Origin of the sequence: Alicyclobacillus fodiniaquatilis (assembly GCF_042678105.1) — a bacterium.
Taxonomy (GTDB): Bacteria; Bacillota; Bacilli; order Alicyclobacillales; family Alicyclobacillaceae; genus Alicyclobacillus; species Alicyclobacillus fodiniaquatilis.
In genome coordinates this window covers 1-57,671 of record NZ_JBHUCX010000024.1, presented here as the reverse complement: position 1 = coordinate 57,671, position 57,671 = coordinate 1, and the positions used below count along the sequence as shown (strand labels likewise).

Here is a 57,671-nt window from a genome sequence, read left to right as displayed (position 1 = left end):
GCGTGATTTGAGACAACTCAATACCAGAATAGGAACGATATTGAGTCCATACTTCATCAATGACTTGCTTAATCTGTGGAGACTCTACCAAAAGGAACGAATCGCCCTTGCTGTCTTTCGAATACGCAGTTATCGGATCTGCTCCAAATTGCTTGAATTCGTGATAAATACTCGGCAACACAGGCCCATATTTCCACGCTTCAAAGCGTTCGTTGAATAGACGTTTATCGGTTTTCTTGTAAAATTCCCGATAAATAAAATAGAGTAATTTTTGCAACTTCATTTGAGTTACAGGCTTCTTTTGCTCAAACGAACGACTAAGAATGTTGTTTGCCACAATACTTGGAGTCACAACATTGCCCATTCGCTCATCACCCACTTCTGCGTTCGGCTAAGAAAGAACTTGCTAATAGTGAATTTATCATTCTTATGCTACCGAAATCTTGCCGGAGCGTCAACGGAATACCGTCCAAAACGCCCTCCAGTTCGTGTTTATGTCATACATGCGCCGGGTTGGTGAGGGAGGAATGACAAATGAACAAAGCGGAATTGATCAAGTCCGTCGCCACTGGTGCAAACGTGTCACAGGCAGTCGCAGGTAAGATGCTGACGACCCTGCAAGAAGCCATTGAGAACGCACTGATACACGGTGACAAGGTGAGTGTAAGAGGTTTTGGCACGTTCGCAATTAGCGACCATGCTGCCCGATACTACCATCATCCGCAGACAGGTGAGACAAAGATGGCTCGTTCATATCGAACAGTTCGGTTCGTGCCGAGCGGCGAGATTAAAAGTCGTCTGAACTGAATCACAACAAAGGCCGTCAGAGCGCATCTGGCGGTCTATTTCATTGTTTGGGAGGGACACTTTGTCATGGACACCAACCTGCAAAAACAACTCGACTTGTTTGCAAATGGAGCAGTACAACTTGTCCTCGTCCGCCGACACGAACTGCCCACAGCCGCCGCGTATCTTGCCATCGCAGGTGTTGACCACTACCACGTAGAGGCAGTGGCACTCGACGACGAAGAATGGTTTCAACTTTCCCCTGCTTGTGAACCTCTGTGGCGCACCGCGCCGCCGATGCTGCACACTGCGTACAACTAAGACACAAACCCCGCCCACGGCCCGTTCGTGACCGTGTGCGGGGTTTGTTTTGCAAAGTAACTTACAGAGCAGTGGCAACTACCTCTATCGACTGCTTGTCAGCCTTGCCCAGTGCATAACCAATTTCAAACGCTTTTCGCACTACAGAGTTTTCTAGCACCACATAAGCATCATTGTGTTTAGCCCATTTTAACTCGTCTTCGCCAAGCAGTTCCATGATTTCCTTTTCGAGATAACCACTAGCGTTTTGATATTCTTTGGACTCGTACACTTCATCAATGATCGCTTCGCAAACTTCGTCCGTCAATACCATTCGTCCCGTCTCCCCATTCGTCCCAGTCTTGTAACACCGCTCGGCGGGGCGTTTAAGCTATGTCACTATACTATCGCTTACGCTCGTATAAATCAACTATAAATTTCTATCCAAGGAATATATTAGGTCATTTTGACTCTATGGTTTAATGAGCAACCTATGCAATCCTGATGCAGCCTCGTCAACTCGACCGCCTTTATGACACCCTTGTGACCAGAGCGGACGCAATCTTGGTCACACGCCAAAAACGCTAACCCTTGATTCTCTAGGACTAATGCGTTTGGGATTACTTACCATCATGTTGTTTCGGGTCACAAAAGCATAGTTTGGTGTCACACGGATTTGGAAACTCTGAAAGTCCAAATCCTAGTGGCAGTAGAGAGAATGCAGGAAGATATTTACTAATAATGGGAAAAAATCGCGTTTTGTGACACCTAAAAAAATTTGTGTGCATATGTATGGGGAGATCAACAACTATATAAAAGGACGCGAAAGAGCAAAAATAAAAAAACTCCGCGCGTGATCATACACACTATCGCAAAGAGGTGGTCACATTATATATAATATTTAAGATATTTTCCATAAATATTATATATATATCCTACTGCAACAAGGATTTTAGCAATTTCCATTTCCAAATCTGCGTGACACCCTCACCCGCTTTTGTGACCAGAAACACCCCGTTTTGTGACCAAGAATAGCCTCTTTGTGACCAAAACAGGGTCAAAAACGGGGGGCTTGTGACCAAGAATGGATGTCACGAAGGGTCGAAAGTAGCGAACTGGAAATTCTGAGTGCGAATTGCACAATGAGAATGAAACTCACATCGTAGGTGCAACCATCATCCTTTATCGCGATGCAATAGTGCTGTTCTGTCTTAGAAGTCAAAATGGCTTCTAGTATGTAACCGCTTTCTTTTGCATCAAAAACCACCTACGGCCTATTTATCCTATCTCGTTTGCAAAACGATTCTGAGGCCATTTTGAGGCCGAATGCGGCGGTGTTACGAGGTTCGATAGATGTATATTCCAGACCGTCCATTATGTGGGGTCAAAATGACCCTATACTGACGAAGAAGAATGCCGACCCCGCCAGTGTGCGAGATCGGCTTTTAAAGTTGTCGTGAACTACTTTTTCAAACTGCCAACAACTCCTGCAACGCATATCCCTCGTTCGTGCTGGTCAACCGTGCTATTGGCTCCATCGTCTCCGTGTCCGCCAATAGCACTGGCGATGAACGTAACTCCAGCCGCACCCCCAATTCGCCCGAAAGGGTGTTCAACGCTTTGACAAACCCCTGCAAATCCCTTGTAGCAGGCTTTTCATGACGTTGCTTGCGTTTATACGATGCTACTCGGTGCGACGTATATAGCCCGCAAACGTATTGCAAAGACCTCCCAAGTTCTCTGCCGCTTTTACAGTCGGTCAAGCGCATTCCATCCCAAACCTCAACCAACGCCACGCCGTATCGCCTCGACAAGTCGCCCAAAGCCGCGATCCACTTGTCAACTTTAGTCATCCGCCGTTTACCCACTGCCACTCACTCCCCTTACATCTACCCGGCTCCCGCATGACACTCACGGACGCGGCGGACGCGGACTCCGTTCGTTGGCCCGTACAACTCTTCGCCGCCCCTGTTGCTGTTGTCTTGGCCGCTGCGCCCGCTGTTCACGCTGCCTGCCTTCCACTTGCTCCCGATGTTCTCGCTCTGTCTCGATCCGCGTCACATTCGGTGGCAGTGGGCGAGGTTGAACGGATGTTGATGGATGCTGTGAAACGGGTGCCACGGCCCCGGAAATTGATTCTGGCACAGGTTCTGGCGTTGGTTGACCAACTGTGCCGTTTTGGGTGATCGAAGGCTCTACGGGCCTTGTAGATGCCCTAGAATTGCCGTTCTCGTCCTTGTCCGACGCAGGTTTCTCAGCAGACAACTGGCCCTGGTCGGACGGTGAATCGGGTTGCTGCGGCTCTGCCGTGAAAGTTGTTGCGAGAGTAGGCTGTCCCGTTCCTTCGTCACTTTGCACTCGTTCCGACGGTGTAGGGCTGTCATTCGATTGCACTGATGAACTTGCAGCGGCTGTGTCCTGTGGCACGTTGAAACCATCTGCCATTCGTGGCTGGTTGATTTCATCGGCCACCTGATCCCGTTGCGGCCTTACAATCACGGGCGGCTCGATGGCGATTTCCTTGCTGCGCTTGTCCACGATAACGCCCTGCGACATCTGACCATCCGCACTCACCATCATCTTCCGCTGTTTGTCGTAGTCGTTTGCCGCGTCCGCTGGCGGTGCGGCTGGTGCTGGCGGGTTGTCGTCGGGTGGGTTGATAGCTGTGTCCGCCAGCTTTGGTCGCGACATTAGCGCACTCACACTGCGGTGTAACGCTTTGACGCTGTGACGATGCACCTTGCCCTCCAAACCTCTTGCACGCAGTTCTCGGCGACGAATACGTTCTTCGTGAGTCAAAGGCGGCTCAGGGTTGCTCAGACTGTCCAAATGCCGTTCAACCGCATTCCCTAGTGCCTGCCGGAAGTCCTTGGCGTTTCGTGCAAACTTCTGTCGCCTCTCATTGCTGGCACGCTCCTTGAAACTGTCTGCAAGATGTCCACTTACCGGCTTTTGCTCATGCCCCACTCCGTGTGAGGGTTCATCGGGTCGCACATGCACTGCATCGCCCGTATGGCGACTAGATGGCAACGCGGTGTGATGATGTTCTTCGTGCTCTATGGCGTGATCAAAATGCTCGGCCAACTTACCGGGAGCGTGAATGGTTGCACCGCGCAAGGTTCGTCCCTTGCCGCCATGTTCTTCAGCCTCTCGTTGCTGTTGCAAGTATTCATCGACGGTCAAAGGGCGGTTATGGGTGTCAACGCCGCGCACGGCATCACTCATGGGGTGAACAGCAAGTGAGAAAACCTTCTGCCTGTAGATCATTGCAGCGGCAAACAGAATCGAATCAACCAAAAAGCCTAGCATCATGCTGGCTTCCGAGCTTCCTATACTCACCGTGATGATCCCTGCGACGCTAAACAATAACGCCGCATAAATCGCGTTTCCTAACCTTTCCACCTGATGTCCCACCGCTTCCCGTGCCCAATTTGCGGTGATTCGCCACCCAATTTCGGGGACGAAGGCCATCGGCACTGTGACAATGCCCATTAGGATTGTGACGATGAACAGCAATTCGCGGACAAAAAGCTGGAAGCCCACATAGCACAAGAAAATCACAGGTGTAATGAGCAAAATCAACTCGATCACCAAGAAAGGAATCATGGAGAACGGGTTCGCGGCTAACACGGCATTATCACTCATCTGTAGGTTTGCGAAAGGTTGTTTCGCGGTCGTTAGAATGTTTTCCAAGTCTGACCGCCCTTGCGAGTTAGTCGTATCAAGGTAAAGCCGAACCCAGTTGGCCGGATAATTTACCCCATTTATCGTCTCTGTGGTTGGTAACGGTTCCTCGCCGGGATTGGGGTCTTGCACCGTTGGATCTGGCTGGTATTCGTATTGACTGTTGTTCAACAAGGTCGGATTTACATTGAAACTATTGATGTTGTCTGAGATTTGCCCAAACTGCCCAAATTCCCAGACGTATAAAACGTAGTTGTCCCACAGCACATCGTACTCCGAACCCACGCTAGTTCCCGCTGTGCTTGCAACTGCTGCGCTGGCTGTATCCGTGATGAGGTTGCCTGCTCCGTTGACCCACCCGAAAACCGTGCCAAAGTCAAAGAAAAACAGCGTCACAAGACCTGTCGCAAGAAGCGTGCTGACTATCCCTGTAAGCATTTTTGCATGGTGTCCAACTACATACTTCCACGCGAGATAGCCCACGACGAACATCATCAAGACAGGTAAAAATCGCAAAAACACATCGTTGTAACCGCTCTTGAATACTCCTGATATGCGAGAAACCACAGGTTCGGTAATCCAGCTTGGGTCTGAAAACTTGGAACTGATTAGGATTGCGATGTGGAGAATCCACGCAATCAGTTCCAACAACGTATTAGCCACGAAACTAAACACACCTTGGCTTATGTTCGCCGCAAAGTTGTACCAATGCGAATTCTGCGGAAGAGTCCACTGGTACGCCGAAGGGTCTGGCAGGTTCCAGTTCGGAAAAGCTGTATCTTTGGCACTAAAAAGCCCCGTCCCGCTTGGCGTTGAAGCGATGTTCGTTGCGACAGTTGAGCCTGTTGCACTGCCTCCACCTGCTGCAATCTTCATAAGTTTTCGCACCTCCTGTCAGATTGATAAATCCCCGGTTATGGGGTTCCGATGTTCAACCACTTGCCGTTTAGCCATGCGTCCACGGAGTAGCTGGTGCCATACATGCCGTCTCGCATTGTTTGACTTCCGACTGCTCTCGCCGGAATGTTGTCCGCCCGGAGAAGCGCAACTGCCAAGGCTGTCCGGGAGGCTTGGCCGCCACTTCTGGTTGCGAGCGTTTGGTCGGCCCGTGCTGTATGGGTTTGATTTGCAGTGTGGATGTGCTGCTTGACCCACTGCATCGTCACGGATGCGACAGCCAGATTTCGCTTCGTACCTTTCGTGGTTACGCTGGATGCGATGGCATGGGCTTGTTGGGCTACAGTCGGGATGTTGGAGTCCATGAGATACGATGGCAGTAGGTCTAATTGCTGCTCTGATAGGGCTGCCCCCTTAACTGTTGCATCGACGTTTTCAAGCATTTTGGGGCCGTTTGTGACTTCGATACTCGTTTTTCCGCTCCACGGAACGGTGATTGTTCCGTCGATTTGACCGCGTTGGATCGGCAATGCGTACTGATAGTAGTTGCCCACGGAACTTAATAATGTGACCTGTGCAACGCCACCGTTTTGCGTCCCGGTCTTTGTTTCGATGCTGATTGTGTCACTGGTGGTGCCAATGTTTCTTACGGTTGAAGTGTGATGTGTGGCGGATGCTTGTCCACATCCAGTCAGTCCAACAAGCGCACCGAGCGCGATTATAGCCGAAATGATAAGTCGCTTTTTCATCATCAAAAACCTCCCTTTGTCCTATCCGTGTTTGCATGACAAAACGCCGCGCCAGACGCAAAAACAGCGTCCGGGCAGTGTGTCGCCGGACGCTGTGGGAATGGTGTTACTGGTTGGAGTAGGTGTGGCCTGCTACGGTCGTAGACTTGAGTTGGTTGAAGAACCACGCTGGAAAACTGTAGAGCGTGATCATGTTGTCCTCAGTCTGAGTGATGTTCCCGGCGTTTTGCGTTCCAAAGCTGATTGTCGCTGAAATCTTTGCACCCTCGTTGTACGCTGTAGCGGTGTTACTGCTCAGGCTCCACGCGGCCATCTCAGGCTGACCGCCTGACGTGGTATGCTTCGGAATCTGCGTCCACGCCGACACGTACTCACTTGCGGACGGTGGTGGCTGGTTAAGTCCCTGCATCTGCGTTCCTTGTGTGTAGAGCGTATCAGTGTTGACAACCAGTTTCTCGCTCCACGTGCGAGTGGTGCCGTCCGGGTTCCGAAGAACATAGGTGACCGTCCCATTAGTAGGAAGTGAATGCGGTGAACCTGTCCACAACATGCGGAAACCAAACCCGGCTCCCGGCCTCGACCATGCCCAAGGGTCAGAACCTTCACCGGGGCCGTAAGTGTGATAACCGCCTACCCCGTTAATGGTGTAAGTGCCAGAAATCTGTGAGGCTGTAGGGCTAGAATTTTCGAAGCCATCCCAACCATGACTCGATAGCAGAGGCTGCCAGAATGATTTGCCATCGGCTTGAACCGCCCATTGCTCGGCGTTTGATGAAGGCAAATACATAAGGCTCGGTGTACCGGGGTCATAACTTAACCCGCTGATCTGGCCCTGATTCAAAGTCGGCTCGTATGTGTGACTCATTGGCGTTGTAACATCCTTGCAACCGATGAATACCAGCCCGCGCTTAGTGTTACGGTACTGTGGTGTCGGGACGTTATAGACCCACGACAGCGTTTCCGCGCCATTTCCATCGCTACTCCAAGCCTCCGATGAATCATAAGGAGCGGGACAGAGTCCGCCATTCCCCGGAGGAGGCGGAGGGGGCGGTGTTGGGTTTCCCCCGCCCACAGGTGTTCCGCTGACGGAGAAGGTTGCAGAATCCTGTGCCACACGGCCATACCAGTCAGCAACATAAAGGGTCATAGTGTACTTACCAGACGCATCGGACGGAACCTTGACTTGGTTAGGTCTGACACTCGCCCAAGGGTTATCAGTGAATTGCGGACTGATCTTGGAACTACCGATGTTGGTAGCATCTGCCCATGTTTCCCATGTCGGTGACTGCGTAGGGTTAGTTGTTCCACCACCCATGATCGTCGTCATTTGCGGGCCGTCACTATACGGAGCCTGTTGATGCGTCGTGGAGTAACCGGGGTTTCCGACAAGGTTCTCAGTTCCGCCAACCGTACCGCCGCCATTGAATCCTTGCTCCCATTGGTTTGTCACATCTTGGCCTTGTGCGTTTTTGATCTGCACGTACTCAAGATGGTATCCGCTCTCATGGTAGGATTGCAACGCTGCCTCGTCGTACCACTTCAGCGTCCCGCCCGGTGCTACGGTTGTCGTTGGAATCACTAGATGTGCCTGCGGCGGCTGCGTGGCTTGAATGTAATGGTAGTCGTAATCCTGCCCGTACTTGATATAGTTTCCATCTTCAAATGCCGCGCCGGATTCTTGCACGAGGTCGGAGAGATCGACTAAATGATCCCAATCACTATTTCCACGGACAGAATAGACAGCTTGCTCAAGTTGGCCCGAAGAGTACAACTGTTGCAGGTACGGGACGTTTGCGTTCAGCGCATTACCCCATGCGCTAATTTCATCTTGAGAACCCGCCGAACTGGATTGAGCGGTGTACAAATAGCCGTTATTTGAACTGATTTTCGTACCGCCGTTCTGAATCTCGTCAAAATGTAAAAGGTGGGTGTCCGTCAGATCGCCGTTGTTATTGATAACAACATAATCCTGTGCAAAATCGAAAAATGCTCCCTGCTCACCTTGCAGGTAGTTGCTTGGCTGCGATTGTTGTAACTCCAATGTAGACCCACCCAGAATTTCGCCTGCTGAATTGTATGTTCCGGCAGTTCCTGCGTAAGTGCCAGTTCCCGCGCTAGAAGTTGCATAGGCTCTGTGATGTGTCACATAGAAAATGCCGCCAGCTAACACAATTACCGCGAACGAGTACAAAACCTTTTTAGAGCGGAGAATGGCAATTTTTTTCGCCTTTGAATGTTTACCTCGCACGTTTTTCACCCCTTCACGACATCCGTTTATGTATGACAAAAACGCCCGTTCAGACGGGATTTCCCGCATGAATGGGCGTTTTTCATCTGTCCCTTAAAGAGGTTACTTGTACTGAACTACGATTGTACCGTCAGTACCTTTGGATGCTGTCTCCATGGCAAGCGTGTACCAAGAACCGTCGTAAAGTACCCCATATTCCAACGCACTGCCGCTAGAACTGCGAAGTAACACAGTCGAAGGTGGTGTACTGGTTCCACCGTTTTGCACATCCAAGGACGAGTAGCCATAGGCATCAGACGCAGCATGCCACGTTTTACCTCCGTCAAGGCTATAGTCATTGAGTACGCCGCCTCCGTTGACCACAAAATAGTTCCCATTCGTGGTGTCATAACCAGCATCACTGAGGCCCGGAATCGACGTGTAAACCGATGACCCGAATGTGACCGTAGTTTCGTCCACTTCCTTGATAACCTGTGCAACATCGTTTTGATAGGTTGATACGGGAATCTTCGAGCCAGAATCAACAAGCGTCGGCGACGGCTGATAAAGCAACTGAATTTTTCCGTTTCCGAGGTCTGAATACCCCCTGTTCAATGCCGACAGGTTAGTCACCATCCGTTGCAGGTCTGCTGACGACAAATCTCCAGAACTCGGCAAACCATCATTCAGACCAACGGAATTGGCAAGTCCTTCAGCAGAACCATTGGGCAAAAACTGTGTTTGATTCGGTTTAATGCCCCGCGAAATCATGTAAGCATAATCGATCTGGGTGGTTGTGAGCGGGTCGTTTGAACCAAATTTCGAACTGCTATCTGGTGCAAAGATTGCAGACCCGGTGTCTTCGGTCATTCCGTAACCTAAGTCGAACTTGTAGTCTTCTGTCAAAGCGTGAATAACGGGCCACTGCGCCGAACTCACGTCTGAATACGGATTCTGTCCGCTTGGATCACCTTTAATCCCTAACGCCTGCGCGAACGCCAAAGCCGCTTGTAGTTTGGTCGCTGCGCCCGTTCCCGTGGATGTTTGGGACTGGGAAACCATCGTCCAGTCAGTTCCATTCCAATTCGCCTGAATCCCGGCGTATCCGAGAGCCTTCTGCAAGTAGTAAACAGGGATGAAGGACGTTTCAATCGTTGTTCCGGCGTCGAAATAGGCGATGCGCGGTGCGAATGTTACGGCCCGCCCGTTGATCTGGATTGCCATTGTCCCCGATGTGATTTCAACAGGAGTCACGTTGGCGGGGTAATTTACCTTAGTACCCGCCGGGACTTGCAGATTCAAGATTCCATGTGTCCCATCCCAAGTCGTTTTGATGCCCATGTCTCCAAGTGCCTGATCCACGTAATAAAAAGGCAGAAAGCTCGTCGTGGCGGCGTTTGGGCCGCCGAATGGGTCTTTTGTTGCAATGTGCTTAGGCTGTGAGATTTGCTGCCCGTTGGCGTAAATCACTGTGTTGTAGTAGATGTAACTGCTACCTGTTGCAGCGTTCGCCACGACTGGCAGACTCGCCAACACACTTGCAACCATCAAACCCGCTGAAAGCCCCTTGAGAAGCTGTTTACGTGCCATGTTATCCACTCTCCTTGTCCTTGCAAATTAGTTGTATTTAACTACGAGTTTGCCGCCTTGAACTGACGCACTGACGCTGATCTCAGACGTTTCGTGACCGTTGTTTTCAAAGCCGATTACAAAACTGAGTCCTTTCGTTGCGCTACCTTGAACAATGACATCGTTTTTCAGTGCTTGACCGACCGTGCTGTAGCCGGATACAGTCATCTGGTGCCATGCTCTTCCTGTGCTGTAATCGCCTCCAGAAGCCCACGTTTGAAGTGTTGGAGTGCCTTGGAGTCCAGCAAAATTTGGCAGAACTGCGACAAGGTTGCGTCCTGTTTCAACAAGTTGCACGCGGTTGATGTAGCCAATCGCCTCGGCGATGTTGGCTTGTTGGGTGGTCAATGGAATACCAACAGTTCCCGCGAAATCCCCCGCTGTGGGGCGATACGACAACTCGTAGACACCTTTTTCCTTCGTCGTTTTGTACCCTGTCAAGGCCCGCTTTAGATTTGCCATCAGTTTTTCGAAATCCCCTGTGGTAAGGTTGTTCGGCGTTGTGACTCCATCATTCAATCCTGCCGAATCTGCCACCCCAACTGGGTTTCCGGCTGGCATGAAGCGGTATGAATCTTCGGGGATGCCGAATGCAGAGGCGAACGCTGCGTCCACTTGTTGCAATGTAACTCCATCACCACTGCCAAACTTTCCCCTTGCATCAGGAGAGAACATAGGCGAAACTGCCTGTCCATCGAGCTTACTTCGAGCCGTCACTGTTGCAATCATACCCGCGTCTTTGGTTGGTACATCGACAAAATGTGACGTGCCGACAGCCTTCATGTTGAACAACGAAGCCATCGTCATAGCCGCGTCGAGCTTTGTTTCCTGCCCAGATGTCGCAGGGGAGGGCGTTTCAGACGTTTGACCTGTGGTCAGAGCGAGTGTTTTTCCGTCCCATGAAACATGGATGCCAATGCGGTTGAGAACCCCTGCGAGAGCCGATTCCGGGACAAAGATGTTAGGGAGTCCGTTTGACATCTTGCCGTTGATGCAAGGTGTCGCGATCACTGGGTAGTCCCCGGTCGCTGTTCGCAACTGCAACAAGACCTGTCCTTGCGTTGGCTCCCAGTTGATGTTTGGCAAGCCGCTTAGGTCAGGCTGGATGGAACTTGGCAGCGTGATGGTCGTTATCCGGTCTGTTGCATCCCAAGTCACATCAACTCCGACTGATGCCGGGATAGAGTAGATCACTCCGGGAATCGACAACCAGTTTCCACCGTCCGTCAATTGGATTCCGTCAGATTCAGAATGACCGTTAAAAGTCACTGTGGGCTGTGTGAGTTGCCCTGTGATAGCGGCGTTCGCTTGGGTTATTGCAATGCTACTGAGTACAGCGAGTGCGCCCAACGTGCTCGAAATTGCGGCTGGTATGATTTTTCGTGGCATTTTTGACCGACCTCCTTACTATTTCAGAATCGGTATGACAAAATCGGTAAAATCCCGGTAAACTAACAGTCAAGATTCATCATCTTCGCGGTAAAGCCAAAGTATGGGTTCCTTTCTAACCGTTGAGCCGCTTATCGTTCCTTCGGAACTTGGTTCTCTCAGGGAGAGTCCAATCTACCGCCTCCGGCGGTTTACTCTCCGTCTCGCTTGGTTCTTAGATGCGACTTGGTTCTGGTAGTCATTGTATCGTCGTCACACCGTTTGCTGATCCTCGATCCCTGCAAGATAGTGCGTCTCTTCCCCTACAACGAAGAACTGCATATCAATGGCACTTTCATTCATTTCTCTCCACCTTTGTTGCAGCCACCGGGTACGTTCTATCGTTGGAGCAATCCACACGACCTTATTTACCCGTGGGTCTTTAGCCTCAAACAGGTTGGTGATATACAAAGAGAACTTCTTGCGAATTTGCCTCGAACTTTCCGTGGCGTTGTCGTATTCGATCCAAAACATGCCTTTCCCCGGAACCCATATTGCCGCGTCAGGACGGATGTATGTGCGCCGAATATCTGCGTCGTTGTTACCTTGTTTCTTCCGCAAGTTGTATAGCTCGTCCGAACTTTCCCTCGTACTAAACCACCTGACGCCTTCTCGACCGCGTGCTCGGATGTATCGCAATAAAATATCGTTGACTCCCAACTGATGCGAAATTTGGGCCTCCATCGTTACGATTTTGGCCTCAATATGCGATAACTGGTGCGCAAACCTAACGCCACTTTCAGCAAGCATGTAGACAGTCTCAGAATGGCGATCACGACTTGTAATGAGCATTTCGCGTTGTCGCAGTTTTAGAAGATGAGCATCCGTTTTGCTGCGTTTCCACAGCAGAAGCTCCATCAAATCTGAGCGGCGGATGCAGCCTGCGTCGAAGATTACCCCGACGATTTTCTCCATGTCCGTGTACTCACCGTTCGTCCAGTTCAAGATCATGTCTTTTCGCCTCCTTTATCTCGGTTCACTGAACGTCTCCGCGTTTTTGGTGCTAGTTTCGTGCCGCCATCATCATTGCGCTGCTCCTCGGCTTTTGCGGGCGTGAGAGAAGCGGAAGACGTTTGTGGTGCGAATTCAGCACTATTTATTGTTTTAGGTGACACATTCGCACCATCAACAGTGGAACCATTGAGTAAACCTTCCTCCGCCAACACCTTCATAACTGCGTACACAGCGTCCTTTGGAACAGGAGGAAGATGTAAATCTTTCTTGTCACCAAAAACGTACCCTTCTAAAACTGTTGCAACCAATTCTGAGATCGTCATTCCTCGCGCGTCAGCATCGCCTTTTAATAGCTCCGCAATCTCTTCGCTCACGTAGGTACTTATCTTCGTTTTCCGCAGTCCTGTTGGGTCTTTCGGCGGCCTTCCTCGGCCTCTTTTCTCCGTCACGCAATGTCACCTCATTTGTCGTTTGCCGCCACCGAAAACGGCCCCTGTAGACGTTCTGCGAATGGTGGAATCCAGATGTCCTCGGCATTGACCCGTACATACCTTTCGCTCTGTGGTCTAGGATGCGCCCGTCGGAGTCGATAACTCGCACATGTTGACGCGCGGTCACTGTCCACATCAAGCAAGTCCAAGTGGCACCAGCTATCGAAAAAGGCTCCTGAAGGGTTGCCCGACTGACGGTGGAACGCGCAGTTTGAACATGACTTGTTAAGCACGGCAGCCGATGGTCTGCTCCCTCGTAAAATCCTACTATCCGCACGCTCCCAGAGTTTGAGGTCGCCGTTCTCGACCAATGATGCAAGAAGCGTCCGCTCGTTTGTGGCGTCATAAATCAAAGGTGCCTCGGCCTTACCACCGTGGTTGTCCAGATAAACGTGGTCAGAAACCACAATGCTGACGTTCTCGCCCCTCATTGTGTGCGGTTCAGCGGCGTGAACTGCGCAGGCAAAGCGTTTTTCAAGCCGAGTGTGCGAGTCCAGTTGTGCGTAAGGTGAAAGCGTCAGAAACGCGAGTACAGCGTCCTCACCCCTACACTGCACTAGGATGTCGCCGGGGATTTGCGCTGCAATCGGGAAAACCAGCTTTTCACCTGCAACTGGCCTGTAGTAGCATCGCTCCACCGTTGAGTCAAACTTGCCTCCGATGCGAACAATCGCACGATCAAGATCAATGATTGCCATGTCCGTTCACATCCTCTAATTACAAGGAAATATATTTCTTATAATTACATATTACCGCCCAAAAGTTGCCTCGTCAAGGCATTTTGAAAGAATTTCTGTTCCTCAAAAATGTCCCTTTGCATACTCGATGACCCACTGACGAGTCCTTGCCGTTCGCGGGTTTGCTGGCCGCCCTAAAACAACGCACATAGTGATTTGCGCCCTTCCACGCGATGATTCTGGGGTGTGCATGGTCACGGGGTCGCAAGGGGCGGGAAACAGTCCTTGGCGGACGCGGGGTTGCGGGTGGTGGTGTTTTAGGGCGCGAGGCTGTTTCTACCGTTCCGTGGGGGGGGCTTGGGGGTTTCAAGAGTGGATTGCAGTGTACGGCGGTTCTGGCGGGATGACGTGGCATGGGGGGCGTGTCAGGGTTGCAGGGCGATGAAGGGATAGGGGTGAGGGGTATTGTAGTTGCGCCGGATAAAACTGGCTAAATGGAAGGCGGAACTGGCTAAATACACCCCAGAAGTGGCTAAATCAGAACCCGAACTGGCTAAATGAATCAAAGAGATATATTGCAGTTATCTTTATATATCAAGGATTTGCGAGATATTTAGTATCTCCATTTAGCCATTTAGCCACTTTTCTTCGGATACACATATATAACGAGGAGCGTTTTTTTTATGTTCGAGGTTTTCGTCAAAACGAATTATTTTCCCCATATACATACACACACCCCCCTAAAAGAACTGGCTAAATGGCTAAATGGACTCTTGGGAGTTATTCCAATTCTACTCCCTCAACTTTCCCCCGAAGAATGAAGTCACTATGACTCATTGTCGTTTAGCCACTTCCAGCACGATTTTTAGCCAGTTGTGTAATGGCATGAAGAAAAGCCAGCCCTTAGATGGACTGGCCTAATCAAAATCATAAGTCGTCTGTCTCTTGCGCTTTCCGTGCTACCCCAAAGTCCAACTGGTAGCGTTCATACGCACCGGGTGGCACTGTGATCGCCAATTTATCCAAACGAAAACAATAGAGGCGTCCACCGTACTCGACCCCACTCGGTTTACGCATCGTGACCTGACATTGGAGGCGACTCTTTTCTGTCGTGATGATTTTTTGTTTTGCCCACTCGCGTAGTATCTGACGAGGGGGCTTTTGGTGCGCCTTGAAGAAACTCGAAATTACATCGGCCTGGATAGCGAGGTGCCACACGCCATCTTTTTCGGTGATAGTACCGATGTACTCCCCATCAAATGGTTCCTTCGGTTTCCCTGTATCAACATCGATCTCCTCTAAATAACGTATTCGATTTGACTGCTTAATCAGAGCGTCCGTAAAAAGCGGGAGATAGCGTTCTGTCTCGACGGCATCTATGTCTGACATTTGGCTTTTTATAAACTCCTCAAATGCCTCATCAATGCCCCGGAAAAGAATGCCCGTGATTCCTTCCGGCAGAGAGTATCCGTACTCGATGAGATACTTCAATCCAACACGAACCAAAGCGACAATCTTCGCACGGCGGTTGAACAATGAATGGTTTTCAATGTCAGCCGGAATCAACTTTGAGGATGCTTCATACTGAACGCGATAGTCGGCTTCCACCTTTTCGCATAGCTTTGTCCACGATCCATCAGTGATCTCGATCAACTTTTGAACCATTGCACGGCCTCCGTTGCCGTGATTGTTGGATAACTCCTGCATCATCTTCTCTTGGTCTTTCTTTACCCGTTGGATGTCATCCTTGGTACGGGTTTCGTCATGCGGATTTGGAAACGGCGGGTCAAACGTGAACACACGTTGCAATTCACCCTGCTTCGCTGTACTCGGATTGACGAAGTTTTCGTTATTGGCAAGTAACATCGTACCGAAAATCTGCGGATTGTGGCGCAATCCACCACCCTTTGTCCCCATCAACTTACCGCCACCATCACCGAGGACGTGAAGCAACATACCGGGGTCTGCATTGTTCCCGCCTTTTCCTGCCTGATTCCCTGCTTGTGCTTCCTGCCATACGTTCGGGAGGTCAGATCGCACAATCATGCTCTGAGTCGCTGCGAACTGCGTCATTTGGAAGTTACGCACGCTGTACGGTGCTCCGTAAATGCTGATAGCAGCACCGACAGTCGTACTCTTACCTGTACCAGTTTGAGCCGAGACGTATTCTGAGCAGAATCCGAAAAGATCAACGATACCTGACATTTTGGCGGGGCGCATCAGGATAGACGCTGCCGCTGTGCCAACTGCGAAAGCCAGTTTCTTGTATCTGAACATGGTTTCCACAAGTGCTTCGCGTTCCTTAACAATATCGCCCTTAACGGAGAGTTCCGACATCAACTGTTGCTTGTTTGTATGCAATTCAATCGGCATCGAACCAAAACTTTGTTCTGGAAACACGAAGAAAATTTGATCGTTGACGTTGTGCCATCCCAAACGGCTTGTCCCAAGTTCGGGTTCCAGACCAAACCGTGTACGAATGAGATCGTAGCCTTCATTCAGGTACTTACCAAACACCTGTTCTTCTTTGAATGAGCACCCAATGTCTTTAATTTCACCGATCTTGCGCTTGTCGGAGAACGCAGAAGGTGCGCACGTAATCTCTTTCCATCCCTCGTCCCGCGTCCGAGTGTAGATCACAGCCTGAATTTCGCTCGTGGTGATGTCTTTGCGCCACCCTGCGATGTAAGTAGGCTGCGAACTGACTTCCTCAAAACCCATGTTACCTTGTGATGTGGAAACGAACTTTTCAACGCCATCTTCCGAATACTTGTAGCCCGTTGGAAGCGGAAGTTCGTGGTGTTCTTCCGGTGCATCAGGCCACACTTCACCAACCGTGCTTGTTTTGGTCAACAATTCGGCAGCTTCGCGTTCAGCAACGGCCTTGACCGCATCATCTAGTTTTTTGCTTGTGTACTTCGCCCGTTGACCTTTCTTCCGGGCATCGCCCTCGGCTGAAATCAAACGATCTTTCTCAACGTCATAGCGAATCGAGTCCAGCTTCTTAATCGCCGCCAGAACCCGTGCTACTTCCTGCATCAAGTCATGCGGGTCTTCACCGTTGCGAAGGCGTGTTTCCAGAGCCTTAGATTGTTCGATCAAAGGTGTGATGTTGTCTGCGGCAATACGGAAATTTGGCTGTTGGTACGCTGTTGTTTGTTCTTCCGCATCGTAACTTGTGGTGCTGCCTTCTTCATCATCCTCGGTAACGTCGATGACAGGGGCCACAGCGGTTGCACCATCGGTTTCGACTGTATAGGTATGAAGTTGTTCCTGCTCATCGTGCTCTGTTTCAGATGACAAGGAATCCATGTACGCCCCACGCTCCTGTTTCCGACGTTCCTCTGCGATCTTACGACGTTCTTCCAGTTCTTCCGGGGTCGGCGGCGGTGCTCCCCACGGGCCTCGACCGCCCTGTTCTTGGTTGTATGCCATGCGAACGTGATAAGACGGGTTCTTGTCCAATTCGAAAAGTGGACAATTCTTGCACTGTTCCAATGGGTGATCCGCTTGTGCTCTATGACAGCTACGCGGAGCCATATCCGCCGTGTCCTTCCATTTACGGCCCGTATCACGCTTGCTGTAACGGTCTTTATCGACCGAACTCCATTCATGGAAGATGGTTTCATCATCTGTCATTGCATGGCCCCAAGAGGCCATCGTAATCCAGTCCTCATAGCTGACATCGTTTGCACCTGCTTCGGACGCGAAGTAATCGATCCGTGCGCATAATGCAGGGGCTTTTTCGCGTATGATTTCATTGGGTACAGGTTCCCAAGGTCTTGTATCTCTTGGCTTATCAGAATAAGCGCGAGAGCCACCAGCGTTCTTGATGACTTCGATCAAAGTCTGGGGTGCCTGCGCCAGAGATACATCGTCAGGAGACAAACCTTCTACCCAGTCATAACGATTCCCGGATTTGTGTTTACCGGGCGGAACAACAACGTACCCACGATAACCACGAACATCAAGGCCCGGATAATCGCCTTTCAGATTGACTGCATTTGTTATGATGGTGCCATCAGTCGGCCAAGCGAAATAGATATGTAAGCCACCGCCGCCTGTTTTTACGCGAACTGTTGCAGGGAGTTCGCCGATTTCGGATTCGAGTTTCGCCAAAGACTCGTATCCGCCGTTTTTTTCATCAACGTCCAATACCCAAACGCCTGACTCTTGGCCGCACGCTAATGCCCAGTTAGTGTCCGGCCACTGTTTTTGCCATTTCGCCAGTTGAATAAGGTCTGTCGTGGCATTTTCCGGCCAAGATGTGATGCGCGGGTGTTTCCCCTTGTTCGGACACTCGGGGCGACCGCATGTGCATTCTCCGTCAGCTTTCGTGCTGTTCACGGGGAAAATGCGCCATCCAAGTCTCGAAAACATTTGCAGCGTTGTTGGCTTACTGCCGCTTGAAATTGACCCCATGTCAGCGTTATAATGCTGATGAGGCTGATTGTCGTGATCGATCACGATGATCCCTCCAGTGTCCCAAACGCACCGCTAATGCGTTGGGATGTTGGTTGTACTGTACGGAGCTAAAGGAACTGAGACGGTTTTGCAAAGACCAGCGTCCTACCGCTGGTCTTTTGCTTTGTTAAGCCGCCTCGACTACACTGCGATGTACGAGCCACGAGTGCCCGATTTTTTTCGCGATTACTTTACCTTCCCGTGCCCACTCCTGTACGGTTCTTGGACTTACCCCTAGTACCATTGCGGCGTCACGGCAACTCATCCACTCCTTCATTTGCATGTCACCTCCATGTCGTTTAGTGTCGATTACTGACGATTACAGATAGAGTGTAGACCTTTTCCTTTCAAAAGCGTTAGGCGCACATTGACCCTATAATTCTGTTAGGATTCTGGGGTGCCGAACGCCGAAAATACCGCTCGAAGTACAGTCCGTAGGACGAGCGGGTGTAAAAGTAAAATCCGACGGATATTTACCATTTGATCCCAAATAAAAATGAGACGAGGAAACCTTTGGGGCAGAAAGGAAAGAATTTTTTGTGACAATTTTGTGAACAAAAGAAAAAGGCCACAAGTTTCCCTGTGGCCTACGTCATTTGAGTGAGGTGTAACGGATAAATTAGACTGCCTAAAGTAATTGTAAACCCGTGATTTAACTGATTCCCCAGTGTTCAAGTGTCTTTAGAGATGTGATTTCTCACTGTCTTCTCACTGACGAATAGTTGTGCGGCAATCTCCTTTGTTGTCTTATCCTGGACCAGGAGTTCAAAGACCTCCCGTTCTCTGTTTGTCAATAACGATTTCAGACGCGCGTCCTTTTCAGAAGACATCCCCCTTATCCCTCCTTGTCAATCTGATACAAGAGCGGGATACAGTCAGGGTATAGTATGACTTTGGTTCAACCCATGTGCCGCAAAAGCGCAACATGGGCAAGAATTTATTGATATCGGGCCATTGGGAATGAATACCGCTCCTCCCGGAGGGCACACACAGATGAGTGCTTAGCAATACGCGCCTTTTAGCGTCTTGCGCCCTCCAGTTCTTCAACAGCCGCCTTCAACTGCTCCATGCCTTTCACCAACAACTGCCGCGGACAAGCAATATTCACGCGCTGAAAGCCTTCCCCTTCGCGGCCAAACAGATGCCCTTCATTGAGCGCCAAACCTGCTTTATGGACAAAAAAGCGATCCAATTCTTTTACACTTAAGTTCAATTTTGTACAATCTAACCAAACCAAGTAAGTCCCTTCTGGCTCAATCACACGAATCTGCGGCAAATGCTCGGCAACAAACCCCTTTAGATACTCCAGATTGCCCTCCAGGTACTCCAGCAAGGCGTCCAGCCATTCAGCGCCGCCCTCGTACGCTGCAATCATCGCCTCGATACCGAAAATGTTTAATTCCCCCATCGAAGCTTTGTTCAACATGGCCTCATAGCGCTTTTTCAGTGCTGGATTGGGCGCGATCACATACGCGGTCGTCAACCCGGCCAAATTAAATGTTTTGCTTGGCGCTGCGCACGTCAAGGAATGCTCCGCGAACTGTGGCGACAAGGAGGCGAATGGCGTGTGCCGATGCCCTCGGAAAATCAGATCCGCATGAATTTCATCGGAGATGACCAATACCCCATGCCTTAAACAAATTTCACCGACGCGCTGCAATTCTTCAGGCGTCCAGACACGCCCAACCGGATTGTGTGGGCTGCAGAGAAACATCACTTTCGCCTGCGCCGCCTTTATCTCCAAATCCGCAAAGTCGATTTCGTAACGGCCATTGCGCTCCACCAGTGGATTTTCAATCACTTTTCGATCCCACACCGAGATCACCTTCTTGAACGGGTGATATACAGGCGGTTGAATCAACACACCGTCTTGAGGTTCCGTAAATGCTTGAACAATGACAGACAAAGCCGGCACTACCCCTGGCGCTGGCGCGATCCAGTCGCGTTCAATTTGCCAGTTGTGGCGTGTTTTAAACCATTTGACGATGGCTTCAAAATACGCGTCCTGCTGGACTGCGTAACCATACACCCCATGCTCAGCACGTTTGACAATGGCATCAATCACACATTGAGGTGATGAAAAATCCATATCTGCTACCCACAACGGGATGACATCTTCACTGCCAAAACGTTTGCCGACGGCATCCCATTTGGACGCGCCCGTATTTCGTCTATCAATGACCGCATTAAAATCGTAGGTCAATCTGATAACCCCCATTCTTCTCGGAGCATGCTTCAACCATGCATGTTGTATACATTTTGCAATCGGAAAACGATCCCTATAATAATCTACCACACGTGCTGCATTGCATCACGCACAGCAAACCGATGAACCACTAGAAACGGCTATTCCTCATCAAAATGGCATAGACTAGGTGCCATCAGCGCAAATTTCTGATATTTTCACTTGCGAATTCGGCAGTTTTTCTCTAATTTATACATAAGGGGTCGGAAAACAAGGTTTTATGTGCGAGCTGTTGATATATCATTGCAAAGACTTCTCTAAACATCGGGCTCTTGCATGGCGCAAGATGATGAAAATCGCCGAATGCGCTATTTCTCCGTCTGCACATCAAAAACAATGGAAAGGGACGTCTGCATGGCTCAAAATATACGCGTTCAGCACACTGAACCAAGGCGTTTCCTGCAGCCTGCCTCCGGCTACCTACAAGATTATGATTACACGTTGAACCCGTTTGTCGGCTGCGTGTTTGCTTGCAAATACTGCTATGTGCGCGCAATGCCCATCGCCCGTTTTCACGAAGGGCAGTGGGGAAACTATGTCGATGTAAAACAGTTGGATAGCGCTTCTTTTACGCGAGAACTCATCGCTGCGCGCAAGCGAGGCGCTGTGCGCATTTTCATGTCGTCCAGCACAGACCCCTATCAGCCGATTGAATATCGTGAACAACGTTCACGGACACTGCTGGAGCAGATGGTCGCGCATGCTGATCTCGTCGACTTTTTATTTATCCAAACCCGGTCGCCTTTGGTCACACGCGACATCGATTTACTCCAAGCTCTGGCGCAGCGCGTGATGGTCAGCATGACCATCGAAACAGACCTCGAAGACGTCAGACGGCGTTTTACACCCTATGCGCCGCCTCTGCCCAAAAGATATGAGGCCTTGCGCACACTGCGAGACAACGGCATTTTAACGCAGGTTGCCGTCTCACCCGTTCTTCCTGCCAGTGACCACTTTGCTTCATCACTGCGAAATCTGGCTGACTATGTCGTCATCGACGATTACTTTATGGGAGACGGCGCGAGCGGCAAACGGACCAAGCAGTTGCATGTGGAGGAATTGTACACACCAGATGAAATTGAGAACTGGTATCAGCCGCATGCTTATCAAAAGACACTGACGCAGTTTCAAACGATTTTTCCAGCGGAACAAGTCTACGTCAGCCGCATGGGGTTTCTGCCGCCGGCGGATCGAAAATAAAATGACCAATGCGCTCACCGCATTGCAGGGAGGAACAACCATGCGTGAAAGTGTACCGCTTTATAAACAATTAAAATCGAGAATCCTTGAACAGATTCGCCAAGGTCATTGGAAGCCGGGACAACAGCTTCCATCAGAAGCTGAACTTTCGCTCGAATTTGACGTGAGCCGGACAACCGTGCGTCAAGCGCTGGGGGATTTGGTGAGCGGTGGATTTGTCATTCGCCGTCAAGGCAAAGGGACATATGTGGCGGAGCGCGTGTTCACATCTTCTGCTACCACCTTGTACGGGTTTGCCGAAGCGCTGCGAGAACTAGGCGTCGACGTCATCGTGCGGATCGAACGGCTGGAAGAACAAAAATGTCCACCACAAATCGCCGCTGCTTTAGGGGTTTCCGAGGGCCGCAAAACATTGCTCATCGAACGGACAGCTTGGGTGGAAAACGAATGCTATTTTCGGGATAAGTCATATATCTTGCCTCCGTTTCATTTGGATATCGGAAAAATATCGCAGCAACCGGATGCGTTTGACTACATTTATGGCTTTTTCGAGCAAAACGGGGTCCGCATCAACTCCGGCCATCAAACCATTGCTGCGCAATTGGCGACGGATGCCGATTGCGAACAATTTAGCTTGGAAGCGCCTGCACCCATGTTGGTCATCGAGCGGATTACGCGGGACGAGACCGGCGCTGCCGTCGAATTTTCCGAGGTGCGATATCCTGCGGAACGCTACCAATTCAGCGTCAATTTATTGCGTCAGGCAGATGCGGTCAAGTAAAAATCCCTAATTCACGTGCAGTCATATGGCTGCACGAGGTGGGCTGCTTCACAATGCCTGAGCTTAAAAAGCATAATATATATCAATAAACTCGGAAATAAAAAGTGGTATACAGCCCAAAATACATTTCATATAATAAAAGGAGAACTTGTAATGATGACATAACATATTTACTATTTGGTGGTGACTTGTCATGATGACACAACAAGCCTTTCGCCGACTTACGCATTACTTTCCGTTACCCATCCTCACAAATCGGCAGCACTACCATTGGTTGATTGTCTGTACCGTCTCCATCGGCGCTTTCATGGCCGCTCTGGATGCCAGTATCATCAACATCACACTCGTCAACCTCGAACATTCATTTCAAGTATCCATGGCCACCATTGAATGGGTCAGTCTGATATACCTGCTCACACTGGCAGCGCTCATCGTTCCCTTTGGCAGCCTATCCGACATTTTGGGCCGACGCCCCATGTACACTTGTGGATTTCTCGTCTTCATCATCGGCTCGTTCCTCTGCGCCATTTCACCGTCTCTCGGCGCATTGCTCTGTTTTCGTGTCATTCAAGGCGCTGGCGCCGCTATGCTGCAGGCGAACAGCGTATCCATCATCACAGCCGCATCTCCGTCGTGCGTTCGCGGCAAGGCAATCGGCATTCAGGCGTTTGCGCAGGGTCTTGGCCTCAGTGTCGGCCCATTGGCCGGTGGTTTTTTTATCGATCACGCCTCATGGCACACCATCTTCATGATCAACGTGCCCATTGGTATCTTTGGCATTCTGATGGCGCTCATGATCTTGCCATGTTCCACTTCCCGCGAAAAGCGAGCGCATTTTGATGGTCTTGGCGCACTCCTGTTGGCCTGCGCATTGGTCAGCATCATGTATTTGCTCAAAGAAGGCACAAACAACATCGGGCTGCTGGGCGGTGGCCTCCTCGTGATCGTCATCATCCTCTTGTTATTGGGATTCTTCTTCTGGGAGCGCAAAGCCAAACGTCCTCCCCTCGTTCAGATTGCCTATTTGGCGAAACGCGAGATCTGGTTGGGCAATTTGACGGGTATCCTGTCTTTCAGCGCAATGTATGCTGTCACCTTGCTTGGCCCATTTTGGTTGATTCACGAACGTGGGTTCAGTTCCTTGACTGCGGGATTGTACCTGTGTGCGGTCCCCATCGGCATGGCCATTTGTACACCGCTGGCTGGCGCTTTGGCGGACCATGTTCCAGCACGCCAATTGACCATGGCTGGGATGATGCTGGTCTTTCTAGGCGCGCTCTGTTTGGCCGCCGCCCCAACATCCCTATTCGTCTTTCTGCTTGGCCTCTTCCTCGTGGGATGTGGTCTCGGCACTTTTACGCCGCCCAACAATGCGAAAGTGATGGAAGCGACCGCAGTCGCCCATCTTGGCGTCGCAGGCAGCATCCTCAACATGTCCAGAACGATAGGCATGGGGCTTGGTGTCACCATCGGCGGCGTGACTTACGATTTGTTTGTGCAGATGTTCGGCGCGCAGCATCTGATATCCGCATTTCGAGCCTCGTTTCTCGTCGCGGCGATCATCGCGCTTCTGACCGTCATTATCCTCTTGTGCAACAGACCGTCAGCTGCGCATCAAGACACACAAAAAACCGCCTAAGTCCGGATGGCCTCAAGCGATTTTTTGTGTGTCCACAGGTTTTTAACGAAGCCAAAAGACGCTTTTCAGCTTGCGACCATACTCAAGCTGGTGACTGCAAATGTTCGACATTTGCGTCCACGCGATTTTCTGCCTTTGCCCGCCGTTCGCAATCCTCATCGCAAAAGCCGTGATACACTTTCTCGCATTCCTCGCAACACAGATGCTGACGATGACAGTCCAGGTACCCACAATTGATGTAGCGATCACAAGGGGCATGGCAATGCTCACATTGACTGATAACCACATCTTCGTCTGTGTAATTGACACGAACAGCAATGCGCTCGTCAAACACATAACACTTTCCGTCAAACAAGTGACCGCGCACTTCTGGATCTTTGCTATAAGTGACGATCCCGCCATCCAATTGATAAACATCCTCCACACCTTGGCTGATCAAGTACGCGGACAGCTTCTCACAGCGAATCCCACCTGTGCAATAAGTCAGCACTTTTTTGCCGGCAATTTCGTCTTTATGTTGTGCGAACCACTCCGGAAATTCGCGAAATGCCCGGATATCCGGTCGGATTGCGTTGCGAAAATGGCCAATGTCATACTCATAATCATTGCGCCCGTCAATGACGACAACATCTTCTGATTCAAGATACTGATGAAACGCTTTTGGCTGAAGGCGTTTGCCAGTCACTTCCGTCGGATTTACATCATTCTCCAATTGCAAATTGACGATCTCGCTTTTGTGGCGAACATACATCTTTTTAAAAGCGTGGCTTGAAGATGGATCCACCTTAAACACCATCTCTGCAAAACGCGCATCCTGATGCATCGCCGTCATATACGCATCTGTCGCCTGCTTTGTGCCAGATACAGTTCCATTGATGCCTTCTTCGGCCACGATGATACGCCCGCGCAGATCTAGCGATTGACAAAAGGCCAAATGTTCCGCTGCAAACGTTTCTGGATTTTCAATCTTGGTGTACATATAGTACAGGAGGATTTGGTAATCTTGCATTGAAATTAACACCTCCAGTGTTCTCGACCTGTTATTATACCACGGTTCAAACAAACAGTCACCCAATGAAACCATGCCTGGCTGCAACTCATTTTACCTGCACACCTAGATATGTCCATTGAAAAACCGTCGGCCGTGGTGGCCGACGGTCAAAACATTCATAACCGATGTGTGGACAACGAACCCCGTGTGGTGAAAAAATCAGCTGCCACCCTGTGTTTGCGTTGTACTGCTCGGTACTTCACTTGGGCTGGCAATCAACCATTTACCATCCACTTTTTTGACATACAATGCGCCGCCAGATTCATTGGAAAACTGAACCTCGGCCAAATCCCCCTTTTGATTGAGGAGGTGATAAGACGCTTCAGCAGGGTCAATAGAACTTTTGAACGAGAATAACGTCCCATGCCAACCAGCCTGATTTTGAAATGTCGGCGTCAGCAGTTTGTACGCACTATCATACTGATTCAGTTCCACAAACCCGACAAAACGCTGTACCGTATTCACTGGCGTATTCGTTTGCTTTATGACTGGACGAAGCAGGAAAAAGCTGCCGAACAACAAAACTAAAAGGACAATCACCAAGACGATAAAATGATTGGTTTTTATCCGTCGACGGCGCGCTGCAATGGTATCAGCGTTCATAGCTAACCTCCAAATGAGGAAATATGCCATCTTCTGGCCTGTATAAAACCCAACGTTCCTTTACCTGTCATTGCATCAAATCGACACCAAGCTGGCTCAACTGTTGTTGCAACAATTTCTGCTCCGCTGGCGTCAGCATCTTGTGCACATCAGCCAAAGCACTTTCCAGCAAAGCGACATCATTTTTGCCAAACGCCTGCTGTCCCTTGAAGTTTTCCGCGAGCCAAGCTCTGTCGCTGGCGGACAACTTGCTGTCGATGACGGTGCTCAACTGCTGCTCAGCTTGTGCAGGCGGCTCTTTTTCCAGCGTATTGACAATCTTCGTCCAATCCGCTGGCGTCAATTTGCTGAATAAGGTTTTTACAATGTCGAGCAAGCGCGCGTCATTCACGCTGCCGAGTTTCAGATCACTCGACGTTGATGAATGAGCGGCAGTCGGCTGCAAGTGGCTCGCATCACTCGAACTCTGTTGCGCCATTGCCGCCAATACGCCACTTGACGTCTTTTCACCCGTTGGACTGCGATGCTGCTGCACCCACTGTCCAACGCGATGAAACGCTTGAGAAATTTGTTGGTCTAGTCCCTTTTCTTGATGTGTATTCAAATCATGAATATAGGTTCCAACGGTGAACGTGGTAAATAGACCAATCGCCACCAATGCCACCGCTTCAACTGTTCGATTCCGCACGCATGGTCACATCCTCTCAGATGTCAGTATGACCATGCACGTGGAAACTAAAACCAACGAAAAATCCCCACAACATCAATCAAAACACGATCCATGCTTATTTGCGCAACCAAGCACCGAGTGCATGGAAGGTGGTTTGGCGGTTCATTGCCGCGATGGACGTGGTCAACGGAATGCCTTTCGGACATACCTGCACACAGTTCTGCGCATTGCCGCATTCCTCAAGACCGCCGTCGCCCATCAGCGCCTGCAGCCTGTCTTCTTTGTGCATTGCGCCCGTCGGATGCATGTTGAACAAGCGCGCCTGCGAAATCGCAAACGGCCCAATAAACGACGATTTGTCATTTACGTTCGGGCAAGCCTCGACACATGCGCCACATGTGAAACAGCGTGACAGCTCATATGCGGTTTGTTGATCGCGCTCCGACATCCGCGGCCCGGGTCCCAAATCATACGTACCGTCAATCGGCACCCAAGCTTTAACGCGTTTGAGCGCGTCAAACATGCGGCTGCGATCCACCACCAAGTCACGGACAACGGGGAACGTCCGCATCGGTTTAATCGTGATGGGCTGCTCCAGTTGATCCACCAATGCCGTACAAGCTTGGCGTGGTTTGCCGTTGATGACCATTGTGCAGGCGCCGCAAATTTCTTCCAGACAGTTCATTTCCCAAGTCACCGGTGCAACATCTTCACCGGCCTTGTTCTTTGGTGTGCGTTGAATCTCCATCAAACAGGCGATGACGTTCATGTTCTTGACATAAGGAATGACAAACTCTTCTCTATACGGCCGTGATTGCGGATCTTTTTGTCGTTCAATCACGAGATGAACAGTACGTGTCGCCTGTGCTGTTGCTTCACTGCTTACGCTCATTGTGATGACGCCTCCTTGCTCACGGCGTAATTCCGCAAACGCGGTTTAATCAATGAAACGTCAACATCTTCATAGGACAGTTGCGGCCCATCCTCAGTGAACTTCGCAATGGTCGTTTTCAGGAAACGCTCATCATCGCGATCGGGAAAATCAGGCTTGTAGTGCGCCCCGCGACTCTCATCGCGATTGAGCGCGCCCAATGTGATGACCCGTGCCATATGTAACATATTGCGTAAATGGCGGGTAAACTGGGCCATTTGGTTTTCCCAGCGGGAAGTGTCGACCATGTTGATCCGCTTCCAACGCTCCTGCAGTTCTTGGATCTTCTCATCGGTCTTTTTCAGGCGATCATTGACACGGACCACAGTGACATTCTCGTTCATCCACTGTCCGAGTTCTCGGTGCAATTGGTACGGATTTTCATCACCGGTCATGGTCAAGATGCGTTCGAAGTCATCCTGGTACTTCTTTTGATATGACTCAAACACCGATTCTGGAATGCTGTCGGTCGATTTTTTGATATTGTGCGCATAGCGAACCGCATTTGGCCCGGCCACCATGCCGCCGTAAATACAAGAGAGCAGCGAATTCGCGCCTAGCCGATTGCCGCCGTGATACTGGTATTCCGCTTCGCCTGCGGCAAACAGGCCAGGGATGTTGGTCATTTGGTCGATGTCGACCCAAAGACCGCCCATCGTATAGTGCACAGCCGGGAAAATGCGCATGGGCACTTTGCGTGGGTCATCGCCGACAAACTTCTCGTAAATATCGAGAATGTTGCCGAGTTTCACGTTCAACACGTTTGCCGGAATATGCGACAGATCTAGAAACACTTGATTGTCGCCGTCGACGCCCAAGCCCATCTCCACACAGACTTTGTGAATCGCCCGCGTAGCGATATCACGGGGAACCAAGTTGCCATATTCCGGGTACATTTCCTCAAGGAAGTACCACGGTTTCCCATCCTTGTACGTCCAGATGCGACCGCCCTCGCCGCGCGCCGACTCGGACATCAAGCGCAGCTTGTCATCTCCCGGAATGGCTGTCGGATGCACTTGAATCATCTCGCCATTGGCGTACATGACCCCTTGCTGATACAGCTCTGCACCCGCGGAACCGGTGTTGATCATTGAATTCGTGCTCTTGCCGAAGATGAGGCCATTGCCGCCTGTGCACATGACGACAGCGTCCGCCTTGAAGTAATGAATTTCCATGGAACGCAAATCTTGCGCGCAAATGCCGCGGCAAATCTGTTCATCATCCAAGACAGCGCCGAGAAAGTCCCATCCCTCAAATTTTTCAACGAGACCTTGAACTTCATAACGACGCACTTGCTCGTCCAACGCATAAAGCAACTGTTGGCCCGTGGATGCCCCAGCAAACGCGGTGCGGTGGTGCTTCGTGCCACCAAAACGCCGGAAGTCCAACAAGCCTTCAGGTGTCCGGTTGAACATGACGCCCATCCGATCCATCAAGTGGATAATGGCGGGTGCAGCTTCGCACATGCCCAGCACCTGACGTTGGTTTGCGAGAAAATCGCCGCCGTAGATGGTGTCGTCAAAATGTACCCACGGCGAATCGCCTTCACCCTTGGTGTTGACAGCGCCGTTGATTCCGCCCTGCGCGCACACAGAGTGGGACCGCTTGACGGGCACAAGTGAAAATAGCTTCACCGATGTGCCCGCTTCAGCAATTTTAATGGCGGTCATGAGGCCAGCAAGCCCACCACCTACAACGATAATGCTTTGATCTGCCATGCTAAATCCCCTTCCTTACGCTGTGTGCATGAACGCGATGAGGGATGCTACACCCATACCTGCCAACACAACAAAGATAATCATGGTCACCCAAGCCACAATACGTTGCGAACGCGCGCCGACCGTGATGCCCCAGTGAATGCAAAACGACCACAAACCATTTGCGAAGTGGAATGTCGCTGCGACAACCCCGACGATCATAAACCAGAAATACGCCGGATTTGAGACGAGATTGTGAACCATGTCAAACGTGGGCGCATTGCCGGAGAAGCGTGTCGTCCACAAGTGGAAAATGATAAACACGAATGTAATGACTCCAGTAATGCGTTGTACTGCGAACAACATGTTGCGTCCCCAAGAGTACTGACCAGCGTTGTAGCCCGATACAAAGGCCACATACAAGCCAAAGACGCCGTGATACGTGATCGGCAAGAAAATAAACACGAACTCAACAAAGTGCAGGAGCGGTATTGACTGAATCGCGTCGACCGCCTGATTAAATGCTGCCGGTCCTTGTAATACTGTCGCATTCGTAAAAAGGTGCTCCAGCAAAAACAAACCTACCGGTATGACCCCAGCTAGTGTATGTAGCCGGCGCCACAAGAACTCGTGGTTCTTGCTTTGGGCTTGTGCTACTGCCACAAGGTTGCCTCCCTTCAACTCCTACCAGTCCAATACATATGTAACGGCAGTCGCATGCGACTGCCAACCGGATAGGGTGCCCTGATTCCTTTTTAAATTTTAATGATTGAAAAGAACCGGGTCAAGAAAACAAGAAATTTAAGTGATCATTGATCCTGTGAAATAGTCGATGCGCGACCTTGATTTTGCTGTTGCCGCACGCGTTCGAGAATTTGTTCCGCCAGTTTTTCACCAATGCCAAGACTGCGGAATTCGTTGACGTCAGCGTTCACCATCGCGCGGATCGACCCAAAATGTTGCAGCATGGCCTTGCGTCTCTGCGGTCCCACACCAGGAATTTCATCGAGCAACGACACCAGCCCAGTCTTTTTGTGCGTCTGTCGATGAAACGTGATGGCGAAGCGATGCACTTCATCCTGGATGCGTTCAAGCAGATAAAATCCCTGTGAATGACGGTTGATATGGACAGGCGCCTCCAAGTCCATAAACAGCAACTGACTCGTCCTGTGACGGTCGTCCTTGACCAGCGAACAGACTGGCACATCAATGCCCAGTTCGTTTTCCAGCACATCCATCGCCGCATTCAACTGCCCGCGCCCGCCATCAATGACAATCAGATCCGGCAGCGGCTTTTCCTCGCGCAACAACCGGCTGTAGCGTCGGCGCAGCACTTCGCGCATTGAATTGTAGTCATCCGGGCCGACGACCGACTTGATTTTATACTTGCGATACTCCGCTTTTGCCGGTTTGCCATCGATGAATACAACCATCGCCGCGACAGGATCCGCCCCTTGAATGTTCGAATTGTCAAAGGATTCGATCCGCCGCGGCGTGTTGATTGCCAACAGTTCTCCCAGTTCAATCACTGCGCCTAGCGTCCTATCCATATTCCGTTCCATCAGGCGCAATTTTTCGTCAAGCGCTTGCACCGCATTTTGTGTGGCCAGATTGAGCAAATCTCGCTTTTGTCCCCGCTTCGGTTGGTTCACCTTCGCGGTCAAAATGGTCGCCAAAGCCTCACACGGCACCCCTTCCGGCAGAAGCACCTCTTTTGGCACATCCGCGCGCTCATGATAGAACTGCTCGACATAAGACATGAAATCCTCCGCTGGATCACCAAAGTGCGGCATGATGTTGACCGAACGGGCAATCAGTTTGCCCGCGCGCACATAAAACACCTGCACGGACAACAAGCCCTTTTCCGCCGCAAAACCAAATACGTCCCGTTCCACGTGATCTGGCGTCGTGATTTTCTGTTCTTCCATAACTTGCCCAATATGGCGAATTAAATCACGTAATTCTTTGGCGCGTTCAAAATTGAGTGACTCTGCAGCCGCTTCCATTTTCGTCCGCAAGTCAGCGACTACCGCCTCGTGACCGCCATTGAGGAACTGTGTGATCTCTTTGACCATCTGCTGATAGGTGCTCTGCTCCACGGGAAACTCGCAAGGAGCCAAACACTGATTGATATGGTAGTATAGGCAAACCTGTTTTTTCAGCGTCTGGCATTTGCGCAACGGATACAGACGGTCCAACAGCCGTTTGGTCGCCTGTGCGGCAAATGCGCTCGGATAGGGGCCAAAATATTTGGCGCCGTCCTTTTTAACACGGCGCACAATTTGCAGCCGCGGATGCACCTCACGGGTAATTTTGATATACGGATACGTCTTATCATCGCGCAGCATGATGTTGTACGGCGGCATATGCTGCTTGATGAGATTGCATTCCAACACCAACGCTTCGGCCACTGTATCGGTGACGATATACTCAAAGTCGGCGATATTGCCAACCAATATCTGTGTTTTCCGATCATGCGAGCCGGTAAAATAAGAACGCACACGATTTTTGAGCACTTTCGCCTTGCCAACATACAAAATTTCACCGGCCTCGCCTTTCATCAGATACACACCAGGTTTTGCCGGGAGCAAAGAGAGCTTATCTTGCAGCGTTTGTCGCAACTTCCTCACCTCTGGCCCACGCGTTATTGAACTTGAGAAACGACCAACTTTTGGCCAGACTTGCTATGTGCCGTATTATCGTCGCCTATCCACAACATGTAGGAGTCATAGACAATCAATTGTGCGACAGCATCATTCAAGTTGTTCGCAGCAACAGACGATTTATCTGGCGTCAGCGGCGCCATGGAAACCTGGAAACCTGCGTCTTTCTCCGAAGCCACGGGTGTCGTTTCCACCCACCACAAATCGCCGGTAATCCCTTGTACGGCCCAGTGCGTCTGCCCATCTACGGGCGGACCGTACAGATGTTGCAATTGGCCATTCCACGCCAAGTCATCCCATGATTCCAGATTGCCTGATGATGGACCAGATTCTGACTTGCCGACAATGCCTTGGAAAACAATGCCGTCCTGAGTGACGATTGGTGAATTCATCAACCCAAATGATGCGGGCATCTGTGTGACCTGTTTCCATGCATGGGCTGGATTGTCCCCTTGTAATTGGTATACCACAATCGGCAATCCCAAAGGTGCACCTGTTCCATCGTCAAGCGCGGATTGAACGATGATTCTGTGGTCACCAACCGCAATCGCAAAACGATTGGAGACGCCAGGTTCCGGTGTCAAAGTGTGCACAAGGCTGTACTTTTTATTCGCCTTGTCCAGCGCATAAATTTGTGTGATGTCGCCCGGTTTCTGCGTGCCGTTTGACCATGTGACGATGCCAAGCAGCCAGTGGTCCAAGGAAGCCAAGCGCCAGCTGGTGACCTGCCACCCTGCAGTCGAATTTGCGCTCTTGCCACTCACTTGCACAGGTGGCACAAGTTCAATGCGATACTGGGGACTCGCCGTTGACGACAACGCGCCACCGGATTGGGTAAACGGCACAGCAGTCACATCGATCCGCTGCAAGTTATCCTGATTTTGCACCAAACTGCCGATATATACCTGGCTGTCAGCAACAGCCACATGTTGCAAATCAATGGTTTCATCGCCATTCACGGTATAAGTCGCCACAGTTGACACAGGGAGATCTCCGGGAGATTGGGGCAGCGCTTTTTGCGTTTTGCTCGTCTGTGCGAGGTGAGCGGGGTGGACCCAAGCATACACGTCCTGACTGGCGCCATAACCAACCCCCGCCACACCGATGACGAGAACCGCCAAAGCGCCCATTTTTGTCCACAACGGTCCGAGATGTCGATGGTTCGCCTCTTCCATAGCGATGGTTGCGCGCATCATCTGCTCTGTCCGCTTGCGCAAACGTGCGGAGAAGGTTTCCATTTCCTCTTCTGCACCATTTTGCGCCTTGACGTTTGCAACCTTGTCCTGTTTCGTTTGCGCATCCAGCAGGATTTGCGTTTCCTCCGAACGCGCCAAGGTTGGGGGTGTCGAGATGAATGCATACTCCACCATCTCATCCATCCACGTGTCCAAAGAACCAGCCAAGACCTTTTTGTTTAAACGGGCAATGGCCAGCGTAAACACGTAGACAAATGCATCCTCGACGACGACAGCCGACGAATAACGAGCCAGGGCGGCTTCCCAAACCGTTTGACCGTACTCATCCAGCAACCGCTCTACCCATTGTCTGCGTTCTGAACCGCTCATTTGCTTTCGCAACTTCTGTTCTCCCCTGTTTTAGAAGCGTATCGAAATCCTCTTCTCCATCATAGCGGCAAAGGCCAAAGCGCGCACGTCATGATGAAACCCAAGTAGCACAACAAGTCGATTAAGCCTAGATAAAATAAAATGCGACTTCAGAGAGAAGTCGCATGATTTGGTGGGTCATGAAGGAATCGAACCTTCAACCTGCCGATTAAGAGTCGGATGCTCTGCCAATTGAGCTAATGACCCTCGCTGTCGTGGTGACCCTAAGGGGATTCGAACCCCTATTACCGCCGTGAGAGGGCGGCGTCCTAACCATTAGACGATAGGGCCACTGGCTGCCGAACTAGGACTCGAACCTAGACTAACTGAGTCAGAGTCAGTCGTGCTACCATTACACCATTCGGCAAAAAGAACAGCTTCGACGGTTTTAAACTATACAGGTCATTGGACAAAAAGTCAAGCGCCAATATTTAAAATCATGACTTGAACCCTATCGCTGATACTAGACAGGCGCGCATGCGCCAAAGGACCGTACATGCGCGCTTATTACAGTTAAATTGCGCTCTCTTCACTGCTTTGAATTTGCCCTTGTTCGATGCGATCCGCCGCCAATACAAGACGAGCTATACACTCATCTCGTCCAAGCAGACTCATGATGTCGAACAAACCCGCGCCAACCGTCACACCCGTCAAGGCCAGACGGGTCGGATGAATCAACTGTCCGGCCTTGACATCCAACTGCTCAATCAAGGCCCGAAAAGCTTGTTCAACCGTCTCAGTGAGATAGGGTTGAACCATCGCCAAAGCGGACGCTACGCTGCGCAAACGCTGAGCGACCGCTGGATCGACAAATTGCTTTTTGACGCCTTTGGCATCGTAAGACTCGACGGGGCGAAAATAGTAATGCATCGTCTCCAGCAGTTCATCGGCATTGCGCACTCTGCTCATCGCAAAACTCACTACGGCGCGCACCCAGGCAATTTGCGCTCTGTCCACTTCATCGGCGCGCACCCATCCCCGTGCGCTCAACATCGGCCAAATTTGCGCCAGCACCACATCCGGCGACTGCGCGCGAAAATATTGCCCGTTCATCCATTCAAGTTTTTTGACGTCGTATACCGCTGCATGTTTGGCCACCTGTTCCAAGCGAAACACGTCTATCGCAGCTTCCATCGACAAGATCTCATTGTCATCCCCCGGCGAAAAGCCGAGCAAGAGCAGATAATTGATGAGCGCTTGCGGCAAGATGCCCTGTTCGCGATATTCGGACACGCTTGTCGCGCCGTGCCGCTTGCTCAATTTGCTTCGATCCGGCGCCAGAATCATCGGCACATGCGCAAACAACGGGACATCGAACCCCAACTGTGTGAAGAGCACCACATGGCGCGGTGTATTGGATAGATGTTCTTCCGCGCGAATGATATGTGTGATATTCATCTTTGCATCGTCAACACAGGAGGCAAAATGATAAGTCGGCGTGCCATCCGCCTTCCACACAATAAAATCATCCATATCTTCATTGCGAAAAACGACGTCGCCTCGAATCAGGTCGTGTACCACCGTCTCCCCGGATTCAGGCGCACGAAGCCGATACACATGCGCTTCTCCAGCGGCAACCCGGGTGGCAGCCTCTTCTTTGGACAACGCCCGACAACGTCCGACATAGCGCGGCGCGCGCCCTTCCTTTTGGGCTCGTTCCCTGTCTTCTTGCAATATTTCAGGCGTGCAAAAACAAGGATATACACGGTCCTCCGCCTGTAAGCGAGCCAATTCTTCCTCATAGATGGACTGCCGCAAAGATTGCCGATAAGGTCCGTAAGCGCCCCCCACGTCTGGACCCTCATCCCAATTCAGCCCCAGCCAGCGCATGCTGTCCAAAATCTGCTCGTATGACGCCGCAGTGGAACGTGCTTTGTCTGTATCATCGATCCGCAATACAAACGCGCCACCTTGCTGTCTGGCGAAAAGCCAATTGAAATACGCGGTGCGGGCACCGCCAATATGCAGCGCGCCTGTTGGGCTCGGCGCAAAGCGAACACGAACTTGCTTGTCCATCATGTTCCCCCCTGAATGTCGTATTCTTGGTGTTTTCAGTCACGCAGGCGCCTGTGACGATGCATGACACAAATGATGTAATTTCCGCCTTTAGACCGGATACGGCCGTTGTCACGGAGCACACTAACCTGTGAGGTGAAGCGTATGAAAGAAAAGCAAAAAAAATTGAACGCTACACAAGACAACCTGCTTGAAAGTCCCAATTCAGGCGCGTACAATCCCGGTCCTGTCAAAGCAGGGGACAACGATTATCCAACCGCAGAGTTGGCTGGTGTGCAACAACACATTTACGATTTAGCGGTTGAAGAGTTCCCGGAAGGTCCTTATGGCGCCGCACACAACGCCGCACATTTGGGCAAAGAGACGGAATGGAAGCCAGGGCAGGCTGTATCTGGCCGTTTTCGCGACAGCAATATGATTCGATCCGACCGCACAGTCGCCACTGAAGAGGACGACTTTAAAGGACAAGCGCCAGGCAGCATCGAAGGACAGTCCTAAGTGGCCTAGTTAGCTGTCTACAGTTCCAATAAGCAACACCTGCATCGATTGCCAGCAACCCCCTCTTGTCCTACAGCGAGTCTCTGGGTAACATGTTTATGAAATCAGTCAATCTGATTGGCTACATGGCCCCCTAAACTGGTTGGTTTACCATAGGGGGCCCTTATAATGTAAATGATAGCTTGTCCGACATTCCCTTAGAATTTGTATGTACACTCAAACTGTGCTTGACGCGCGCAATGCACGCAAAGCGTTCACACAAGCCTCATTGTCCTCTGGAATGCCAAAAGTGACCCGCACATATGCTTCTAAACCAGGATACCCAGCACGAACTAAAATGCCCTGCTCCATCAGCAATTCAAATGTCTTTCGCCCATCGCCAACTTCAATCAGCGCAAAATTCCCTTGTGATGGGACCATATGCAAGCCCACATCAGCCAAGGACGCAAACAACACGCGACTGTCTGCCGCCAGTTGCCGCGAGCGCGCAACGTGCTCAACGTCATTTAATGCAGCTGCAGCCCCGCGTTGCGCCACGCGATTGACGTTGAATGGCTCCCGTACACGATTGACATACGACCAAATGGCCTCGTTGCCAAGCGCGTAGCCCACACGCAACCCAGCCAAACCGTACAACTTGGAAAACGTGTGGAGATAAGCGACATTGGGATATGAAAGCGCGTCCGCCGTCACCGTAAACCGCGTTTCATCTGTCGCATAGTTGTCATATGCCAAATCGACGATGACAAATACGTGCTCGGGCAGCCGATCCATCAACCAGTCGAACTCCGCTTGTTTGAGCACAGTGCCTGTCGGATTGTTCGGCGTACACAGGTACAAAAGCTTTGTCTTCGGACCGATTGCCGCCAGCATCGCTTCGACATCGTAGCTGAAATCGGCCATGAGCGGCACGTTTACCACTTTGGCACGCATTAGCGCCGCACCAAAACTGTACTGTGAGAACGACGGAAATGGCACGACAATTTCATCATCAGCGTCTAAAAATGTCTCAGACAATAGCTTGATGATGTCATCCGAGCCGTTGCCCGCCATCACCTGCGCTGTCCCCACACCGCTGTGACGAGCGATGGCCTCGCGCAAGAGTTCGCTGCCGCCATCCGGATACAAGTGCAGTTTGTGCAGTTCTTCACCAATCGCGCGAACAGCCAGTGGCGACGGTCCCAACGCGTTTTCATTTGCGTTCAACTTGACCAGCCGCGCAAGTCCAAATTGTTTGCGCAGTTGATCATCCGTGATCCCTGGTTGGTATGGTTCAATGTGTTTGAGGTTCGAGCGCACACGTACGTCTGTGTTAAAAATGAGGGACCCCTCCTACCATCACTGTGATAAGCAACTATACACCGGAAATTATCAGCCATTTTACCACGCTTTACAGACCGCCGTCATCTGTGACCTCTTGCTCGCTTTCTTGCGGCGCTTTTTGGCTGTCTGTCGCGATGGATTGGCCAAGCCCAGCCGACAGCGCAAACTTCCACGCCTGTTCGACAGTCATATCGACAGCGCGAATGCGCTCTTTTGCGACAATGGCGGTCACACCGGCAAACTGAAAGGCGTTTGGCAAGTAAACCGAGACGTGATTGCCCTCTGGATCCATCGTCGCCGGCAATTGTTCTGCCGTCATAAACCCAAGCACGAGCGCGCGTTCATCCGGCCACTGAACAAGCACTGGCTGTTGAAACGCGCTGCGACGGCCAACCACCCGCGCCAGTAGATCTTTCGCCATCGTATACAGGGACTTGACCACCGGTATTCGCTTAAACAGCGCATCGGCCCATGTGAGCATCACCCGGCTGATGTAAATGCGCGTCATCAAGCCGACAAACGTAATGGCGGCCAAAACCAGCACAAAGCCCAATCCGGGCACCCGCCAGCCAATCCAAGTGATGTATTGGCCAACCAGCGCATCCACTTGATTGACGACAAAGACCACGACCCAGATGGCAAACAGAAACGGCAACACAGTAGCGAGACCAATGCCAAAGTGCTTTACCGTTTGGCGGATGACAAATTTCATGAAATGCTCGCTCCTTACATGTTACACACTTGGCAATACATAAAAACCAACGGCCAATACCAGATAAGCGCCCACGGCCATCGCGCCTTCGAGCCAGTTTGACTCCCCGTCCAGCATTAGGACGACCACCAACAGGACAGCGGCGACCATACTGACCAGTTCCGGCCAGGAGAAGACCAGTTGAAATGGATGGCCGACGCACAGTCCGACAAAGAACAGCACCGGCGCGATGAACATGGCCACTTGCAAAGTACTTCCGACAGCGATCTCGACCGATAAGTCCATCCGATTCTTCCATGCCATCCAAACGGCAGAGGCGTGTTCGGCGGCATTGCCGATGATGGCGACGACGACGACACCAATAAAAATCTCACTCCACCCGAGATGTGTTGCAATCGCCTTGACATTGCCCACAAGCCAGTCACTCTCCACGCTGACCAGGACAGTGGCGACCAACAGCAGCGTGACAGCGGGCCAAAAACGATGTTCCACCGTATCCTCTTCCGTTGCCTCATCCTCGATATAAGCGAACACTTCACGGTGGGTGAACAGACTAAACAGCAGCCCCATGAGATAGATGAGCAGCGATACTGCCGCCACGCCAAAAGAGAGAATATATGGCGCTTTGAGCGGCGCTTGGGCGAAGATGCTCGGCACCACAAAGGCGATGCCGACACCCAACATCAACATGGAAGAATTGCTGCGCGCCACGCGGATGTTGAAGTATTGAATGGGGTGGCGAATCCCCCCGACAAAGAAGCTCAATCCCAATACAAACAACAAATTGCCGATGATGGACCCCGTGATGGAGGCCTTCACCAGTCCAGACAGCCCCTCGCTGATGGAAAAAATACCGATGATCAGTTCAACCGCGTTGCCAAATGTGGCAGACAACAGTCCGCCCAACCGCGGCCCCGCATGGCCCGCAATCGCCTCGGTCGCATGACCCATCATTGCTGCCAAGGGAATGATGGCGATGGCGCAAACAAAAAACTGCAGGATCGTATTTAAGCCGCTAAATTTTGCGATTCCGCTCAAAATAACGAACACAACTGCCAAGATACTCATCCAGCGATTCAACCTGTCCCACACCTACTTTTCCAATTTTGCAAACGCCGCACAGAGGCGCGCGTTTCCGTACTTTTCCATCCTTCTGTTCTGCTGCGATCCCGGCAAATCGCTCAATGTATGTGATACAATGACACAAGACTTCGCCTGGTGCAAAGAGGTGTTTTTATGTATCACTTTCCCAAAGTGAAGATGTTGCGTGGCGAACTGAAACGGAGCGAAATTCGCCACGGCACAAAGTATCAATTGACCACCAAAGAGTTTATCCAACAACGCGGCCAGACAACATACCGCATTGCCCTAGATCACATTATTGGCTTTGTTGAATGCGATGACAAGGAAATCATCAATCATGCGCATCGCCTGCTTGGATCCAGTCGGGATCCATATGGACGCGCCTATAAAATTGTAGCAAATATCGTGCACTTGGTGTCGCCATCCGGCGTGATCGAACAAGTGCACGTGACTTTTTACACGCGGTTGTCGCGCACATTTGCGCAACAATTGGAGAACTTTCTGCGCGCTGCGTCTTAAAGTGGATGGCAGGCGCATTTGAACGGCAACCACCGACTTTTCAAATTCAGTTGCACGATCACAACGCAAAAAATGCAGGCACAGTCTTCATGCTGCACCCGCATTTTGAGTGCGAATGGAAGCGTCTCCGGCAACTCAAAAATCGCGCCAGTCCTCTTCGGATTCGGAGTCTTTTCGTTTTTTGCGCCGAATAAAGCGAATCAGATAACGCACGAAGAGAATCAGGGCGCAGACTGCAATGATGCCGTAGGCGACCCACATCGCCCAAGAAAAATGAAACTGATGTTTGAACCATGTCGCCAATTCATAGGCGGCAATGCCGATGGCCGCAAACATCCAGTCTGGAAAACCGTAGCTCATATCCAACCTCCGTTGTAACCAAAACGCCTGGTGAATCCTCGGATCTTTTACATCATAGCATGAATTGGCGCAAGGAGCGCACTCATCGATGTTTTGACCCGAGCGAGCGCCGCATTTTATAATAGAAGTCAGAAGAGGCCGTCCGCAAATGACGCCCCACTTTTCACAAGCACTGTATCAATACATATTGGAGATGACCATATGGCTAGCACTGGATTACACGCAGTCCAATGTCAAAACTGCAACGGAACTTGGTTTCGCGAAGAACGGATTGTGCAATTGGACGCATCGGTTGTCATTCGCGCAAATTTGCCGCTGGCGGCGCAAACTGTTTCCGAGGTATATCAGTACGTCTGTACGACATGTAACACGGTCTGTGAACACGAATGGTCGCACGAAGACGCAAAAAAAGCCTGACTGTCTTGCAGTTTACTTCATTGCCATCTCAGGACTGAAAAAAGACATCGCCATTGCGGTGTCTTTTTTCATGCATCATGCCAGTTATCAAGCTGTGATTTGCAAACATTTGTATAATATTGGCGGCAGACTCAGACAATACGGTTAATCAGTTTGCGATTGGAGTGATTTGCCGATGTCGGAGCGGCCTCACCGCGAGAAATCATCTCGCTTGACGAAATACGTCATACGGTTTTGCAGTGTGATAGGCGGATTCGTCGTCTTAGGCGGTGTTGGCGCATATGGTGCAACACATCTGCCGCTCGCTCATTCGCACGTGCAAGCGGCACACCTCAAACATATGCTGCCGCCTGACCCAGACCGGGAGACCATACTGCTCATTGGCACAGATGCGAGAATTGGAGATCCACTCGGCAATTCAGACGTGTTGTGTGTGGTCAGCTTGGACGATAAACACCGACGCGTCGAGATGATGTCCATTCCGCGCGACACACAAGTCGCATTCCCCGATGGACGATACCATAAAATCAACGATGCTTTACTGCAAGGCGGGCCCAGCTTGACCTTGCAAATGGTGGAAAATCTGATTGGCCTGCCTGTAGATCACTATGCTGTCACCCGTTTTGACGGTCTCGTCAACACGATCAATCGCATCGGCGGCATTGATATCAATGTTCCAGCCCGTATGCACTACTACACAGGAGACAAACAGTACGGTGTCATCGACCTCAAACCTGGCCAGCAACATCTGAACGGTGAACAGGCACTGGCATTTGTTCGCTTTCGCCATGACGCGCTGGGTGATATCGGTCGCACAGAGCGACAACAGGCATTCCTGACGGCGTTGAAACAGCAATTGCTGCGACCAGCGACCATTCCCAAACTACCAGGACTCCTCACTGCCGTTTCACGCAGCGTGGACAGCGACATGACATTGGTGGATATGGGACGGTTGGCCAGTCAAGCGCAAAAATATGCTGGCTACAAGACCATCCACGAAACACTGCCCGGTTCATTTCACGATCCGAATCCAAACGTGCCCAACGATTTAAGTTACTGGGTCGTCAATCCGCGGCAGGCCCGCTATGCGGCAAAGCAATTCTTTGCAGACGGCATCGTTCAGCAGAATCCGGTGCAGGACCCGGCGCAAACCCATACCTGGACGTATCCGAAGCTGGACAAAGACAAGTGACTCAATGCCAGGGGTGAATCGGACCAACCTTGCGCTTTTCGCGCGTGATCACAATTTTTTTGCGCGCATCAGCGTTGGCGTCCCGCCAGGTCAACCGGTTATTCATGGTGTACGACCAAAGTGTCGCGAGCAAGATGCCGACCGTCTGCCCGATGGGCACAGGGACAAAAAAACTGCTCAACGTATGCATCACCAGTGTGGTAATGGCAATGCCCACTATAGAAATACAGACAAACAACGGCAACTTCGTGTTCCATTTGCGCTGGGTGCCCACATCCTGCCAAGTGATCTGATCATTCCATATGTAGTTGCTCAACATCGCCGCAAGCGAAGCAATCACAGAGGCAAACACATCTTGAACGGCCAAGGTGTATTTTAAAACACACAATACGGCAATGTTGACGACCACGCCGGTGACGCCAACCACGCAAAACAGCCAAAAACGCCTATCTTCCGGGATCTGCGACACCAGCCGCAAAATGTGACGAAGATAGTTGGCCTGCTCCTTCAAACTCATTTTGGACTCTCCGGCATCGCGCGCGAGAAACGTATAGGGAATTTCATGAACCGTGCGATAGTCGCCTTTTGCTAAAATTTCAATTAATATCTTCCAGCCAATCGGATCTAACGCCGCATGCTCAACAACCTTGCGTTGAAAGCCAAAAAAACCACTTGTACAATCCGTAATTCTGCGCAGCCGCCGCAGCATCACTTGGCCAATGGAACGAGCCGCAAAGGAGATGAACTTGCGAAGTGGACCTAGTCCCCCATCTGATCCACCAGGCACAAAACGACTCGGTATGACGATATCGCTGCCATGGCGCAACCGTTTATAGATTTTTGGGAGCAGATCCGGCGGATGCTGCAAATCCGCGTCCATCACGATGATGTACTCCCCTGTTGCCCGAGCAAAGCCAGCAACTACGGCGCTGGCCAGTCCACGCGCATGGTCGCGATGATACACATGGACCTGCTCGTCCATTTCCACGATATGCGCAAGCACCTCGACCGTATCATCTGTGCTGTCATCGACAAACCAGATTTCATAGTCGATCATCAGCGCGTCTAACGCTTGATGAATTCGCTCAACCAAGTGTCTGATATTGTCACGTTCATTGTACGAAGGGATCACAATACTCAAATCCACACACACAACTCCTCGTGATTGTCCAGAGTGGAACCCGTACCGCGGCAAAGAGAGGCGAACGCCCCTCTTTACTTCAAGTTATGGCCACCAATAACCGAGATAGGACTCATGCAGCCAATTGGCCATTTGAGCTGGATTCGTGAACGGATAATAAGGCGCTAATGCCGGATAACTTTGCGTAAACAAACCAGGTTCACTCGTTGGTGTCGATTCACGCAACCACCAAGACAAAATTTCGTGTTCATCCACAGAATGCCACAATGGCTCCTCGCTATCCTCATACCAGCGATAGGCCTGCTCCATCATCAACGGCACGCGTTGTGTCACCATCGATCCCCCCTTGTCATTTCGCTTCTACAGCCTATGACAAAGGGGCGCCAAGCGCATCACTCAATATCCATTCCACAGCAGCAGCCAAGTTGGGACAGTGCATATCCGGTCGCAGCTCATTCGGCAGCCGCGCGGCGCCGACCAACACGGTCTTACATCCAGCAGCTTGTCCGGCCATGATGTCTACATCTCTGTCCCCCACCATATAAGAGCTCCCTAAATCTAAGGTATGTCGCTGCGCCAAATTGAGAATCTGCCCCGGCTTTGGTTTTCGGCATGCGCAATGCGCCTTGGGCGCATGCGAACAGTAGGAGAGTGCATCGAAATGCGCGCCAGCAACCGCAATTTCGCGGATCATCTTCGCATGAATCTGAACTAAATCCCCCTCTGTCATGTAACCAAGCCCAACGCCGCCCTGATTGCTCACCATGGCCACGAAAAAATGGGCATGGTTGAGTGCAGCAATGGCTTTGGCCGCATACGGGAAAAGAAAAAAATCATCAGGACCATTGACAAAGCGCCGATGATCGTTGATGACCCCATCGCGATCCAAAAAAACAGCGCTTCGCAGCGCCGCTTTCGTGTCTGTATTCATGATTGCTGCTTCCCAGCAGACAAGAATTGTACAATCGCCGCCATATCCATCTCGCCATAGCCAGCACTCTCCGCGCGCTCGAACGACTTAAACGTCGTTTCAATGGCTGGCATATTGGCGGACACCGCTTGGCCCTGTCGCACGGCCAGTCCCAAGTCTTTTTTGAGATGCTTTAGGGCGAACTGCGCTTCATATCGCTCATGCTCAACCATGGCGCGCTTGCCCGCCAAGGTCGGCGACCACACCGCACTGTTCTCCAACACTTGCATCACGAGGTCCGTCGCCAGCGATTGATTGCCTGCATAGGACAGGCACTCGCCCAGCGCTTCAACGGTCATCCCTAGAAAAGCGTTAACCAAAAGTTTCATGGCAGCGCCTTTGCCAACCGGACCAACGTGAAATGCAACCTTGGAAATCGCCGTAAACAGCGGCTGCAATTCGTTAAAATCCGCTTCATCTCCGCCAGCGACAACGGTCAAAGTGCCTTCGGTCGCCGGCTTGACCGAGCCAAGCACTGGCGCATCGACGAAACGCAATCCACGTGTATGTACGCCTGCGGCCAAATCCAGCGTTTCATCCACGCCAATGGTGCTCATATTGACGACCAATGTATTTTCGCGCATCTGCTCAACTGCTTTTTGTGCAAACAAGATGTCCTTGACCGCAGCGCCATCTGAAACCATGAGAATCAGTGCATCTTGGTCGATGACGGCTTCCTCCAATTTCTGAACCACAGTTGCGCCGCCTACATCCAAATTCGGTTTTGGCGTCCGATTGAACACAGTGACCTCCACACCTGCCGCCACGGTGTTCTTCACCATCGGAATCCCCATGTTGCCAAGACCGATCCAACCGATTCTCATTTTTCTTCCCCTTCTTCCGCAATCTCTTCTGCTTCCACAATGTCCGCGAGTTTCCCAAGCAGCCTAAGCAATGTGTCGGCATCTTCGTAACCAAGCTTGTCCAAGATATTCCCGACGCGCACTGCCCTGTCCTCAAGCATGCTCTGTACTTTCGCGTGCCCTTCTGATGTCAAATCGACATATACCACGCGCCGATCCGTATCTGATCTGCTTCTCCCCACCACGCCCATGCGCACAAGCTCATCACAGACCTGCGTGATGGCGCCAGGACTCAAACCTGCGAATTTTGCGATATCAGATGATTTCGCAGGCGCTTCGTGAGATAAGTAACGCATGATAAACATCTGCGTCGCTGTCAGTCCATATTTTTTAAATATGGACTGCAACTTCATAAAGCGCGATAAGCGAGCTAAAGTTTCGTCCATCTGACGAATCCGCTCAAGTTTCGCGGAATCCAAACCACATCACCCCATCGAAGTCTATAGCATCAAATCGCCTATGAATGTAGAGATCAATGCCAACGGAACAAATTCCTTTGCCCGTCCAGTATCTTTTGCCCCCGCTTGCGTATGAAAAGGCCAATCAACCCAACTAGAAAAAGTGGAATCAAGCCAACAATCAAATACAGCCAATTCCCAATCACGCCTTCAAAGATGAGCGCAACACTCAAGTAGTAGGGAATGATGGAAATGACCGCCGTCCAGAGGTAAGCCCACAAACCAATGGCCGGAATCATCCCCGCCGCATAGTTGACGACAAAAGCAGGCACCGGGAGCATCCGGGCAAATAACAACCCAATGCTTCCTCTATCCTTCACCCACAGATTGATCTGTTCAAATCGCTCATGCGAAGTGACTCGTGACAGCCAGATCCGCGTAAAATAACGAGCAATATAAAAGATGACCAGTGTGCTCAGTGTAGACCCCAGCCAAGCATAGGTGGTACCCAACGTAACCCCGTATACACGCAGGAAAATTATCAGGAGCCCCTCGGACGGAACTGGTGTCAAACACCATAACACCATGAGCAATATCGCAAGTACAACTCCAGCAACGCCCCAGTCCCGAATCATCAGCGAAATGCGGTGGTGCTTATCTAGGTACAACAAAGTACCCGCCATCAACACGCCAATGACTACAGTGGAAATGGTTCGCCAATCGGTCAATACTTGCTTTAAAATTGCCCCCACCCTAAATTCTCCTCGCTCCTGAACCACTGTATCGTTACCACAGTATCAGAGTACGCGTGAAGCTTCAAACAGACACCTGTCAAGACCCACAATCACAGAGAATTTTTCAGTATAAGTTCATTATAGTCGTTCAAATAGGGTTCCATCCAGAAGACGACACCGACTTACAGCAAAACGGCGAGTGCGCACTGCACTCGCCGTCCTCATCAGTCCATTGGCGAAGCTTTTGGCTTCAAACCCATTCTTGCTGCATCTTCGCGTTTGGGCGCCAATGTTTCATCGCTCACTGGCGCTTTAACCCCCATCTTTTCCACACTGTCTTTAGACCAGTGCTCCAACGCATCTGGGTTGAAATCGCGCATTGGCGGCCCCGGCTTGCGGTGTGTCTCTCCCTGCACGTAAATCCCCCCTTTTCAGTGTACGAATGTAACATTCCCAAGCAAAAAAACGGATATGTAACACACCAGGATACATAAGCATGCCAACATCTGCACACATAATAAACAGAGGAGTGTGAGTGCATGAACACGCAAACGTCATTCAATCTGATCAGCCGTGAAGAACTTCGCCATCTGGCGTACGATCTCGGCAAATCCGACGCCGAAATCGCCCAAATGTACAACGTTTCAACCAACACGGTCAACAATCGGCGGCGGCAAATGAATTTGATCCAAGGACAAATGACATCAGAGCAACTTGCAGATACGGTCCGCATGGCCGAAGCAATCAAACATTTGCCAATGGAGGCCATCGAACAGATCAAACAAATTGTCGATACCTATCGCAGGCCGTACTGAGTTTCGTCCTGTGCCAAACGAGATAGACCGCATGCGATCCCGCCAGTGAACGTCACTCGCATGCGGTCCAATCTTGTCACGCGTCGGAAGCAGCAATGGCCACCGTCGCCTCTTGCAATCGATTTTCCAATTCGCCCGTGTATTTGACAGCCGTATCGTTGTCCCAGGCGAACAGTTGTTGCAGTACGCGGACAATTTCGTATTGGTGTTGTCGTACAAAACCGACATCAAAAAACATCGCCCCTGTGCGGCGAATGAAAAAATCCTCCGGCAGGATGCACGCTTCCTCTTCCACACAATACATCAGCTCAGCCTCGACATCGCGTGGCAGCGCAGAAGAAAAAGCGGGTAGCGCATCATCGCGCAAGCGCGTGTAGATGTTCACCACATTTGTGCCATAGCGTGTCGCCAATTGAGTCGATCGTTCCGGCGTCAATCCGAGCTCAATCCCCATTTGCACATGCGACTGGCATGTAGCCTCGAACTGGTCGCTGCCGCCATATGCGCCGCCCGACAAAGCTAAATTTCGCGTCTGACACACCTTGAATGACATGCCATAGGCATCTGTCAACTCTTTTACGACCACGTCCACGACCCGCTCGGCCATCTTGCGATACCCTGTCAATTTACCGCCCGCGATGGTGATGAGCCCTGTATGAGAATGGAAGATCTCGTCCTTGCGCGAAATCTCCGACGGCGACTTGCCCTCTTCGTGAATCAGCGGACGCACACCAGCCCAACTCGACTCGACGTCACGCTCGGTCAATTTAACCGTGGGAAACATGAAGTTGACAGCGTCCAACAGATAGTGCAAATCCGCTTCGGTCATGCGCGGATGCAGGATGCCTGCCGTGTAATTTGTGTCCGTCGTACCGATGTAGGTCTTGCCATCGCGAGGAATGGCAAATACCATCCGCCCGTCCGGCGTGTCAAAATACACGGACTGCCGCATCGGGAACCGCTCTGCGTCCACCACAATATGCACACCCTTGGTCAAATGAATCACTTTGCCTTTTTTCGATCCGTCTTGTTCGCGCAACACATCCACCCATGGCCCCGTTGCATTGACCACGCGCTTGGCGCGCACAACAAATGTATCGGCAGAGAGCATATCTTGCATCTCTGCACCTTCGATCCGCCCGGCATCATCGTACAGCAGCCGCTCTGCCTTCACATAGTTGAGCGCACATCCCCCCAACTCCACCGCTTTTTTGATGACCTCCATCGTCAATCTCGCATCATCCGTGCGATACTCGACATAATAGCCTGCACCCTTCAGTCCATCGCTGCGCAACAGCGGCTCCATTTCTAGCGTCTGGCGCAAAGACAGCATCTTGCGCCGCTCTGTCCGCTTGACTTTTGCCAAATAATCGTAAACCGCCAAGCCAATCGACGTCGAAAACTTGCCAAACGTGCCCCCTTCAATCACAGGCAAGAGCATCCACTGCGGCCGCGTGACATGTGGCGCGTTCTCGTACACGACCGCCCGTTCCTGGCCCACTTCGCGGACGAGAGAAATTTCAAACTGCTTGAGATAGCGCAGCCCGCCATGCACCAATTTGGTAGAGCGACTTGACGTGCCTGCGGCAAAATCCTGCATCTCCACCAACGCCGCGCGCAGGCCGCGACTGACCGCATCCAGCAAAATGCCTGCTCCGGTAATCCCCCCGCCGATGATGAGCAAATCCAGGTCAGTTGCTTCAGCCAACGCAGATTTATGACGTGATCGATCCCGACTTGAAAAACGTTTCTCCATCTCCATCACCCTCGAAAATAAAATAAGAACCATAAAAGCTGGTGCATATTTCCGCACCAGTTTCCATGGTTCTCCAGTCTCTCAACCCATCTGAACTTGTCGGTGTATCCTTTTTCCAAGCAGACACTTGATGTGCTCTGACGGCCTGCCTGCAACCCACAATTGGGCGAAACGTTTCGCCAAACGCTTCAATGACATTTTTCAGTATATCCTGAATGTATGGTCTTGTCACGATACAATTGGCGCTATCGCCCACTGCAACGCTCACAAGGACACGATTACCGAATGGCTGCAATTTGCAAATTCGTATGTATGGATGCACCTGGCGCTAAATAAACCAGGTCCTCACCGCTGTTGAAAGCTGCGTTTTTGGCCATCCATGGCTCAACGCAGATAAACGGTTTTCCCTCCACCGACCACACGACGACATACTTGAATTCCGGCCCATACGTCATTTGAATGGTTGGCTGGTTCTCCCGTGGCGCAAAAGCGATCGAACGCATTTCGGTGTTCAACAGCACGACGGATTCCACCATGCCGCTCAAATCCAGTTCTCCTTCGTACCGCTTCTCCTCCATATCGTTGTAATCCAAATACTTTGTGGCGTCTGTCCGATAGGCCACAGCCTTTTTATCCGCTTGAAAATAGGGATGGAAACCCGCATACATCGGCATTTGTTTCGTCGAAGTATTGCGATATGTCTGCTCAATGTAAAAACGACCTGCTTTGAAGCCATACTTGAAAATCAGTTCAAATGGGAAAGGAAATTCACGCAATGTCTCTTCATTGCTCGTCAGCGACAAGGTGATGGAACCTTCATCCGCATTTGTCTCCACGACCTGCCAAGGATTCGTCCGCGCCACACCGTGGTTTTTCATATGGAAAGTAACGCCGTCCAACTCGTACGTCCCGTTTTCAAGTTGACCGCAGATTGGGAAAAGAATGGGGATGCCGCCACGTACATTGGCTTCTCTGTCCAAGAACGTCTCTTTGTCCAAATACAAAAGTTCGGTGCCCTCAATGCCGAGTGAAATCACCAAACCACCGCGCTCCGGCGCAACGCGAAACCATGTATTGGACTTTTTGTCCATCACTTCGTAGACTTCAAATCCATCCATATACTGTCGAATGTCGTACATATCTTGTCCCTCATTTCCTCGTAAGACCACTTGTATCGTACCCCAAATCTCGTATAGCGTATCACACGAGTTGGTTTTCAGCCCGAAAACTTGATGAAAAACATGTTTAGCTGGCACGGTTCATCGCACACGGGGGGTCTGTGACCAAAGCGGATGCTACACACAACAAACGAACAACAAAACTGCCGCTTATCCCCGCTCGATCACGCTCGGTCGACCATGTCGTCAGGATGCTGACGCAGGGCGTTGCTAACCAGTTCGGCAGCTCGAAGGCATTCATCGGTGCCAGCGGATGTGTCCGCAAGGTACTGGGATGTCCCAATGACAAGGAGGCCGAGATCACCTACTGTCACATCGGGTCGCAAGTGGCCTTGTTCACAGAGCGATTGAATGACACACGCAAGGCGCTCGTTGATGGCGTGAACGACTGTCGGCTCAGACGCATCTGTACCCGAGGGCCGGAGGGCTTCCAGGAGAATGGGCTCCCTGCGGATACGGAGCATGGTGTCGCGCACAAGCGCCTGGAATCCGGCCCAGCCATCGTTGGCCTCAATCGTGCTATCGAGCCGTTCCACCAGCCATTGACCATGATGTTCCACGGCGAAAGCGAGGATGGCAGCTTTCGTTGGAAAGTTGCGATAGACAGTTGCTTTACCCACACCTGCTTGGCGCGCGACATCCAGAATGGTGGCGTCGCTGCCTTGTTGGGCAAGCACCTGCAGTGCGGCTTCCCGCACGCGCTCGCGATTCCGCTGTGCGTCCGAGCGGATCGGCAACTTCTCGCTCGCGCTTTCATGTTCACTCATGGATACGTCCTCCCCTGGCAAACAAACTGATCTACGATTCACAATCCCAAATTCAACATTATAAAAGCACGACTTGCTGTGACATCCCCGCAAGCTGCACGCGATCACATCAACATTTTTCATCAAAACCTCGAAGTCACGTGAAGAGCGTATATGACAGGCGCACTGAACGCAAGCGCTTAAAAGCGCTCGCCCACAGCCGTTTCCCGTGATGCATCAGATAAATGCATTCCCTCTTGACATGTGGACCCTATGGTCCGATAATGCATATGAAGAAAAAACGGACTTATTAGTCCATTTAAGAGAAGCTGAACCCGTGGAGGGGATAACATGAAAGCAAACACAGCATCTGGAACGCGCTCAGTCGTCTGGCTGTGGATTGTTGCGGCGCTGACGGCAACTACCATCATTGTCCAATCGTTTGGTGGAAACACCACTATGGCAGTCGTACAGTTTATACTCGGCCTCATCTTTGTCTTTTGGCATGGGGGCCGCCGCTACGGAGCCGCGAACATCATCACTTTCTTTGTCACTACCGAGATCGTCGCGAATGGATTGGAGAATTTGAGCATTGCCACCGGGTTCCCCTTTGGGAACTATCACTACACCCATAGCGGCATGCCGTTCCTGTTTCAGGTGCCCATCACCATCGGATTCGCTTACTTCGCTTATGGTTACGTCGCTTGGTGTCTCGCCTCCATCATCCTTGGCAAAGGGGACGAGCGCACAACCACAGTTGGCGGCATAATCATCCAACCGCTCACGGCGGCATTCATCATGGTCATGTGGGATGTAGTCATGGATCCCATCAGTTCCACCGTGGGTCACCAATGGATCTGGGAGGACGGCGGCGGTTATAATGGCGTCCCGCTCACCAACTATTTGGGCTGGTTCCTCACGGTGTGGATCATCTTCCAAGTGTTTGCCATCGTCTTGCATCTGCGCCCGAAAACCGTCCGCTCGCGAGAAGCTGCTGACTTCTGGGTGATGCCCATTCTCATGTACGGAGCTACAGCCATCAGTTATCTGATTTCCTACATGCTGCTTCAGACGCACCAGACCATCACAGACGCTTCCGGCCAGACGTGGACTGTCACAGACATCTATCAGTCCTCGACCATCATGATGCTTTTTACCATGCTGTTCGCGACATTTCTGTCATCTGTAACGCTGCTCAACTCGCGCGCGAAGAAGCAAAGCGTATCTTCTGCTACCATCGCGAATCAGCAGCAAATCGATAGATTGAGTGTATAAAGTTTCATTCGCTCGGATGCGCGGGCGGGATCGACAAAAAAGGCTTTCCGGATGGGAAGCCTTTATCTGTCCAAGTAACTTTTTTAATTACACGTTTTAATCACATATCAAGGAGCTAAGATTATCCCACCCGTACGAAACATCCGCATAGCTGATTCCGCCAATGTCAAACATTCGTCGTCTGTACGCTTTGCCGTTTAATGTCGTGTAGAACTTTCTTGCCGGATAATTATCTTTTAATGCCCAAACCAACATGGAATTGAGCGATTGCCCCAGCAGGCCACGTGCGACATTTGAGACAAGTCGCCGTCCAACCCCCTGGCCTTGGCACTCCTTCAAAAGGTATATCGCGTACAACTCTGCATCATAATTTGGATCCCCGTCTCGTTCGCGCCCGCCTACGGCGAAGCCAACAATTCGCTCAGCTTGATTGGTCGCCACATAAATCAATGTGGTTGTATCTGCATCACGAAGGACCTTGGTCCACCTTTGTTCTGACCATGAGGGCGTTAAATTGTCGATGAAATCATCGGCTACAATCCCTCTGTATGTAGCGTGCCAACTCTTGATATGAACGTCCGCTATGCCTGATACATCAGCCAGATTTGCTTCGCGAATCTGAAACACTGCGAATCCCCCAAACTCCTATAATGCTCTCCATGGCATTTTCAAACGAAATAGCGTGGTTATATGCACTCAATCGTGACAAATGGGTTTGCAAAGTTACAAATTGACCTTCAAAGCGCAAAAAGCGCGGAATCCCACACTCCACGCCTGCAACTTAGACAATGCTAAACATCACGACGCCTTTGCTTGAATCAAATAGAAAAAGCCAGTCGTTTTTATCCCTTTTTCACTTGCATGTTTGTCAAATTGTGCAACGATCCCACTGTAGCACGTTTCTCTCACAAACTGTCTGAACCCATCACTCTGCCCAAAGCAAACCTTCTCAAACACATCGTCAGGGGTTGGGATCCATACAATTTCTCGCAAGACAGACATCTGAATATCCGTCAAACCACTCGATTCTAACCGCTCTTGAATGATGTCAAGAATTGGCGTACCTACAGAAGGTGAAGCAAATAATCCCGGAAAACAAAGGCCGAGTTCTGCCCCTCTCCATTGCCGTCACCAGGGTGGAATAACAGAAGCGTTCCACCACTCCGAATAACTCTGTTCCCTTCTTTATACCAACTTGTTGGTCCTTTCTTGGTGTAGGCGAAATCAAAATAATCGTCGGGAAAAGGCAATCCATCGTGTGTGTTTCCCACAACGTAACGGACATTAGATTTTCTGTTTTGATTCGCAGTCCTGATAAAACCTTCCGTCACATCATAGCCAATCAGTTCTTCCGTCTGACATGCCCATTTATCTGTATACGTTCCGTGACCGCAACCGACATCCAAAACCTTTCCATGCAACAGTGAAGAAAGTTTTTCAGTTAAAGTGCTTACCGCTGGTTCTCCCTCGAAAATCTCTTTCCAGGGGAATTCGTATTTTCCCGTCTTGGCTGCTAATTGATTACACCAAGCATGTGATTGTTCGCCAAGGTATTCTGGATGCTTCGTCAGATCAGGAAACAAGTATACTCACGCACCTTCATCAAGGTATACAACATCGGGATCGATCAATCTCCCCAGACGCTCGCATAGGCGTAATTTCGCACCGTCCCGTGCCAGCGATACCACGGTGATCCACCCTCTTGCTGTGCGTAGAACAGCGCCACCTCTGCCTTTGGATCAATGACAACATAACAACCGCGGGCGCCGTCCCAGCCGAATTCGCCATTTTCGCTCAAAGCGTTGTTTTCCTCTCTCTCGACCAGTGTCCGTACGCCAAGGCCGTAGCTATATCCACTCTTACTCACTCCGCCAAACTTAGCGAAATCCTGTTGCGCCTCTGGACACAAACGTTTTGTCCGCATCTCATTGACGGTCTCTTTTTTAAGGATGCGTTCGCCATTTGACGCCAAGCCATAATTGCACAGCGCCTCTGCAAACAATATGTAATCAGCCACAGTAGAAAAGAGGCCACCACCACCACTCTCATAAGCACTGCCTGGCTGAAGGACGAATGTCTCCCCTATGCTCTCAGCGGTGTGTGTCTTGCCATTGAAATGATTGTAAAGCTTGCAGAAACGCTTCTCGTCCTTCAAAACAAATGACGTGTCGCGCATGCCGATCCGATCAAAAATGTTCTCCTTGAGATATGTCCCAAACGTCTTGCCAGATAGCACCTCAATCAGTGCCCCAATACGTCATGGCAGGCGCCATATTTGAAATGTGTGCCTGGCTCAAAGATCAGCGGCTCCTTGGCCAACGCTTTGATGACATCCAGCGTTTTGCCCTCGCCATTTGACGCCTCAATGACCTTCCGCGTCTCTTCAGTATCTCGTTTGTCAAGTCCAGCCGACATACTGAACAGATGTTCAATCGTGATCTTGTTCTGCGCAGGACGCACTTCCTCAGTTCCATCCTTCAGGATATGTCGGACGTTCATGTGCTCGTACTCGGGAATATAGGCATATAGCGGATCGCTCAGTTTAAACTTCCCAGCATCAAACAATTGCAGAAGCGCGGTGCAGGTGATGACCTTGGTTGCTGAATAGAGTCGGAAAATCGTATCTGGCCCGAATTTGATTTGATTCTCTACATCAGAAAATCCCGTATAGTGTTCAAAGACTGGCTCGTGCTTATAATACATAGCCAATCCCACACCGGGGATGTTTTTCTCCACATAAAAGCGATCTAAATAGGCTTGAAGCTTTGAAAAATTCATTTTATCAACCCCTATATGTATTTATAGCTGCTGCCGTGTTTAACGCGATTCATCCGTCTTTGTCGATGTAGAGCACGAGAGTTAATCGCTTTCATTTGATCACGATATTTTCTGTATATTCATTATACCAAATTACGTTAGATCAATTTCATATCACAGTTCAAGCAGATGCTCCATTTCCTGCTGAAACTTATCCATCGATATGCGCCATATCTCCGTATTTTTCGATTGTAACGATCCCATCTTCAATCATAACGTGAGACAGGCTGGTAGGATGAACGTAGGGTGGATTCCAGAGTTCTTTCAGAGGACGTTTTTCAAAGTAATTCATGATGGATTTCAGTGTAACCGTATGCGTAACGAGCATAATGGTCTTGTTTTCATTGTCTCTGATAATCTTTTCAATACACGAAACTGCACGTTGGGATACAGCTTCAAACGTCTCGCCGCCATTGGATGGCACATACAAATCAGGGGTATTCCAATACGCCTCATGTTCACGCGGGTACTGAAGCTTCACTTCCGCGAGTTCCATTCCTTCCCATGAACCCATGTTGATTTCCCGTAACTTATCCTCAATGGTTATATCGATGGGTCTCTCTCCGCGAATCATCTCCGCCGTACGGACAGTGCGTAAGCTTGGGCTAGAATAAATCACATCAAATTCAACGTTTACTAGCGAATCCGCTAATTGTTCCGCTTGGATGACACCTAGCTCAGTGAGAGGAGAGTCGAGATGCCCCTGAAGCCTTCCTTGCACGTTCCATTCTGTTTGGCCATGTCGAGTGATGTATAGGTTTGTAATGCCCAATATGTAAACCTCCACTTCATTGGATCAACCCACAGTTCAGTAAGGATGGTGCGTTCGTCGATATTCTTTCATGCGGACAACCACTGTACCCCTTCATGAACGATTTCATCTATTTGCGACGAAACCGTTATTTGCTTTGTTTAATGACCGCTATCGCTTAACAAAGCCCAACTCATTCCCATCTAAATCTCGTATAGTGAATTTTCTACTTCCGTACGGTGTATCAAATAGTTCCTCCACCACTTCTACTTTGTTTTTCAACGATTTCCAAAGTTCATCTACGTCCTTAACGTAAAAATTGTATCTCCCATTCGTGGGTACTCTCTTATCTACGGCTATGGAAAACTGGGCTCCTTCGCTCATTTCAAAATGAGTGTAAATCGGGTTCTCATTCGGATAATGGCCACATGACTTAAAGCCTAGAACGCTTTCGTACCACTGAATGGCTTTATCCAAATCAGTCACATTTGCCCTAACATGCAACAATGTTGTTCCAATAATCTCCTCCGTTTCTTTGTTTACTTCAATCATATTTCCATCTGGATCATAGAGATGAAAGCATCTAACGCCCCAAGATGCTCGATCGTGCGGGGTATTAATACATTCAATCCCCCTAGATTTGAGTAATTCATATGTAGCGTCCACATTGTCCACTGCAATGATAAGGCAATGGCTTGATTGCTGACTGGCTTTCAGCGATTTCTCAGATTCACCTACAGCCTCCGCCATATTGTTGCGCCGAAATAATGCAAGTAGTGTTCCGCCCGTATTAAAGCTTATATAGTCTCCATTTTCATCTCCCCAGTGAACTTCCAAACCCAACACATCACGATAAAATCTCAGGCATGCAACATAATCTGTAACAAGTAACCTAACGTGCGACAGTTTCATTCATGACATCCCTCCACAGAATTTTTGATTGACTATCTACCACATTCGTTCAGGCACTAAACAAGGACATTCCCCATCACTATCGGCGAATTTAATCCACTAACAGTTCAATGCTACGCATGTATTTTCAAGAAGAAATACCAGAAATGATCCCTTCTAAAATCGGAATCACGCGTTTCACTAGTATACTTTTTGAGTCACTTTGTTCTATCGCTGGATCACTTGTAAATACCACGGTAGTTGCTAATCTGGGTATGTTTATCAGATATTGTCCTTTCGCTCCCACAGTCATGTATGCATCCTCTCCGTGAAAACATCTGATCCACCATCCGTATCCGTACATCCCATACTGAAAGTCACCTGTGCTCTGGACGGTAATGGATTTCCCAACCCATTCCGACGATATAATTACATCACGATTCCAGCTCCCATAATTCAAATACAAGGCTCCAATCTTCGCTATGCTTCTAGTTGTCATTTTCAGTCCCGTGCTGCCAATTGAATTGCCCTGTGGATCTACTTCCCAGTCATTGTCGTAAATCTCCAATCGGTAAAATAGTTTTTGTTGTGCAAAGGAATGAGCATTTAAATGCGTTGTCCGCGAAAGAATGGCTGATAGAAGGTGCATATCGCAACCCTTATATTGAAACTGCCTGCGTTTCACAACAGTTGATTGTAAAATTGGCTGAATCCAGTCATACGGATTTTCCCTCATCATGTTCGGTAAATCCCTGTCAAACAATTGTATACCAGATGTTAGATTCAATAATTCATGCAAAGTTGTCACAAGCAATTGTGGGTTCGAGTTCAAAATCTCGGCTTCATCAAAGAATTTTTGAATTGATTGATGCTCATCTTGTATATATCCCCGATCGATGGCAATGCCGATAAGGGTGGATGTTACGCTCTTGGTCATTGAACGCAGAGGGAGCAAAGTTTGATCATTAGTGCCATTGAAATAACGCTCGTAAATCACATTTCCACGGTAAGCAATCAAAATGCTTGTAAGGCTTGTCCATTGCTGTTCCGTGTACCCATTAATTGTATTAAACATAGTATCGTGGGGAAAATCCAATAGCAGCCCTCCGAATTCTCTATGAAATCCCCCGAAACCAACTTCTGCATCCGAAGGATTAGTATCGTATGTATCTCTGATGTCCAACCAAACAAGCCATCTACTAATGTATTCTAAAAAAACATTCTAAGTCCGTTTAAAAAGCCAGTTAGAGTTGATCGTCCTTCAGTATCTGCATAACGCATGTGATGCTAACCACGCCACAATCTTTTAACCACTTTTAATACTTGACCATCGAAATTCAGTCTGTAAACATCAGGTTTAGACAACTTCAACAAGAAATCTAAAGAAGCGTATCGAATATCAAAGTAACCCATCATCAATGTCATAACGGCCCCATGGGTTCCTACAGCCACTTTTTGCCCTTGATAGCGCTTTAAAAGCTCCTTTAGAACTTGAATGGATCGCACCTGGCAATCTAAATTGGACTCTGCTCCAGGCAATGAATAGGTTATATCAGAAAAGGATTGCTTTAACAAAGGGTTTAATTCTTCATCAGTTATTCTAGTTTCTGAATTCGTAAAAATCCTTTCTTTAAGATCTTCAAACACTTCTACCTCCTGGCCAGCCAATTTAGCAAGTTGTTCAATCGTTAGAACTGCTCTCTTGTATGGGCTAGACACAAAAACATCAATACCTTCATCTTTTAGTCATAATGAACGAGGCCGGCCCCATTTCGTAAGCACGTGGGTTACACTGAATTTGGGATAACCAGTGCAGAGCCACAATACGAAAAGGAGCCGGTTATAG

54 protein-coding genes, 3 tRNA genes and 2 pseudogenes (1 of these 59 running past the window's edge) are annotated in these 57,671 nt (G+C 50.3%); 11 read left to right on the top strand and 48 right to left on the bottom strand.

What is annotated here, in order from left to right:
• Nucleotides 1-364: the 5' portion of a Panacea domain-containing protein gene (locus ACFSB2_RS09580; protein ID WP_377942815.1), read on the bottom strand. The gene continues 89 nt to the left of window position 1, outside the view; 364 of the gene's 453 nt are visible here — the first part of the coding sequence; it begins with the start codon at nt 362-364; the stop codon falls past the left edge of the window.
• 170 nt (nt 365-534) lie between these two features.
• Here ACFSB2_RS09580 and ACFSB2_RS09575 point away from each other — a divergent pair, with 170 nt between their 5' ends.
• The gene (locus ACFSB2_RS09575; RefSeq protein ID WP_377942814.1) at nt 535-807 is read left to right on the top strand and encodes an HU family DNA-binding protein; all 273 of its coding nucleotides are present in this window, start codon (nt 535-537) and stop codon (nt 805-807) included.
• Between the two features lie 66 nt (nt 808-873).
• Entirely contained in the window at nt 874-1,107 is a 234-nt protein-coding gene (locus tag ACFSB2_RS09570; RefSeq protein ID WP_377942813.1) for a hypothetical protein, read from the top strand.
• A gap of 61 nt (nt 1,108-1,168) precedes the next feature.
• On the opposite strand, the gene ACFSB2_RS09565 is transcribed toward ACFSB2_RS09570, so the two are convergent.
• From ACFSB2_RS09565 to ACFSB2_RS09500, 14 genes are all read right to left on the bottom strand, one after another.
• Nucleotides 1,169-1,420, bottom strand: coding sequence for a hypothetical protein (locus ACFSB2_RS09565; RefSeq protein ID WP_377942812.1), 252 nt, complete (start codon nt 1,418-1,420; stop codon nt 1,169-1,171).
• A gap of 1,135 nt (nt 1,421-2,555) precedes the next feature.
• The gene (locus ACFSB2_RS09560; RefSeq protein ID WP_377942811.1) at nt 2,556-2,954 is read right to left on the bottom strand and encodes a hypothetical protein; all 399 of its coding nucleotides are present in this window, start codon (nt 2,952-2,954) and stop codon (nt 2,556-2,558) included.
• A gap of 43 nt (nt 2,955-2,997) precedes the next feature.
• Nucleotides 2,998-5,646, bottom strand: coding sequence for a hypothetical protein (locus tag ACFSB2_RS09555; protein WP_377942810.1), 2,649 nt, complete (start codon nt 5,644-5,646; stop codon nt 2,998-3,000).
• Between the two features lie 38 nt (nt 5,647-5,684).
• On the bottom strand, nt 5,685-6,416 hold the full coding sequence (locus ACFSB2_RS09550) for a transglutaminase domain-containing protein (RefSeq protein ID WP_377942809.1): 732 nt from the start codon (nt 6,414-6,416) through the stop codon (nt 5,685-5,687).
• 106 nt (nt 6,417-6,522) lie between these two features.
• Nucleotides 6,523-8,664, bottom strand: a complete 2,142-nt coding sequence (locus ACFSB2_RS09545; protein ID WP_377942808.1) for a hypothetical protein — start codon at nt 8,662-8,664, stop codon at nt 6,523-6,525.
• A 102-nt stretch (nt 8,665-8,766) separates the two neighbouring features.
• The gene (locus ACFSB2_RS09540; RefSeq protein WP_377942807.1) at nt 8,767-10,233 is read right to left on the bottom strand and encodes a hypothetical protein; all 1,467 of its coding nucleotides are present in this window, start codon (nt 10,231-10,233) and stop codon (nt 8,767-8,769) included.
• Between the two features lie 27 nt (nt 10,234-10,260).
• On the bottom strand, nt 10,261-11,661 hold the full coding sequence (locus tag ACFSB2_RS09535) for a hypothetical protein (protein WP_377942806.1): 1,401 nt from the start codon (nt 11,659-11,661) through the stop codon (nt 10,261-10,263).
• A 252-nt stretch (nt 11,662-11,913) separates the two neighbouring features.
• Nucleotides 11,914-12,651, bottom strand: coding sequence for a replication-relaxation family protein (locus ACFSB2_RS09530; protein ID WP_377942805.1), 738 nt, complete (start codon nt 12,649-12,651; stop codon nt 11,914-11,916).
• The gene (locus ACFSB2_RS09525; RefSeq protein ID WP_377942804.1) at nt 12,648-13,103 is read right to left on the bottom strand and encodes a hypothetical protein; all 456 of its coding nucleotides are present in this window, start codon (nt 13,101-13,103) and stop codon (nt 12,648-12,650) included. The genes ACFSB2_RS09530 and ACFSB2_RS09525 overlap by 4 nt, the downstream gene beginning before the upstream one ends.
• A gap of 11 nt (nt 13,104-13,114) precedes the next feature.
• The gene (locus tag ACFSB2_RS09520) at nt 13,115-13,843 is read right to left on the bottom strand and encodes a hypothetical protein (RefSeq protein ID WP_377942803.1); all 729 of its coding nucleotides are present in this window, start codon (nt 13,841-13,843) and stop codon (nt 13,115-13,117) included.
• A gap of 906 nt (nt 13,844-14,749) precedes the next feature.
• On the bottom strand, nt 14,750-18,289 hold the full coding sequence (locus ACFSB2_RS09515) for a bifunctional DNA primase/polymerase (protein ID WP_377942802.1): 3,540 nt from the start codon (nt 18,287-18,289) through the stop codon (nt 14,750-14,752).
• 124 nt (nt 18,290-18,413) lie between these two features.
• Nucleotides 18,414-18,551 carry a helix-turn-helix domain-containing protein gene (locus ACFSB2_RS09510; RefSeq protein WP_377942994.1) on the bottom strand — a complete coding sequence of 46 codons (138 nt, stop codon included), beginning with the start codon at nt 18,549-18,551 and terminating at the stop codon, nt 18,414-18,416.
• Between the two features lie 406 nt (nt 18,552-18,957).
• Nucleotides 18,958-19,116 (bottom strand): LuxR C-terminal-related transcriptional regulator, encoded by a 159-nt coding sequence (locus tag ACFSB2_RS09505; protein ID WP_377942801.1) that lies wholly within the window; start codon nt 19,114-19,116, stop codon nt 18,958-18,960.
• A 188-nt stretch (nt 19,117-19,304) separates the two neighbouring features.
• Nucleotides 19,305-20,489 (bottom strand): MalY/PatB family protein, encoded by a 1,185-nt coding sequence (locus ACFSB2_RS09500; RefSeq protein WP_377942800.1) that lies wholly within the window; start codon nt 20,487-20,489, stop codon nt 19,305-19,307.
• Nucleotides 20,490-20,885: 396 nt separating this feature from the next.
• On the opposite strand from ACFSB2_RS09500, the gene ACFSB2_RS09495 reads away from it, so the two are divergent.
• The 3 genes from ACFSB2_RS09495 (at nt 20,886) to ACFSB2_RS09485 (ending at nt 24,151) form a co-directional block, all read left to right on the top strand.
• Nucleotides 20,886-21,731 (top strand): SPL family radical SAM protein, encoded by an 846-nt coding sequence (locus ACFSB2_RS09495; protein WP_377942799.1) that lies wholly within the window; start codon nt 20,886-20,888, stop codon nt 21,729-21,731.
• Nucleotides 21,732-21,771: 40 nt separating this feature from the next.
• Nucleotides 21,772-22,512, top strand: coding sequence for a GntR family transcriptional regulator (locus ACFSB2_RS09490; protein WP_377942798.1), 741 nt, complete (start codon nt 21,772-21,774; stop codon nt 22,510-22,512).
• A 193-nt stretch (nt 22,513-22,705) separates the two neighbouring features.
• Nucleotides 22,706-24,151 (top strand): MFS transporter, encoded by a 1,446-nt coding sequence (locus tag ACFSB2_RS09485; RefSeq protein WP_377942797.1) that lies wholly within the window; start codon nt 22,706-22,708, stop codon nt 24,149-24,151.
• A gap of 82 nt (nt 24,152-24,233) precedes the next feature.
• Here ACFSB2_RS09485 and trhO read toward each other — a convergent pair whose 3' ends face one another.
• From trhO to gltX, 12 genes are all read right to left on the bottom strand, one after another.
• Entirely contained in the window at nt 24,234-25,160 is a 927-nt protein-coding gene (trhO, locus tag ACFSB2_RS09480; protein ID WP_377942796.1) for an oxygen-dependent tRNA uridine(34) hydroxylase TrhO, read from the bottom strand.
• Between the two features lie 201 nt (nt 25,161-25,361).
• Nucleotides 25,362-25,805, bottom strand: coding sequence for a hypothetical protein (locus tag ACFSB2_RS09475; RefSeq protein WP_377942795.1), 444 nt, complete (start codon nt 25,803-25,805; stop codon nt 25,362-25,364).
• 67 nt (nt 25,806-25,872) lie between these two features.
• Nucleotides 25,873-26,493 carry a hypothetical protein gene (locus tag ACFSB2_RS09470; RefSeq protein WP_377942794.1) on the bottom strand — a complete coding sequence of 207 codons (621 nt, stop codon included), beginning with the start codon at nt 26,491-26,493 and terminating at the stop codon, nt 25,873-25,875.
• A 97-nt stretch (nt 26,494-26,590) separates the two neighbouring features.
• Nucleotides 26,591-27,367, bottom strand: a complete 777-nt coding sequence (gene sdhB, locus ACFSB2_RS09465) for a succinate dehydrogenase iron-sulfur subunit (RefSeq protein WP_377942793.1) — start codon at nt 27,365-27,367, stop codon at nt 26,591-26,593.
• Nucleotides 27,364-29,124 carry a succinate dehydrogenase flavoprotein subunit gene (gene sdhA / locus ACFSB2_RS09460; protein ID WP_377942792.1) on the bottom strand — a complete coding sequence of 587 codons (1,761 nt, stop codon included), beginning with the start codon at nt 29,122-29,124 and terminating at the stop codon, nt 27,364-27,366. Before sdhA ends, sdhB begins: the two co-directional genes overlap by 4 nt.
• Nucleotides 29,125-29,139: 15 nt before the next feature.
• Nucleotides 29,140-29,766 (bottom strand): succinate dehydrogenase cytochrome b558 subunit, encoded by a 627-nt coding sequence (locus tag ACFSB2_RS09455; protein ID WP_377942791.1) that lies wholly within the window; start codon nt 29,764-29,766, stop codon nt 29,140-29,142.
• A 146-nt stretch (nt 29,767-29,912) separates the two neighbouring features.
• Complete coding sequence (gene uvrC, locus ACFSB2_RS09450) at nt 29,913-31,724, bottom strand: excinuclease ABC subunit UvrC (protein ID WP_377942993.1); 1,812 nt, start codon at nt 31,722-31,724, stop codon at nt 29,913-29,915.
• Between the two features lie 23 nt (nt 31,725-31,747).
• Entirely contained in the window at nt 31,748-33,343 is a 1,596-nt protein-coding gene (locus ACFSB2_RS09445; protein WP_377942790.1) for a hypothetical protein, read from the bottom strand.
• A gap of 158 nt (nt 33,344-33,501) precedes the next feature.
• Nucleotides 33,502-33,577, bottom strand: a tRNA-Lys gene (locus ACFSB2_RS09440).
• Nucleotides 33,578-33,586: 9 nt separating this feature from the next.
• A tRNA-Glu gene (locus ACFSB2_RS09435) sits at nt 33,587-33,661 on the bottom strand.
• A gap of 2 nt (nt 33,662-33,663) precedes the next feature.
• A tRNA-Gln gene (locus tag ACFSB2_RS09430) sits at nt 33,664-33,737 on the bottom strand.
• A 146-nt stretch (nt 33,738-33,883) separates the two neighbouring features.
• Complete coding sequence (gene gltX, locus ACFSB2_RS09425) at nt 33,884-35,386, bottom strand: glutamate--tRNA ligase (protein ID WP_377942789.1); 1,503 nt, start codon at nt 35,384-35,386, stop codon at nt 33,884-33,886.
• 144 nt (nt 35,387-35,530) lie between these two features.
• On the opposite strand from gltX, the gene ACFSB2_RS09420 reads away from it, so the two are divergent.
• On the top strand, nt 35,531-35,884 hold the full coding sequence (locus ACFSB2_RS09420; protein WP_377942788.1) for a hypothetical protein: 354 nt from the start codon (nt 35,531-35,533) through the stop codon (nt 35,882-35,884).
• A gap of 216 nt (nt 35,885-36,100) precedes the next feature.
• On the opposite strand, the gene hisC is transcribed toward ACFSB2_RS09420, so the two are convergent.
• The 3 genes from hisC to cax form a co-directional block, all read right to left on the bottom strand.
• Nucleotides 36,101-37,183 carry a histidinol-phosphate transaminase gene (hisC, locus tag ACFSB2_RS09415; RefSeq protein ID WP_377942787.1) on the bottom strand — a complete coding sequence of 361 codons (1,083 nt, stop codon included), beginning with the start codon at nt 37,181-37,183 and terminating at the stop codon, nt 36,101-36,103.
• Between the two features lie 91 nt (nt 37,184-37,274).
• Entirely contained in the window at nt 37,275-37,919 is a 645-nt protein-coding gene (locus tag ACFSB2_RS09410; RefSeq protein ID WP_377942786.1) for a DUF502 domain-containing protein, read from the bottom strand.
• Nucleotides 37,920-37,940: 21 nt separating this feature from the next.
• On the bottom strand, nt 37,941-38,987 hold the full coding sequence (gene cax, locus ACFSB2_RS09405; RefSeq protein WP_377942785.1) for a calcium/proton exchanger: 1,047 nt from the start codon (nt 38,985-38,987) through the stop codon (nt 37,941-37,943).
• Between the two features lie 168 nt (nt 38,988-39,155).
• Here cax and ACFSB2_RS09400 point away from each other — a divergent pair, with 168 nt between their 5' ends.
• The gene (locus ACFSB2_RS09400) at nt 39,156-39,521 is read left to right on the top strand and encodes a hypothetical protein (protein ID WP_377942784.1); all 366 of its coding nucleotides are present in this window, start codon (nt 39,156-39,158) and stop codon (nt 39,519-39,521) included.
• Between the two features lie 135 nt (nt 39,522-39,656).
• On the opposite strand, the gene ACFSB2_RS09395 is transcribed toward ACFSB2_RS09400, so the two are convergent.
• Nucleotides 39,657-39,881 (bottom strand): hypothetical protein, encoded by a 225-nt coding sequence (locus ACFSB2_RS09395; RefSeq protein WP_377942783.1) that lies wholly within the window; start codon nt 39,879-39,881, stop codon nt 39,657-39,659.
• A gap of 148 nt (nt 39,882-40,029) precedes the next feature.
• Here ACFSB2_RS09395 and ACFSB2_RS09390 point away from each other — a divergent pair, with 148 nt between their 5' ends.
• Nucleotides 40,030-40,446, top strand: a complete 417-nt coding sequence (locus ACFSB2_RS09390) for a hypothetical protein (protein ID WP_377942782.1) — start codon at nt 40,030-40,032, stop codon at nt 40,444-40,446.
• A gap of 27 nt (nt 40,447-40,473) precedes the next feature.
• The gene (locus ACFSB2_RS09385; protein ID WP_377942781.1) at nt 40,474-41,490 is read left to right on the top strand and encodes an LCP family protein; all 1,017 of its coding nucleotides are present in this window, start codon (nt 40,474-40,476) and stop codon (nt 41,488-41,490) included.
• Nucleotide 41,491: 1 nt separating this feature from the next.
• Here the strand turns inward: ACFSB2_RS09385 and ACFSB2_RS09380 are convergent, their stop codons facing one another.
• The 7 genes from ACFSB2_RS09380 to ACFSB2_RS09350 form a co-directional block, all read right to left on the bottom strand.
• Nucleotides 41,492-42,637 carry a glycosyltransferase gene (locus ACFSB2_RS09380; RefSeq protein WP_377942780.1) on the bottom strand — a complete coding sequence of 382 codons (1,146 nt, stop codon included), beginning with the start codon at nt 42,635-42,637 and terminating at the stop codon, nt 41,492-41,494.
• Nucleotides 42,638-42,715: 78 nt separating this feature from the next.
• Nucleotides 42,716-42,964, bottom strand: coding sequence for a hypothetical protein (locus ACFSB2_RS09375; protein ID WP_377942779.1), 249 nt, complete (start codon nt 42,962-42,964; stop codon nt 42,716-42,718).
• Nucleotides 42,965-42,998: 34 nt separating this feature from the next.
• The gene (locus ACFSB2_RS09370) at nt 42,999-43,562 is read right to left on the bottom strand and encodes a D-glycero-alpha-D-manno-heptose-1,7-bisphosphate 7-phosphatase (protein ID WP_377942778.1); all 564 of its coding nucleotides are present in this window, start codon (nt 43,560-43,562) and stop codon (nt 42,999-43,001) included.
• Nucleotides 43,559-44,425: an NAD(P)-dependent oxidoreductase gene (locus ACFSB2_RS09365; protein ID WP_377942777.1), complete on the bottom strand. Its 867-nt coding sequence runs from the start codon at nt 44,423-44,425 to the stop codon at nt 43,559-43,561. The genes ACFSB2_RS09370 and ACFSB2_RS09365 overlap by 4 nt, the downstream gene beginning before the upstream one ends.
• Nucleotides 44,422-44,883: a MarR family winged helix-turn-helix transcriptional regulator gene (locus tag ACFSB2_RS09360; protein ID WP_377942776.1), complete on the bottom strand. Its 462-nt coding sequence runs from the start codon at nt 44,881-44,883 to the stop codon at nt 44,422-44,424. The genes ACFSB2_RS09365 and ACFSB2_RS09360 overlap by 4 nt, the downstream gene beginning before the upstream one ends.
• A gap of 53 nt (nt 44,884-44,936) precedes the next feature.
• Nucleotides 44,937-45,614: a TVP38/TMEM64 family protein gene (locus ACFSB2_RS09355; protein ID WP_377942775.1), complete on the bottom strand. Its 678-nt coding sequence runs from the start codon at nt 45,612-45,614 to the stop codon at nt 44,937-44,939.
• Between the two features lie 206 nt (nt 45,615-45,820).
• Nucleotides 45,821-46,012 carry a hypothetical protein gene (locus ACFSB2_RS09350; protein WP_377942774.1) on the bottom strand — a complete coding sequence of 64 codons (192 nt, stop codon included), beginning with the start codon at nt 46,010-46,012 and terminating at the stop codon, nt 45,821-45,823.
• Nucleotides 46,013-46,135: 123 nt separating this feature from the next.
• On the opposite strand from ACFSB2_RS09350, the gene ACFSB2_RS09345 reads away from it, so the two are divergent.
• Nucleotides 46,136-46,411, top strand: a complete 276-nt coding sequence (locus ACFSB2_RS09345; RefSeq protein WP_377942773.1) for a hypothetical protein — start codon at nt 46,136-46,138, stop codon at nt 46,409-46,411.
• A gap of 76 nt (nt 46,412-46,487) precedes the next feature.
• Here ACFSB2_RS09345 and ACFSB2_RS09340 read toward each other — a convergent pair whose 3' ends face one another.
• From ACFSB2_RS09340 to ACFSB2_RS09330, 3 genes are all read right to left on the bottom strand, one after another.
• Complete coding sequence (locus ACFSB2_RS09340; RefSeq protein WP_377942772.1) at nt 46,488-48,167, bottom strand: glycerol-3-phosphate dehydrogenase/oxidase; 1,680 nt, start codon at nt 48,165-48,167, stop codon at nt 46,488-46,490.
• 278 nt (nt 48,168-48,445) lie between these two features.
• Complete coding sequence (locus ACFSB2_RS09335; protein WP_377942771.1) at nt 48,446-49,306, bottom strand: aldose epimerase family protein; 861 nt, start codon at nt 49,304-49,306, stop codon at nt 48,446-48,448.
• A 203-nt stretch (nt 49,307-49,509) separates the two neighbouring features.
• On the bottom strand, nt 49,510-50,112 hold the full coding sequence (locus ACFSB2_RS09330; RefSeq protein WP_377942770.1) for a TetR/AcrR family transcriptional regulator: 603 nt from the start codon (nt 50,110-50,112) through the stop codon (nt 49,510-49,512).
• A gap of 330 nt (nt 50,113-50,442) precedes the next feature.
• Between ACFSB2_RS09330 and ACFSB2_RS09325 the strand changes: the two genes are divergently transcribed.
• Nucleotides 50,443-51,366 carry a carotenoid biosynthesis protein gene (locus ACFSB2_RS09325; RefSeq protein ID WP_377942769.1) on the top strand — a complete coding sequence of 308 codons (924 nt, stop codon included), beginning with the start codon at nt 50,443-50,445 and terminating at the stop codon, nt 51,364-51,366.
• Between the two features lie 96 nt (nt 51,367-51,462).
• Here ACFSB2_RS09325 and ACFSB2_RS09320 read toward each other — a convergent pair whose 3' ends face one another.
• From ACFSB2_RS09320 to ACFSB2_RS09290, 7 genes and pseudogenes are all read right to left on the bottom strand, one after another.
• A complete protein-coding gene (locus ACFSB2_RS09320) occupies nt 51,463-51,993 on the bottom strand; it encodes a GNAT family N-acetyltransferase (RefSeq protein ID WP_377942768.1) in 531 nt (176 codons plus the stop codon).
• 437 nt (nt 51,994-52,430) lie between these two features.
• Nucleotides 52,431-52,949, bottom strand: coding sequence for a class I SAM-dependent methyltransferase (locus ACFSB2_RS09315; RefSeq protein ID WP_377942767.1), 519 nt, complete (start codon nt 52,947-52,949; stop codon nt 52,431-52,433).
• A 44-nt stretch (nt 52,950-52,993) separates the two neighbouring features.
• A pseudogene (locus ACFSB2_RS09310) lies at nt 52,994-54,069 on the bottom strand (serine hydrolase domain-containing protein).
• A gap of 265 nt (nt 54,070-54,334) precedes the next feature.
• The gene (locus ACFSB2_RS09305; protein WP_377942766.1) at nt 54,335-54,955 is read right to left on the bottom strand and encodes a histidine phosphatase family protein; all 621 of its coding nucleotides are present in this window, start codon (nt 54,953-54,955) and stop codon (nt 54,335-54,337) included.
• A gap of 150 nt (nt 54,956-55,105) precedes the next feature.
• The gene (locus tag ACFSB2_RS09300; RefSeq protein ID WP_377942765.1) at nt 55,106-55,846 is read right to left on the bottom strand and encodes a VOC family protein; all 741 of its coding nucleotides are present in this window, start codon (nt 55,844-55,846) and stop codon (nt 55,106-55,108) included.
• 127 nt (nt 55,847-55,973) lie between these two features.
• On the bottom strand, nt 55,974-57,008 hold the full coding sequence (locus ACFSB2_RS09295; RefSeq protein WP_377942764.1) for a serine hydrolase domain-containing protein: 1,035 nt from the start codon (nt 57,006-57,008) through the stop codon (nt 55,974-55,976).
• A gap of 104 nt (nt 57,009-57,112) precedes the next feature.
• Nucleotides 57,113-57,571, bottom strand: a pseudogene (locus ACFSB2_RS09290) (histidine phosphatase family protein); the annotation flags it as partial.
• Nucleotides 57,572-57,671: the final 100 nt, after the last annotated feature.

Bases quoted from the DNA above. Each gene is read 5' to 3' on its own strand.
- ACFSB2_RS09540 (WP_377942807.1), bottom strand. From the start codon at position 10,233: ATGGCACGTAAACAGCTTCTCAAGGGGCTTTCAGCGGGTTTGATGGTT.
- ACFSB2_RS09370 (WP_377942778.1), bottom strand. From the start codon at position 43,562: ATGAATACAGACACGAAAGCGGCGCTGCGAAGCGCTGTTTTTTTGGAT.
- ACFSB2_RS09565 (WP_377942812.1), bottom strand. From the start codon at position 1,420: ATGGTATTGACGGACGAAGTTTGCGAAGCGATCATTGATGAAGTGTAC.
- gltX (WP_377942789.1), bottom strand. From the start codon at position 35,386: ATGGACAAGCAAGTTCGTGTTCGCTTTGCGCCGAGCCCAACAGGCGCG.
- ACFSB2_RS09340 (WP_377942772.1), bottom strand. From the start codon at position 48,167: ATGGAGAAACGTTTTTCAAGTCGGGATCGATCACGTCATAAATCTGCG.
- sdhA (WP_377942792.1), bottom strand. From the start codon at position 29,124: ATGGCAGATCAAAGCATTATCGTTGTAGGTGGTGGGCTTGCTGGCCTC.
- ACFSB2_RS09410 (WP_377942786.1), bottom strand. From the start codon at position 37,919: ATGAAATTTGTCATCCGCCAAACGGTAAAGCACTTTGGCATTGGTCTC.
- ACFSB2_RS09550 (WP_377942809.1), bottom strand. From the start codon at position 6,416: ATGAAAAAGCGACTTATCATTTCGGCTATAATCGCGCTCGGTGCGCTT.
- ACFSB2_RS09330 (WP_377942770.1), bottom strand. From the start codon at position 50,112: ATGAGTGAACATGAAAGCGCGAGCGAGAAGTTGCCGATCCGCTCGGAC.
- trhO (WP_377942796.1), bottom strand. From the start codon at position 25,160: ATGCAAGATTACCAAATCCTCCTGTACTATATGTACACCAAGATTGAA.
- ACFSB2_RS09495 (WP_377942799.1), top strand. From the start codon at position 20,886: ATGGCTCAAAATATACGCGTTCAGCACACTGAACCAAGGCGTTTCCTG.
- ACFSB2_RS09505 (WP_377942801.1), bottom strand. From the start codon at position 19,116: ATGTCTTCTGAAAAGGACGCGCGTCTGAAATCGTTATTGACAAACAGA.
- cax (WP_377942785.1), bottom strand. From the start codon at position 38,987: ATGAGTATCTTGGCAGTTGTGTTCGTTATTTTGAGCGGAATCGCAAAA.
- ACFSB2_RS09300 (WP_377942765.1), bottom strand. From the start codon at position 55,846: ATGAAACTGTCGCACGTTAGGTTACTTGTTACAGATTATGTTGCATGC.
- ACFSB2_RS09385 (WP_377942781.1), top strand. From the start codon at position 40,474: ATGTCGGAGCGGCCTCACCGCGAGAAATCATCTCGCTTGACGAAATAC.
- ACFSB2_RS09345 (WP_377942773.1), top strand. From the start codon at position 46,136: ATGAACACGCAAACGTCATTCAATCTGATCAGCCGTGAAGAACTTCGC.
- ACFSB2_RS09555 (WP_377942810.1), bottom strand. From the start codon at position 5,646: ATGAAGATTGCAGCAGGTGGAGGCAGTGCAACAGGCTCAACTGTCGCA.
- ACFSB2_RS09395 (WP_377942783.1), bottom strand. From the start codon at position 39,881: ATGAGCTACGGTTTTCCAGACTGGATGTTTGCGGCCATCGGCATTGCC.
- ACFSB2_RS09510 (WP_377942994.1), bottom strand. From the start codon at position 18,551: ATGAGTTGCCGTGACGCCGCAATGGTACTAGGGGTAAGTCCAAGAACC.
- ACFSB2_RS09420 (WP_377942788.1), top strand. From the start codon at position 35,531: ATGAAAGAAAAGCAAAAAAAATTGAACGCTACACAAGACAACCTGCTT.
- ACFSB2_RS09335 (WP_377942771.1), bottom strand. From the start codon at position 49,306: ATGTACGACATTCGACAGTATATGGATGGATTTGAAGTCTACGAAGTG.
- sdhB (WP_377942793.1), bottom strand. From the start codon at position 27,367: ATGAGCGTAAGCAGTGAAGCAACAGCACAGGCGACACGTACTGTTCAT.
- ACFSB2_RS09475 (WP_377942795.1), bottom strand. From the start codon at position 25,805: ATGAACGCTGATACCATTGCAGCGCGCCGTCGACGGATAAAAACCAAT.
- ACFSB2_RS09575 (WP_377942814.1), top strand. From the start codon at position 535: ATGAACAAAGCGGAATTGATCAAGTCCGTCGCCACTGGTGCAAACGTG.
- ACFSB2_RS09400 (WP_377942784.1), top strand. From the start codon at position 39,156: ATGTATCACTTTCCCAAAGTGAAGATGTTGCGTGGCGAACTGAAACGG.
- ACFSB2_RS09365 (WP_377942777.1), bottom strand. From the start codon at position 44,425: ATGAGAATCGGTTGGATCGGTCTTGGCAACATGGGGATTCCGATGGTG.
- ACFSB2_RS09520 (WP_377942803.1), bottom strand. From the start codon at position 13,843: ATGGCAATCATTGATCTTGATCGTGCGATTGTTCGCATCGGAGGCAAG.
- ACFSB2_RS09325 (WP_377942769.1), top strand. From the start codon at position 50,443: ATGAAAGCAAACACAGCATCTGGAACGCGCTCAGTCGTCTGGCTGTGG.
- ACFSB2_RS09535 (WP_377942806.1), bottom strand. From the start codon at position 11,661: ATGCCACGAAAAATCATACCAGCCGCAATTTCGAGCACGTTGGGCGCA.
- ACFSB2_RS09530 (WP_377942805.1), bottom strand. From the start codon at position 12,651: ATGATCTTGAACTGGACGAACGGTGAGTACACGGACATGGAGAAAATC.
- ACFSB2_RS09570 (WP_377942813.1), top strand. From the start codon at position 874: ATGGACACCAACCTGCAAAAACAACTCGACTTGTTTGCAAATGGAGCA.
- ACFSB2_RS09490 (WP_377942798.1), top strand. From the start codon at position 21,772: ATGCGTGAAAGTGTACCGCTTTATAAACAATTAAAATCGAGAATCCTT.
- ACFSB2_RS09485 (WP_377942797.1), top strand. From the start codon at position 22,706: ATGATGACACAACAAGCCTTTCGCCGACTTACGCATTACTTTCCGTTA.
- ACFSB2_RS09390 (WP_377942782.1), top strand. From the start codon at position 40,030: ATGACGCCCCACTTTTCACAAGCACTGTATCAATACATATTGGAGATG.